The organism is Streptomyces sp. 8N616, assembly GCF_052246385.1.
Classification (GTDB): domain Bacteria; phylum Actinomycetota; class Actinomycetes; order Streptomycetales; family Streptomycetaceae; genus Streptomyces.
On the sequence record NZ_JBQQBY010000003.1, the window covers coordinates 173015 to 228368 of the forward strand.

Consider the following 55354-nt stretch of genomic DNA (forward strand, 5'->3'; position numbering starts at 1 on the left):
GCGGCGGAGGCGGAGTCTGCGGCGGCTGGCCCGGAGGCGGAGGGGTTTGCGGTGGGGTCTGCGGAGAGCCGTACGAGGGCTGGCCCGGCGGCTGCTGCGGATACCCGTACGACGGGTCCTGCGGCGCGCCGAAGCCGCCCTGCGGAGGCTGATTCGGCGGCTGGGGCGGCTGTGACATCAGCTTTCCTCTTCACGCGGGTCCATGTCCCGACCGGCCTCCCCCGCGCTCCCGGCGGCATCGAATCCCGCCGGGATGGAGCGAATCGGGCATGCGATCCCGCCAGTCAACAACAGTCGAGCGGGAGTTCTTTGTATCACTCGACACTGTCGAACGAGGGGCCGGTCTCAGACCTCTCGGGCAGCTGAGACCGGCCCGTGACGCCTCCGTTGCACAGCCATATGCGTGGCCGCGCGCGACCGGCGGTGGCCGGGCGAGGAGGCCAAGCAGGTCCGCGCCCGGACCGCAGGGTCAGACCTCCTCAGCCGTCAGGCCTTCTCAACCGTCAGACGTCCTCGGCCAGTTCCAGCCAGCGCATCTCCAGCTCGTCCCGCTCCGCCGCCAGCTCCCGCAGCTCCGCGTCCAGCTTCGCCACCCGCTCGAAGTCCGTGGCGTCCTCCGCGATCTGCCCGTGCAGCGTCGACTCCTGGTCGCCGATGCGGTCCAGACGGCGCTCGATGCGCTGGAGCTCCTTCTGCGCGGCGCGCGAATCGGCCGCGGGCTTCCGCGCCTTCTCGGGGGCGGCCGCCGCGAGCACCTTGGCCGCGGCCGCCTCCTCCATGCGGTGACGGCGCTCCAGGTACTCGTCCACGCCGCGCGGCAGCATCCGCAAGGTCGCATCGCCGAGCAGCGCGAACACCCGGTCCGTCGTCCGCTCGATGAAGTAACGGTCGTGGCTGATGACGACCAGCGAGCCCGGCCAGCCGTCGAGGAGGTCCTCCAGCTGCGTGAGGGTCTCGATGTCGAGGTCGTTCGTCGGCTCGTCGAGGAAGAGGACGTTCGGCTCGTCCATCAGCAGGCGCAGGATCTGCAGCCGCCGACGCTCTCCACCGGAGAGGTCGCCCACCGGCGTCCACTGCTTCTCCTTCGTGAAGCCGAACTTCTCGCACAGCTGCGAGGCCGTCATCTCCCGTCCCTTGCCGAGATCGACCCGCTGCCGCACCTGCTCCACGGCCTCCAGCACACGCTGGCCCGCGTCCAGTTCGGCGACTTCCTGCGAGAGATACGCGAGCTTGACGGTCCTGCCGACGACGACCCGGCCGCCCACCGGCTGCGCCTCGCCGTCCGTACGGGCCGCCTCCGTCATCACTCTCAGGAGAGAGGTCTTGCCCGCGCCGTTCACGCCGACCAGGCCGATGCGGTCGCCGGGCCCCAGCTGCCAGGTCAGGTGCTTCAGCAGCACCTTGGGCCCGGCCTGGACCGTCACGTCCTCCAGGTCGAAGACCGTCTTGCCGAGCCGGGAGTTCGCGAACCGCATCAGCTCCGCGCTGTCGCGGGGCGGCGGCACGTCCGCGATGAGCTCGTTGGCCGCCTCGATACGGAACCGCGGCTTGCTCGTACGGGCCGGGGCGCCGCGCCGCAGCCAGGCGAGCTCCTTGCGCACCAGGTTCTGCCGCTTGGCCTCCTCGGACGCGGCGATGCGCTCCCGCTCGGCGCGCGCGAACACGTAGTCGGAGTAGCCGCCCTCGTACTCGTGGACCGCGCCGCGCTGCACGTCCCACATGCGCGTACACACCTGGTCGAGGAACCAGCGGTCGTGGGTGACGACCACCAGCGCCGACCGCCGCGCCCGCAGGTGCCCGGCCAGCCAGGCGATGCCCTCCACGTCGAGGTGGTTCGTGGGCTCGTCGAGGACGATCAGGTCCTGCTCGGCGATCAGCAGCTTGGCCAGCGCGATACGGCGGCGCTCGCCGCCGGACAGCGGGCCGATGACCGTGTCGAGGCCCTCGCCGAAACCGGGCAGGTCCAGGCCGCCGAAGAGGCCGGTGAGAATGTCGCGGATCCGGGCGTCGCCCGCCCACTCATGGTCGGCGAGGTCACCGACGACCTCGTGGCGGACAGTGGCGGTCGGGTCGAGCGAGTCGTGCTGGGTCAGCACGCCGAGCCGCAGACCGCCGGAGTGGGTGACCCGGCCTGCGTCGGTGGGCTCCAGCTTGGCCAGGATGCGGATGAGGGTCGTCTTGCCGTCGCCGTTCCGGCCGACGACGCCGATCCGGTCGCCCTCGCTGACGCCGAGGGAGACGCCGTCGAGCAGCGTACGCAGCGCGTACGCCTTGCTGACGGCTTCCAGATTGACCAGGTTGGACGCCATTCCACTCCTTGCTGCGAGCCCGCAGGACCCGCATCGCCACACGTTCGGGGACCACTCCAGGATCCCATGTCGCGCCAGAGCCCCCGATCACTACCGGGGGCTCATAACACAGCACGGACTGCGACTGGGAGGTCAGACGATCGACGGCCTGCACACTTCCGCTGTTCCTTCCTTCACGTCGGATACAAAATCCGACCAAGCCGCAGGGCTGAAGGCAAGCACGGGACCGTGCGGGTCTTTGGAGTCACGGACAGCGATCATGTCGGCGACACTGCAGGCCACCTCCACGCACTCACCTTGCGAGCCGCTGTAGCTGCTCTTGCGGAACTCGAAAGCTATGCGGTTACTCACCGGTTCTCCTTGATCAAGCCCTGAATCAGGGCGCGGGAGTCCTCCGCGGACAGCGCTGACCTCCGCACGTTATCGAACAACCCGCGATGACGATTGGCGTCCTCCTCACGCTCCAGCCACAGCCTGGATCCGGGAGTCTCGAGGTAGATCACATCAACCGCCGCGGGCTCCTCGAAACCCACGATGACGAACGGCCCGCTCATCGAAGCGTGCGCCCCTGCCGAGAACGGCAAGACCTGAAGCTTGACGTTGGGCATCCCAGAGACGTCCAGAAGCCGTTCGAGTTGGCCCTTCATGGCTTCCGCTCCACCGACCTGTTGTCGCAGCACCGCCTCGGACAGCACAGCCCACAACTCCAGTGGGTCGTCGTCGGTCAAGCGCGCCTGCCGAGCAATCCTCACGTGCACGAACTGATCGACCTCGTCCGGGTCCTGCCATACGTCATCGGCTACCGCCACAGCTCGCGCGTACTGCGGCGTCTGCAGCAGCCCGGGAACCAACTGATTCTGATACGTACGGATCGTCGAGGCGCCATCTTCGAGCTGGATGTACTCGACCAGATCGCCAAGCTCCGTGTACTCCTGCCACCACCCGGATGCTCGACGGCGATCCCTGTCCGCTTTCGCCAGGGCGAGCAGACGGGCGCGAACTGGGCTCTCCCGCTCCACTGCGTAGAGGTCACACAGGGCGTGGAGATCAGGATCCCGAACCGGGGAGACCCCTCGCTCGATCTTGACGATTTTGGTCTGTGTGGCCGTCAACGCGTCAGCGGCCTGGGGCTGAGTCAGCCCGCTGGCATCGCGCAGCTTGAGCAACTCGCCGCCCAACTTCCTGCCGAGCACTGTGGACGTGCGGCCTGCTGCAGCCTGACGACTCGCCACCCCTGACCTCCTCCAACGATGGCCACAGTCTGTAGCGGTGCCCATCAGGGTGCAACAGAGGTCCGAGGCACGAAACCCTTGGGAATTAATTCTCCAGAACTAGTTGCGCCACGAGACCCGCCACTGCAACGCTGAGTGCATGTCCGAACACGCCGTGCTGGTTCGGGTGAGTTCAACTGCGCCCTCAAGGAGGCGGCCCATGCCACCGTCCCCCGCCGAACCAACGGACATCAGCCCTCAACTCGAAATGACATGGCGCTTCCCCAGGCACCGCCGAAGCGTCGGCCGCTCCCGCGCTGAGCTTCGCGGTCAACTCTGCAGCTGGGGCATCATCGATGACGTGGTCGAAACAGCAGAGCTGCTCGTCTCCGAGTTACTCACCAACGCTGTTCAGCATGCCCGCGTTCCGAAAGGTCGCGAAGTCGCCATACATCTCACGTTTGATGGATCCGTGCTCCGCATCGAGGTGTCCGACACCAGCGACGAACTGCCCAAGCCACGCAGGGCAGAAGAAAACGACGAGAGCGGCACAGGGCTGGCACTGGTCGCCACATTCGCCGATGACTGGGGCGTCTGCCCGCGCGATGTCATCGGGAAGACCATGTGGGCCGCACTCAAGTTGCCGGGGGAGGCGGAAGCATGAACGGCAGAGCGCCCCGCGTACGTAAATCGCTCCCTCAAGGCTCCGTGATGCGCACCCAGATCGTGCCTGTGCGGTTGAACCGTGCCGATCACGCACGGGCGCACGCCGCATGCCATGCCGCCGCTCTGCTGTGGAATTCGACCGTGGGCTGGCTCCATGACCAGTGGCGCCAAGGGCGTGCGCCCCGTCGGGAGGACGTACGCCGTTATGTCACTTCACTGCCTGCCGAGCAACGCCCACTCCACGCACACACCGCCCAGGCCGTGGCATACGACGTGGACGATGCCGTGCGCACGGCCCGTAGCAACCGCAAGCACGATGCGCGAATGCGCATGCCGTGGCGCGAGAAGAACTACCGCCCACTGTCGTTCTCTGCCGACTACGGCTGGCGAGTCACTCCCGGTGGGCAGGTTGCGCTCTCACTTGGCCGCACGAGAGGCCGACTCCTCGTCCCTCTTCCCCGGTTCACCGACGCACACGGCGCCGTCGTTGAGCCTGGACGCTGGGGTGAAATCCGGCTGTGCTGGATCGGCAGGCGCTGGGAACTGCACATCTCCTACCAGGTCGGCCACCATCCAGTGCCGGATCCTGATGGTGCAGACAGCGTCGTCACGGTGGCCATGGACGAGGGAATCATCAATCCTCTGACGCTCTCGGCGCCCATGCCTGACGGCACTTACGAAGTGCTGGTGATCAACGGGCGCAATGGGCGGAGTATCAAGCGGGATCGAAACAAGCGCAACGGGCGGTTACAGACCAAGATTGCCCGGTGCAAGAACGGGTCGCGGCGCCATCGCAAGCTCCTCGCCGCAAAGCAGAAGATGCAAGCCAAGACCGACCGCAAACTACGCGACTTCGACCATCAAGTCACAGCGAAGGCAGCGGGTTTCATCAACAGAGTCCACAACGCACACCAGGAGGCGAAGCCCGGCCGTAGGGTCGGCCTGCGGCTGGTCGTAGGAGACGTGCGTGGCATTGAGCAGCACACCGAAAAGCGGCGCCGAGCCTCACGCTCCACTCGCCAGCAGCTCTCCCAATGGGGCAGAGGACGCCAGGAGCGCTACCTCGCCTACAAGACCGGCCTGACCATTGAGCACGTGGATGAGGCATACTCGACTCAGACGTGCCCCAAGTGCCTTATCCGAAGCAAATGCAGCGGGCGTACCTTCGTCTGCAAGAACCCCGATTGCGCGTTCCGGTGCCACAGGGACGCGGTGGGCAGCGTGAATATCAACACGCTTGCCGTCAACGACGGGACTTTTGTTCCGGCTGACTCCACCTTCATGGTGCGAGTCACGTATCGCCGAGCCCAGCCCGGATGGGCGCCCGCCCAACGGGAACGCCACTCGTGGCACCTCGTGCACAGCACTGGAGCCAACGGTCGCGGGAAGCACGGCGTAGCGCCCAGGAACCGGGCCCTCCCCGCACCGTAGTGCCGTAGGGGCGTTGCTGCGGCTCGCGCGATCTCGTATCTCGCGCGGGCAGGCCGAACCGGAAGACTTCACCACCACCACCAGGTGCTGGCAGGGACATACCCACGACCTCGACCGGAACGACCACCGCAGAAACCTCGGCTCAGAGCCGAGGAGGTTCATGGCCATTTCACTCCTGCCAAAGGCCCAGGCCCCGAGACTTCAAGTCGGGTGTCGCAACCGGACCTTGGAGGCCGTCGCCCCGTCCGCACGTCCGCACTCCGGTCCATCACTCGAACCAGCTCCTCCACTTGCTGACTGAACGGAGTCCCACCGTCATGCCGGACACCAATTCGGCCGACCTCAGTCCTCGCGACGTACTGGCTCGCTACCACCGCGCAATGCTCGACAAGTCCGCGGACAATCTGGCCGATCTGTACGCGGCCAACGCCGTGCACGAATTCCCGTTTCTCTTCCCTGGCATGCCCGATCGCTACCAGGGGCGCGAAGAAGTCCGTGCAGGCTATCGGGCGGCTTGAGGCGCGAGCCCGGCGCAGCCTCAACAGATCCACGATGTCATCGTCCACGAGAGCACCGATCCCGAAGTGGTCACCGTCGAGCAGACCGTCGCCGGGACCCTGACCACGACCGGCCAGTCGTTCAGCTTCCCCGGACTCCTGGTGCTCCGAGTCCGGAATGGCCTGATCGTGCATGTCCGCGACTACATGGACGGCCTCCGTGTTGCCCACACGATGGGCCGACTGACCGCAGTCGTCGCCGGCCTCAGTGCGTGACAGATGGGATCGCCGAAGCCTTGATCCCGCTCCGAGGCACTGAACACCACGCCGTCTCTTCAGACCTACGCGTCCGGAGCTTCAGAGGCGGCGGCCGGCCGTTTCGACGAGCAGCCAGCCGAGCACGGCCATGGCGACCGCGGCCGGAGCCGTGACGTCTACGGCGATCAGCAGCGCCGTACGCCCCTCCAGCAGGCCGCCGAAGCCGACCATCGACAGCCCGAGCACCCCGAACAGGCAGAGCGTGACGCCGACCGCCGCGGCCGGGCCTGAGGCGCGACGGGAGGTGCCCCCGGTCCCGGCGGCGGCGGGGCGCTCGAAGCGGCGGAACGCGGCGACCAGCAGCGCGGTGAGGACGGCCGCGGCGGCGATACGGACCGGGGCCTGCGCCCACCAGGCGGGTGTCGCGGCCGCCGGAAGAGTCACGTCGAGCGCTAGCAGCGTCCCGTACACGCCGAGCATCGCAGTGAGGTGCCAGAGGAACGCGGTCATCGCCACGCCGTTCGCGGCGACCACCCCGTGCCACACGCGTGGCCGCGCGAGAAGACGTGCGGCGGGGGCGCGCAGCAGCTCCACCGCGCCGGTCAGCCACAGGCCGTGGCAGAGCAGGGCGAGGGTGGGCGGCGCCATGTTGCTGACCTTCTCGCTTGGCATGCCGACCATGCTGAGCGGATACGGGCCGACGGCCACGAGCGCGGCCGCGCCCGCGAGACCGGTGAGCGCGAGGACGGCCGGGGCCCGCAGCGCGGCCGCGGACAGGCGCCCGTCGGCGCGGAGGAAGCCGAGCTGGTGGACGGCGAGCCAGACGAACGCGAAGTTGAGGAACTCGACGTACGGCACGCCGAGCCAGAACCGCAGCGCGTCCACTGCCGCGGCAGCCGCGACGAGCGCGCAGAACGCGCCCCAGCCGTACCGCTCGTGCAGGCGCAGCAGGGGCGGCGTGAACGCCACCATGGCGAGGTAGATCCCGATGAACCACAGCGGCTGCGCGACGAGCCGTGCGGCGACGTCGGTCAGCGGGCCGTCCCCGCCCGCGAGTTGTACGACGAGGGCGCCTGCCGCCCAGACGGCGATGAAGACCATGGTGGGGCGCAGGAGCCGCTGGAGGCGGGCGCGGAGGAAAGCGGAGTAGACGCCTCCGGTGGGGTGCCTGCGGTGCAGGGAGCGGTAGGACAGGGCGTGCGAGAAGCCGCCTACGAAGAAGAAGACCGGCATGACCTGGAGCAGCCAGGTGAGCGGCTGGAGCCGCGGTTCGACCGCGAGCAGATTGCCGACAGCGGCGCGGCCGTCGGCGTCGGTGGTGACGGCGGCCATGAGCCAGTGGCCGAGCACGACGGTGCCGAGGGAGGCGACGCGCAGGAGGTCGATGTAGCGGTCGCGGGTGGCGGGGGCCGCCGCGGCGAGTTCGCTGACGCTGGTCTTCATACGGCCCAAGCTGCCGCGGGTGGGGGGCGCCGGGTCACGGCGCCCGTACTCAATTCCCTGCGGGATGCCTTGAGTACGCGTACCTAGCCGCAGACGCACCGGTCCGGCGACCCGACCAGGCCAGGCCAAGGCCCACCGGCCCCGCACCCGTCGCCTGCCGACCGGACACCCACCGGCCCTGCCCCACACCCCGGCGCCGCGGCCGGAGCCCGCAACCACGATCTCGCCCGCCCGGGCGCGTGGTGTCCGTGTCTGGCGCGGTTAGAGAAGTGTCGCGCCTGGGGCCGGGCTTGGGGCGGCGACCGCTTTGCGGCAGGTGCCCGAGGCGAGCAGGGCCTCGGCCAGGGCCGCAGCCCCCCGCGCGTCCTGCGCGAGGAAGGCACAGGTCGGCCCCGAGCCCGAGACGATCGAGGCGAGAGCCCCCGCCTTCGCGCCCGCCGCCAGCGTGTCCGCGAGTGACGGCCGCAGTGAAACCGCCGCCGCCTGAAGGTCGTTGCTGGAGCCCCCAGCCATCAGCGCCGACGCCAGTCCGACGACGTCCCCCTCGCCGAGCGCGTCCAGTAGCGCAGGCGACGGCTCCGGGTCCGGGACACGGTCGGCCGTCGCGCCCGTACCCGACTCGGCGCGCAGCCGGTCGCACTCCCGGTACACCGCCGGTGTCGAGAGACCGCCGTCCGCGACCGCGAAGACCCAGTGGAAGGTCCCGCCGACGTCGAGAGGGGTCAGGCGCTCGCCCCGCCCCCGCCCCAGCGCCGCCCCGCCGACCAGGCTGAAGGGGACATCGCTGCCCAACTCGGCGCAGATCTCCAGGAGTTCCGCCCTCCCGGCACCCGTTCCCCACAGCGCGTCGCACGCCACCAGCGCCCCCGCCGCGTCCGCGCTGCCACCCGCCATGCCCCCGGCGACGGGGACGTCCTTGGCGATGTGGATGTGCACGTCCGGCGACCCGATCCCGTACCGCGCGGCCAGCAGCTCCGCGGCGCGCGCCGCGAGGTTCGTACGGTCGGCCGGCACCTGGTCCGCGTCCGAGCCCGACACCGTAATGCGCAGCTTGTCGGCCGGGCTCACCCGCACCTCGTCGTAGAGTCCGACGGCAAGGAAGACATTCGCCAGGTCATGGAAGCCGTCCGGGCGCAGGCCGCCCACCGCAAGCTGGACGTTGACCTTGGCCGCGACTCGTACCGATACCGAGCTCACAGCGACGTCCCCTTCTTCTCCGCGATACGGGCGAACTCCTCCACGGTCAGCGACTCCCCGCGGGCCTGCGGCGAGACGCCCGCCGCCACCAGTGCCGCCTCGGCCTCCGCCGCCGAGCCCGCCCATCCGGCGAGCGCCGCCCGCAGTGTCTTGCGCCGCTGCGCGAACGCCGCGTCGACGACCGCGAAGACCTCGTCCTTGGTGGCGCCGGTCTTCAGCGGCTCGGCGCGCCGTACGAGCGAGACGAGGCCGGAGTCGACGTTGGGCGCGGGCCAGAAGACGTTGCGCCCGATGGCCCCGGCCCGCTTCACGTGCGCGTACCACGCCGCTTTGACGGAGGGCACGCCGTAAACCTTCGAACCGGGTGGCGCCGCGAGCCGGTCGGCGACCTCCGACTGCACCATCACCAGCGTCCGCTCGATCGTCGGGAAGACGGCGAGCATGTGCAGCAGCACGGGCACGGCGACGTTGTACGGCAGGTTGGCGACGAGCGCGGTCGGCGCCGGCCCCGGCAGTTCGGTGATGTGCAGTGCGTCGGAGTGCACCAGCGCGAAGCGGTCCGCGCGCTCGGGCAGCCGTGCCGCGACGGTGGCCGGGAGCGCGGTGGCCAGCACGTCGTCGATCTCGACGGCCGTCACCCGGTCCGCGGCCTCCAGCAGCGCGAGGGTCAGCGAGCCGAGCCCCGGGCCGACCTCGACGACCACGTCGTCGGAGCGCACATCCGCGGTCCGCACGATCCGCCGGACCGTGTTGGCGTCGATGACGAAGTTCTGGCCGCGCTGTTTGGTCGGGCGTACGCCGAGGGCCGCGGCGAGTTCGCGGATGTCACTGGGGCCCAGGAGGGGACCGTGCTCGGGGCCTTGCTCGGTGCCCTGCTCAGGGCCTCGCTCGGGACCGTGCTCGTCGTAGGTGGGGCTGGTGTTCACTGGTGAAGCTTACGGCCGCAGTGCGGCCACGGACTCGCCCCCCGCTGCACATAGAGCTTCTTGGCCCGGTAGGTCTGCTCGGCGGGCGGGGCGTCCTGCGGCCGGCCGCGCCCGCCGAGCTGCTGCCAGGTGCGGCTGTCGAACTGGTAGAGGCCCCCGTACGTCCCCGACGCGTCCACCGCGTTCGCCCGCCCGCCCGACTCGCAGCGCGCCATCGCCGTCCAGTTCAGCCCGTCCGCGCCCGCGACCGACCGCGGCGGCGGCTTGGTGCCGACGTGGACGACCTGGTCACGCGGCCGCCGCGCCACCTCGGACCGCAGCTTCCGCGGCTTCTGCCGGACCCCGTTGACCGTCTTCAGCGCGTACGTGACGCGCTCGGCACCCTGCTGCCCCTGCTGGACGACGACCTCGGTGCCCTGGAAGAGCGTGGGGTCGAGATGCCTGACCGTACGGAAGGGGATCGGCTCCTCGCGCACCTCCTTCGTACCCGTGATCCGCATGACCGAGATCGTCTGGCCGTCGCGCGGGAAGCTGTCCTGCGGCACGGAGGTGGTGTCCTGGCCGCGCAGCACGATGCCCGCCTGTGCGACGGCCTCCCGGACGGTGGAGGCGTTCGTACGGATCCTGCGCTCGCGCCCGTCGGCCATGAAGGTCACGGTCCGCTCGGTCCACACATCCAGGGCCAGGCCTTGGCGCGAGATCCCGGAGCCGCGCGAGGCGGAGAGGTCCGCGCCCTCTGCGCGCACCCCGAGCTGCCGGAGCGCGCCGTCGACCGTGCCCGCGGTGGTCCAGACGCGGCGGGGGGTGCCGTTGAGGGTGAGGGTGACGGGGCGGGCGTGGCGGACGACGATCTCGTCCGCCGTGGCGAGGGCCTCCTCGGGCGCGGGGGCCACCAGGTCGTGCGGTCCGACCTCCACGCCCTCGTCCTCCAGCAGCTCCTGGACGTCGTCGGCGAAGGTGTGGAGCGTGCGCGACGTGCCGTCGACGCTGAGTCTGACGGACTTGTCGTGGGCGACGAACGCCGAGGTGCCGCCCGCGAGGAAGGCCACGACGAGCGCCTGCGGGACGAGGCGGCGCAGCGCCTCGGGCCGCTCGGCGGCCTTGCGGCGCCGGGCGGCGCGGCGCGCGGCGGCCCGGCCGCCGGCGGCGGGGAGGGTGGGCGGTGGCGGGGGTGGTGGGGGCGGCACGAGTGGCGCGCCGACGGCGGGCGGGTACTGGCGGGGCACCCGGCCGGGCCACTCCCCCGCGCCGTATGGGACGGGGGCTCCGTACGGTCCGCGCCCCCCGTACTCGTAGGCCTCGTACGGGGTGTACGGCTCGTACGGGGGGTACGGCTCGTACGGGGGGTACGCCTCGTACGGTCGGGCGTGGCCCTTCGGGTTCTGGGCGCGGCTTCGGCGGGTGCTGCGCGCAGCGCGGTGGCTGCCCTGAGATCTGCTCACGACGCTCCCACTGGTCCGGCGGTCGGCCCGGCCCGGGACTGTATCGAAGGGGGCCGTCACTCTCCAAAGCGGACTCGCTACGCTGTGTTGTCGCGATCGAGGACATTCGTTCCGCAGGGCGGAACGCATGGCCACACCCGGCGGGGTCAGTACGCGAATGCGCGAGCCGTGTTCGCGGCCACGGCCGCCGCGAGGGCGTCCTCATCGAGGCCCTTGACCTCGGCCATGGCGCGCAGCGTGACCGGAACGAGATACGGGGCGTTGGGCCGTCCGCGGTACGGCGCGGGCGTGAGGAAGGGCGCGTCGGTCTCCACGAGCAGCAGGTCGAGCGGGGCGACGGCGAGGGCGTCGCGCAGCGGCTGCGCGTTCTTGAAGGTGACGTTGCCCGCGAAGGACATCAGGTACCCGCGCTCGGCGCAGACCTTGGCCATCTCGGCGTCGCCCGAGTAGCAGTGGAAGACGACGGTCTCGGGCGCACCTTCCTCCTCCAGGACGCGGAGCACGTCGGCGTGGGCCTCGCGGTCGTGGATGACGAGGGCCTTGCCGTGCCGCTTGGCGATGTCGATGTGGCGGCGGAAGGACCGCTCCTGCGCGGCGATGCCGTCGGGTCCGGTGCGGAAGTAGTCCAGGCCGGTCTCGCCGACGCCCTTCACATGCGGCAGCGCGGCGAGGGCGTCGATCTCGTCGAGGGCGGCGTCGAGGGCGGCGTCCCCGCCGGGCTCGCGCGCGCCCTGGCGCGACCAGCCATCGGGGTCGCCGAGAACGATGCGGGGTGCCTCGTTGGGGTGCAGGGCGGCGGTCGCCCAGATGCCGTCGTGGCGGGCCGCCGTCTCGGCCGCCCAGTGCGATCCGGCCACGTCGCAACCGACCTGGATCAGGGTCGTGACCCCGACGGAGGCGGCCTTTGCGAGAGCGTCCTCGACCGTGCCGGACTGCATGTCGAGGTGGGTGTGCGAGTCGGCGACGGGGACCCGCAGGGGCTGCGGCGGCGGGGGCGCGGCCTTGCCGTCCGCGCCGCCGTTCTTGTCCCTGCCGCTGCTGTTGCTGTTGCCGGGTGCCGTTGCCGCCATGGCGGCGATCCTAATCCGTAGTCAAGGGCGTCCCGATGGAGCGGAAGCTTCTGGGGATGTTCGAGTAGAGGGCTGCGATGCCTGCGGCGATCCGGGTCTGCTGAGACCTCCGCATAGAGCGGCGCGCGGTCCTCGTATTCATGGTGGTGGCAGCTGCGCGGGCGCCGGACGCATGCCTTTGAGCACGCTGGCCTGACGTAGGCCTAGTCATAGAGAGGCAGCGTCCGGCGCCTCCGCGGCCGTCACCAATGCTTCAGCGGTGACAAGCGTGTGGGCGTCGGGCGGCCGCCTATTGGTTCCCGGCCTCGACGCCCAAGGGTAGATCGGCGGCGCCGGCGCCCATGCACCTGTCGCCGTCCAGCCGGTGCTGGCGCCCGTTGGTACTGGACGGACGTTCGACGTCCCGCCCGGCACGCGATGCCTCCCGAAAGATCGGCGCCGACCAGTGCCGCCGGGCGTCAACACCCACCGAAAGATCACTCGTTGGTGTTGGTGGTGCGAGCCCGCTCCACGGTGACCTCTTGTGAAGCCCGAGCCATCCGAGCTCCCGCAGAGACCGAGGCCCGTGGGACGAGCTGGTGCCACGAACAGCTACTGAGGTGGCGGACCGGCCACAGGGCTGAGTCCTGGGATTAGGTCGCTGCGTGGCCCGCATGAGCTCGTGACCAGCAGGAACAGCACGATGGAGGGGAAAGACTTGATCTACTGCGGCATCGACTGGGCCGAACGCACGCACGACGTCGCGCTGGTCGACGACAGCGGCCGGTTACTGGCCAAGCGCCACATCACCGACGACGCGGCCGGCTACCGGATCCTGCTGGACCTGCTCGCCGAGTACGGCGACACCGAGGAGTCCCCGACCCCGGTCGCGATCGAGACATCCCGCGGCCTGCTGGTCGCAGTGCTGCGGCAGGGCAAGCGGCAGGTCTTCGCGATCAACCCGATGGCCGCCGCCCGCTACCGCGACCGGCACAGCGTCTCGCGCAAGAAATCCGACCCCGGCGATGCCCTCGTGCTGGCCAACATCCTCCGCACCGACATGCACGCCCACCGGGCCCTGCCGAACGACAGCGACCTGGCCCGCACCGTCGCCGTCCTCGCCCGGGCCCAGCAGGACGCGACGTGGAACCGGCAACAGATCTCCAACCAGCTCCGATCCCTCCTGCGGGAGTATTACCCGGCCGCCCTGGCGGCCTTCGATCCCTGGAAGAACGGCCTGTGCCGTCCCGAGGCACGCGAGATCCTCAAGGCTGCCCCGACACCTACCCGTGCTGCGCGGTTGACCCGCACCCAGTACCAGGCCGCGCTCAAGCGGGCCGGCCGCAAACGTGGCATCGAAGCCGAGGCCGAACGGCTCCGCGAGGTCTTCCGATCCGACTGGGCCCACCAGCCCCCGCTCGTTGAGGACGCGCTCGGCAAGCAGATGCTCGCCCTGCTGGTCCAGCTGGAGGCAGCCTGCACCGCCGCCGACGACCTTGCCAAGGCGGTGGAAGAGGCTTTCCCTCAGCACCCGGACGCTGAAATCCTTCTCAGCTTCCCTGGCCTCGGCGTCCAGCTCGGCGCCCGGGTGCTCGCCGAGATCGGAGACGACCGGCAACGGTTCGCCGACGCCCGCGGCCTGAAGGCGTACGCCGGCTCCTCGCCCATCACCAGGGCCTCCGGCAAGAAGTCGTCCATCACCCGCCGGTGGGTGAAGAACGACCGGCTCAACCACGTCGGCTACCTGTGGGCCTTCTCCGCGATCACCGCCTCACCCGGCGCCAAGACCCACTACCGGCGGCGCCGCGACGACCACGGAGACTGGCACGCCGCCGCCCAGAGGCACCTCTTCAATCGGATGCTGGGCCAGCTCTATCACTGTCTCCAGCAGCGGAGCCTGTTCGACGAGGACACTGCCTTCCCCACCGCACTCGCGGTCGCCGCTTGACGGCTTAAGGCCCTGAGGTGTCTATGCGGGCGGTGCGGGCGGTCCGCAGCCGCTCGCACCGCTCACCTGGCCGGGGTGGCTCACTTGCGGTGGAAGACGTTGAACAGGTCGGAGAGGTGCCGGCGGTGGGTGGTCCCCTCGCCCGAGGGCTCCTCGGCGCGGGTCGTGACGGGCGGCTCCATCGGTGCTCCCGCGGCGCCCGCGGAACCCGCCGTGGGCCGGCCGGGGCTCTCCTCGGAGGCGAGCAGCGGCCCGGCGATGCCCTGCTGCGCCAGCCCCGCCGCCGCCGAGGGAATCTGGCCCGACCGCATGATGCGCACCACGTGACCGTCGCAGTTCCGGCAGGTGGGGCGGGTCAGCGGCGACGGTACGCGCCGGCCGTTCGCGTGGTAGGTGACGAAGGCGCGGCCCTGCGGGTCCACGTGGTGCCGAATCTCGTACTCCTGCTCCCAGCCGTGTCCGCACCGCATGCAGGCGAAGGAGTACGCCTCGTGTGCGGGTGGCTCTGCGGCTGCGCCCCGCGGCATCTGGGGAACACCGCGCGAGGTGTCTGCGATCTCACTCATGCCAGCTCCTCTTGTCCATCGGACAAGCCCTCCGGGACCGGACGTCCCACCCCTCCAGTGGACGCCCTTATCGGCGGGAACGCAGCAGCCCCGGCCACCTGTTGGTGCAGATTTTGGGAGTTGGTTGGGGAAGAACCCTTCTGCACGGCCAGGGCTTTGCTTTTCAGATTATCCCTTTACCTTCCGGTGGTCCCCTGTCGTGCGGCCGGGGCACCGGGCGCGGTTTCCCGGGGCCCGTCCCCCCGGGGACAGGCGTTCCTCCGCGACGCGTTCTTCGCGGCCACGACCGCGTCGAAGACCTGCCGCTTGGGCAGCCCGGCATCGGCGGCCACGGCCGCGATGGCCTCCTTGCGGCGCTCCCCGGCCTCCTCCCGTACGGCGACGCGCCGCGCGAGCTCGGCGGGGTCCAGCTCCTGCGGCCCCGGCGGCGCGGCGCCCTCGACGACGACCGTGATCTCGCCGCGTACGCCCTCCGCCGCCCACGCGGCCAGGTCCTTCAGCGGGCCGCGCCTGACTTCCTCGTACGTCTTGGTGAGCTCCCGGCACACGGCGGCGCGGCGCTCGGGGCCGAACACCTCGGCCATGGCGGCGAGGGTGTCGTCGAGGCGGTGCGGCGCCTCGAAGTAGACGAGGGTGCGGCGCTCGCCCTCGACCTCGCGGAGGCGGCCGAGCCGCTCGCCCGCCTTGCGCGGCAGGAAGCCCTCGAAGCAGAACCGGTCGACGGGCAGCCCGGACAGCGCGAGCGCGGTGAGTACGGCGGACGGGCCGGGGACCGCCGTCACCTTGATGCCGTGCTCGACGGCGGCGGCGACGAGCCGGTATCCGGGGTCGGACACCGACGGCATCCCCGCGTCGGTGACCAGCATCACCCGCGCCCCGCCGACCAGCGCCTCGACCAGCTCGGGCGTGCGGGCCGACTCGTTTCCCTCGAAGTACGACACGACGCGCCCCGCGGGCTGCACGCCGAGCGCCTGCGCGAGGCGGCGCAGCCGCCGGGTGTCCTCGGCGGCCACCACATCGGCTGCTGCCAGCTCGGCGGCGAGCCGCGGTGGGGCATCGGCGACGTCCCCGATGGGAGTCCCTGCGAGTACGAGCGTTCCAGTCACGCCCCCATCCTCCCAGCCACGGCGTGCAGGGCCGTGCCGCGCCCACCCTGGGGGACCCACATCGCCCCGCGGAGCCCATGCCCACGAACCCGCGGCGGCCACTGACGGCGGGGAGGAGGGCGTGCCGCGCGCCGTGGCGTGGGCTTCGTCGGCGACTGCGGCCCGGTGGCCGGTTTGTGCCCACCCGTTCCACCCCGCGGAACGCCTGCCCACAAACCGGCGCCCCCGACCCACCAAGCCGCATGGCGCACAGCCGTCCCCCCGGGCCGGGCGCGGGACTCACACAGCAGGGTTCCCTACGATGGCGCGGTGACCAGTGACACCGCGACAGGAGCCCGGCCGGTGGTCGGCGACCACCACGGCAGCGCGGCCGCGGCGGCCCGCGAGGCGCCGACCGCCTGGCAGCTGCGGCTGCGCCGCTTCGGGCACGTGGACCGGCCGCGGACGCCCGTACGGGACCGGCTCGTCCCCCCGTTCCCCGCCCCTGCCCCCCGTCCGTGGACCATGCTCGGCCTGAGCCCGCGGGCCGCCGACCGGCTGGCCCGCTGGTCCGGCTGGGGCGGCCCGGTCCTCGTCGCCCTGGTCGCGGGCCTGCTCCGGTTCTGGCACCTGGACCGCCCGAAGGCGGTGATATTCGACGAGACGTACTACGCGAAGGACGCCTGGTCCCTGCTCCGGTACGGCTACGAGGGCACCTGGCCGAAGAACGCCAACGACCTGATCCTGGCCGACCCGCAGCGCATCCCGCTCAGCCCCGAGCACAGCTATGTCGTCCACCCGCCTGTCGGCAAATGGACGATCGCGCTCGGCGAGCAGCTCTTCGGCCTGAACCCCTTCGGCTGGCGCTTCATGGTGGCGCTCCTCGGCACGCTGTCCGTGCTGATGCTGTGCCGGATCGGCCGCCGCCTGTTCCGCTCCACCGCGCTCGGCTGCATCGCGGGCGCCCTGCTCGCGGTGGACGGCCTGCACTTCGTGATGAGCCGCACCGCGCTGCTCGACCTGGTGCTGATGTTCTGGGTGCTGGCCGCCTTCGGCTGCCTGCTCATCGACCGGGACCGTACGCGGGCCCGGCTGGCGGCGGCGCTGCCCGAGGACGACAGCGGCACGGTACGGCCTGACGCCCGCGTCGGGGACCGGCTGCGGCTCGGCTGGCGGCCGTGGCGGCTCGCCGCGGGCCTGTGCCTGGGCCTGGGTTTCGCCACGAAATGGAACGGCCTGTACATCCTGGCGGCCTTCGGCATCCTCACGATCCTCTGGGACGCGGGCGCGCGCCGTACGGCCGGGGCCACGCGCGCGTACCGCTCGACGGCGTGGAGGGACGCGCTGCCCGCCTTTCTCTCCCTCGTACCGGTCGCGGTGCTCACGTACATCGCGTCCTGGACCGGCTGGTTCGTCACCAAGGGCGGCTACTTCCGCGACTGGGCGTCGACCGAGCCGCACCAGGGCGGCGCCTGGAGCTGGCTGCCTGCCGGCCTGCGCAGCCTGTGGCACTACCAGTCCGAGGTCTACAACTTCCACGTCGGCCTGACCTCGCCGCACACCTACCAGTCCAACCCCTGGAGCTGGATCGTCCTCGGCCGCCCGGTCTCGTACTTCTACGAGTCGCCGCGCGCCGGCCAGGACGGCTGCCCGGTGGACACGGCCGGGAAGTGCGCGCGCGAGGTGCTGGCGATCGGTACGCCGCTGCTGTGGTGGGCGGCCTGCTTCGCCGTGCTGTACGCGCTCTACCGGTGGGCGTTCCGGCGGGACTGGCGGGCGGGCGGGATCCTGTGCGGGATTGCGGCGGGCTGGCTGCCCTGGTTCATGTACCAGGAGCGGACGATCTTCCTCTTCTACGCGGTCGTGTTCGTGCCGTTCCTCTGCCTGGCGCTGGCGATGATGCTCGGGGCGATGCTCGGTCGGCGCGGGTCGAGCGAGCGGCGCAGGGCGCTGGGCGCGGTCGGCGTGGGCGTTCTCGTCCTGCTGATTGTGTGGAACTTCATCTACTTCTTTCCGATTTACACCGGCCATCCGCTGCCCATGGAGGCGTGGCGCAATCGCATGTGGCTCGACACCTGGGTGTGATGTCGTCCTGATGACGTAGAGTTCGCCGCGGCCGAAGCCTTAATCGAGTGGTTAAGAGGTCGAGGTCGTCCGTGGGTCACCGGAACTGTGGGGGTTCTGTAATGCGGAGTGGCGGGAAGATCGCCGTCATCCGCGGCGTGTTCGCCGCGCGGAGCGGCGGGAACATCGCCGTCATCGGCGGCGTGTTCGCCGCGATGGTGGCGGCCGCGGGATTTGGGGCGTACAGCCTTCTGAGCAGTGACGACTCGTCGGGTGATCCGCTGAGCGCAGCCGCGGATGCCAAGCCGTCACCGATCAAAACGGGCCCGCCCAGCGCGACCGAGGTCCAAACGACCGCGCGGAAGTTCCTCGCCGCGTGGGCGAAGGGCGATGCCGCACGGGCGGCCGCCTTCACCGACAGCCGCGAGGACGCGGCGGCCGCGCTCGCCGGCTACCGCAAGGACGCGCGCATCTCCGGCGTATCACTCAAACCGGGCCAACGCACCGGCCAGACGGTGCCGTTCGACGTCAGCGCCGTGATCTCGTACGGCGGCAAGAAGGTCACCTGGACGTACGACTCCGAGCTCACGGTGACCCGCGGGCAGCTGGGGCAGGCCCTGGTCGACTGGAAGCCCTCGGTCGTCCACCCGGGCCTGCGCCGCGGCGACACCCTCAAGACGGGCGAGGCCGAGGCCCCGCCCATCAAGGCCATGGACCGCAACGGCAAAGAGCTGACCGAGAAAGAGCACCCGACGCTGCACGGGGTGCTCGATGGCCTGCGCGAGCGGTACGGCGACAAGTCCGGCGGCGTGGCGGGCGTGGAGCTGTGGATCGCGCGCGCGAAGGGGAACGCCGCGGGGGCCGGTGACGCGAAGGAGCGCCCGAACGAGACCCTGAAGGTGCTGTCCAAGGGCAGGCCCGGCACGCTCCGCACGACACTCGACGCGGGCCTGCAGTCGGCGACCGAGCGGGCGGTGAGCAAGCACGGCAAGGCATCGGCGGTGGCCCTCAAGCCGAGCACCGGCGAGATCCTGGCCGTCGCCAACTCTCCGGCCGACGGCTTCAACACCGCATTCCAGGGCTCCTACGCCCCCGGTTCGACGATGAAGGTCATCACCTCGTCGCTGCTGCTGGAGAAGGGCCTGGCGAGCTACGACAGGCGGCACCCGTGTCCGAAGTACGCGACGTACGGCGGCTGGAAGTTCCAGAACGACGACAAGTTCGAGATCAAGAACGGCACGTTCGCGCAGGCCTTCGCCCGCTCCTGCAACACGGCCTTCATCACCCAGGCCGAGAAGCTCGACGACAGCTCGCTGAGCCAGCAGGCGCGGGACGTCTTCGGCATCGGCCTCAACTGGCAGACCGGCGTCCCGACGTTCGACGGGTCGGTGCCGGTGCAGAGCAACGCACAGATGGCCGCCTCTCTGATCGGGCAGGGCGCAGTCCGGATGAACCCGCTGAACATGGCGTCGGTCGCGGCCACGGTTCGTTCGGGCACCTTCAAGCAGCCCTACGTCGTCGCCCCTTCGGTCGACGACCGGCAGCTGGCGAAGGCCTCCCGCTCGCTCCCGCCGGACGTGTTGAAGCAGCTCCAGTCCCTGATGCGGCTGACCGCGTCGGCGGGGACGGCGGCGGAGGCCATGGCCGGGCTGGGCGGGGACGTCGGTGCGAAGACGGGCTCCGCAGAGGTCGACGGACAGAAGAAGCCGAACGGCTGGTTCACGGCGTACCGGGGCGACCTGGCCGCGGCGGCGGTGGTCCCGGAGGGCGGGCACGGCGGCGATTCGGCGGGGCCGGTGGTCGCGCAGGTGCTGCGGGCGGGCGGCTGACGCATCGCGCGGGCGGCACGGCCGCTGACGGATCGCGCGGGCGGCACGGCCGCTGACGGATCGCGCGAGCGGCACGGCCGCTGACGGATCGCGCGAGCGGCACGGGCGGCTGAGGGGTCGCACAGGGGCGGGCGGCTGAGGAGCGAGACGGAGGCCCGGACGTCCGGGGCGTCCGGAAGGCCCGGACGCCCACTCGCGTGGCCATTGCACGTACCGCTAGCGTCGCCCCATGCCCACAACTCCAGCGTCCACCATGGACACGGCCCACCTCCCATGCGCGGCAGCGCTGCGCGAGCCCGGCCTCGAGGTCGAGGTGCGCCTGATCGCCGTACGAGAGCGCGGGGCATGACGCTGCTGGTCACGGCGGCGGTGCTCGTCGCCGCGGTCACGCACGCCAGCTGGAACGCGATCGCCCACAACATCAAGGACCAACTGGTCGCCTTCTCGCTGATCGGCGCGGCGGACGTGGTCTGCGGCCTGGCGATGGCGGCGTTCGTACCGCTCCCGCAGGCCGCCGCCTGGCCGTGGCTGACCGCGTCCGTCGTGCTGCACCTCGTCTACCAGGCGCTCCTCATGCGGTCGTTCCGGCTGGGTGATTTCGGCCAGATGTACCCGATCGCGCGGGGCACGGCGCCGCTGGTCGTCACCGTCCTGGCTGCGGCCTTCATCGGCGAGGTGCCGGACGGGTGGGCGTCGGCGGGCGTCGTGGTCGCCTCGGCGGGCCTGGTCGGCGTCGCGCTGTGGGGCATCCGCGAGAGCGGGACGCGGCCGCACTGGCCGGCCCTGACGGCGGCCGTCGCGACCGGGCTCGCGATCGCCTCGTACACGGTGGTCGACGGCGTCGGCGTGCGCTCGTCGGGCACGGCCCTCGGCTACACCGCCTGGCTCGTCTCGCTCCAGGGCCTGGCAATCCCGGCGTACGCGCTCGCCACCCGCGGCCGCGAACTGCTCACCCGACTCCGCCCGGTGGCCACTCGCGGCCTGCTCGGCGGAGCCCTCTCGATATCCGCCTACGCCCTGATTCTCTGGGCCCAGACCCGCGCCCCGCTCGCCCCGATCGCCGCGTTGCGCGAGTCATCGATCATTGTGGGCGCGGCGATCGGCGCGATCTTCTTCAAGGAACGCTTCGGCGGCCCACGAATCGCGGCAGCGGGCCTGATGGTCCTGGGCATCGGCCTGATGCTGCATGCGAGTTGACGCCGGTTGACGCCGGCTGACGCGCGAAGTGCGAAGTAGGGTCGACGCCCCGCGCGGGCGGCCGCCGCGGGGCGGCGGCCCCGGATGGTTCGAGTCTCAGTCGAGCCATCGATCGAGGGTGGCGTGGAACTTGACGATCCGGCGTTTCACATCAGGGGATGCGTTGCGCTTCATCGAGCCGGCCGTCTTGGCAAGGCCCCGCAAGGGGAGAGAGGACGTCAGAGGGCCGATCCTGTGCAGGGATGATTCCAGTTCGTCGACGGCTTCTTCAGTCCGCCCCACATCCCTCAGCACACTTGCACGCTGGTTGGTGCTCCTCAGCGCGGATTCGGACAGGCCCACCCGGTCGGAGATCGTTATCGCCTCCGCCAGTTCATCCAGGACATCTGGCAGGACGGCGCGCGCCGATGCGCTGTCGGCCGCCTTGCCGTCGACACCTGCGGCGAGCAGCCACGCCGCCCTTGCGTACTGGGTCAGCGTATAAATGCGATAGGCCTCGTCGCGCATGAGGCGCGCCCGCGCGCGATTCACGTCCGCCAGTTCTTGCGCCCGGCGGAGGTGATTCCGCGCCGCTGTGAGCTTACCTCCCCCATTCATCTTGTTCGCCTGAGAGAAATGCGCGCTGACGAGTGAGTTTCGAGCCATGATCTCGTTCTCGCGCAGCCCGAGTTGCTCACTCACCTGAATACTCTTGTTCAGTTTCTCGATTCGCGACGCAGCGTCACCCGCGCACATCGCATGCAAATGCAGAGCGATCGCCTGGTAAAGATCGGTGATGTCATCCTGGATGACCGCGGAGAAGTGCAGAGCGGCCTCATCCCTTCGCCCCGCCACGTACGCGCGAAAGCCTTGAAAGAATTCGATAACTCGAGCATGCTCTTCAAGCAGTGGCGCTTGCCGCAAGGCAAGAGTTGACAGCCACATCCGTGCGGCACTCAGATCGCGGTAGGGAGCCGATTCAAAGGCTTCGCCGAATTTCTGCGCAGACTCCCCGGCATGCACTCCGGCCAGATAGAAGGCCAGCCGGCTCTGTACGAACCACCGCTCCATCTGGGCGAATGTGTCGTCGTCCTGCTGATCCAGGGGCTCAAGCTCGCTGATCGCTCTCGTCTCGCGCTCGGCAAGGATTCTGTGCGCCCGGCGAAAGACATCCTCGTCGTCCCGCATGAAGCGAGCCGCAAGGCGGGGAGCGAGAGACTCATTGATACGCCACCCGGAAGCCGTCTCTTCCACGAAGGGCGCCTTCAGGAGACTGTCCACCGCAGCTTCGAGCTCTTCCGGCTCTTCCAGCCCCGAGTTCTCCCCGCTCCAGAGTTCACCGGCAAGTTCAAGTAAGTCTTCCCTGTCGGCGGACAGGCAAATTCCGAGCAGCATGGCGACTTTGCCGTAGACAGCGCCTCCCATACCCAGCACCACGTCCGCGAGAGCTTCCCACTCATCCGGACACTCATCCGGGACGGTCGCGTTGAAGTCCGCCGTCACAGCAGCTCACCATGGTTCTCGAGAGGAACGTAGGTCAGCAGCTCGAGGTGCGTGTAGGCATACACGGGAGAAATCTTTCCCTGGGCCGGATCAAAATTCTTCGCCACATACTCTGCCACCCCGGCCGGGTTACCGCCCCGTTGCTGGATGATGCTGCGAAGGGCGCCTGCCACCTCCTGTTTTGTAAAGCTTCGCAGCTTTACCGTCCTGCTCGCGGGGAACGCACGCCACGACTTGCCGTCCTGCCCGATCACGACCCAGCAGCCCCCGACGGTTTCGCCCAGCCTGGCGAGGTAGGAGAGGTCCTGGGTATCGGGAGCGGCATCCTGGCCGAGTGCCGTGACGATGACGGCAAGGCCTGGCGATTCCGCTATCGGCCGCAGTGCTTTGGTGACGCGGTCAAAGAAACTCTCGAACGAAGTGTTCGCGTTGCTCGCCTGGAGACTCAGTCCCGAGTACTGAAGTCCACTCTGCTCTATTGTCCAGCGAGCGAGATCTTCGAGGACGTAACGGACTGTATTCAGTCGGCTGTACCCCGCATCTCGCACATGGCGCGTACGCAAACCCGCGTTCTCAAAAACTGATTTCGCTATGTGCGCAGCGTGGGTCGGCCCCTTGGAGTTGTCGCCGAGAACAGCAAGCAGGCCGCCTTGAGATGCCATGGCGGCACACTCCGAACGCAACTCCTCGCGATCAATTCCGAGCCAGGTCCCCTCTATGGGATTCATGCCGCACTCCCCCCGGGCGTACCACCGGCCACCGCTGCCTGAATCCGGAGCACCCGCCGCGCCTCTGGCAAGGCGGACTTCACTGTGTCGAGCGGCGCCATCAGCAGCCGTAGTGTTTCTTCGCGATAGACATCTCTGGTTCCCTCATCCGGAGCCAGTTGGCTGATCTGGAGGGCAGTCGGCACCAGATCGAGATGGTGATTCGCATGGCCCACCTCGCGATACAGGTGGCTGACCGCCTTCCGGCGCTTCTCGTTCATGTATCGACGATTCGGCGATTCGACCAGCGCTTCCCACGCTGTGGTGGGCAATGACGGATACAAGGGAACGGCAAGGTGAGGGTGGTTCAAGCGTTCCTCTACGGCCTTCGCAATGTCGGCTACCTCCTCCCGCAACAAGCCGAGCAGGAAGCGGTAGCCCCGGTAGTTACGGATGGCTCCGGTGACGAGCTGGGCGAGTACCGCAAGTACGGCCCCGCTCACCGCACCGACGAAGACCGCGATCGGGATCTCGGCTCCCCCGAGATGGACGACTCCCGCTGGAGCGCTCGGGGCCGGGCTGGACGTAGCCGTGAGAGCGAAGGATTCACACACGCCACCATGGACCGCGGACAGGCATGCTGACGCCTTGAGCACTAAAGACAAGCCGCTGCAATCCTCTCCGGCCTCTCTGTGAGGCTCCTCACGTTCGTCGATGCTACTGGCCGTCCGAGCCCTGTGTCAGTGGAACGTCACTCGTCGTCAGCTGCCGCGGAATGGCCCGCGGCGCAGCGGTACGTACGGTCAGTGACCAGCGCAGATGTGCTGTGTGACGGGCGCAGCTCGCAGAGGCGGAAGCGGGCCCGCGAACCTACCGTGGTCTGTGAGAGCCATTGAGCGGAGCAGCCGGCCCGAGGAGGCCGTGATGGAGGAGCACTTCGTCTGGATGACAACGCGCCGCATCAAGCCGGGGAGGCTGGAGGACTTCGAGAAGGCGTGGCAGCCTGCGCCTTACCCCGAGGGGCTGCGGCACGCCTACGCGTACTGGTCCGAGGACGGACTGGAGATCATCGGGGTCTCGTTCTGGGATTCCAGGGAGTCGTGCGATGCCTGGCGGACCTCCGAGGCGGAGGCGCAGCGGCGTGCGGCGATGGCCCCGTTCGTCGTCGAGGAGCGGGAGGCGTTCTACCGCGGCCGCGAGCTCGCCGTCCCCGCGCGGCGGTAGCCGGCGGGCCGCAGGCGCGGGCAGGCGCTGCCGCCGGCCCAGCCTGGAGCCGGCCAGTACGCGGTGCCGAGCACCAGCAGGCCCGCGGCACCGGCGACGTACCCGGCCCTACGCCGATACGGAGACCAGCGCGAGCAGCGCGACCGCCCGCCAGGACTCGGGCTGCGAGCGGCGGAGCCCGACGATCAGGTAGTAGCCGGCGACGGCGGTCAGCAGTCCGCGCAGCAGAGCGCTGGGGTGCCCGCCGGCGTACGTGGTCCCGAAGGCCGCAAGCAGGAGCAGCCCGATCGGGAGATCCAGCCGGGTGCGGAACGTGCCCGGCCGTGGGGCGCGTATCAGCACCGCGGCCAGCGCGGCCAGTATGGCCAGGCGCGGTGGCGTGACGACGCCGGTCAGCTGGTCGTCAGGGAAGAAGTCGGTCGCGGAGTCCAGCAGGACGACGGCCATCGCCGCGACGGGCACGGCCTGGGCAACAGCTACAACAACCGCCGGTCCGGAGCCCACCGACGTGGTCCGCATCGATGCCATGGCGCCCAAAGCGTGGCCCGGCAGCGGGTACGCCGAATGTCATGCACGCGAATGGGCAGAGAGCGGATACGCGACGACCGGTTCAGGTCAGGGCCGGCTTCGGCCGCCTGATGCCGGGGGCGGGGGCGGCGGTGGGGTCCAAGGGTCCGCCGCGACCGTGGCGACGGGCCACCGCGGGTCGGGAGTCGCTCGCGGATCACGCTTCCGCAGCCGTTCGGCCCACTCCGCCGACCACCTGACCTGCTCGGTGTGCAGGGCGGGCCGCGAGAGCTTCCCGATGTGCGGATAGCAGGCCGCGATGACCTGGGCGAGGACGAGGACGGTTTCGGCGTCGGACGCCGGGTGGCCGGGGCGGTCGTACGGAATGCCGTACCAGTCGGCGACCGCGTCACGTGCCCGGCCCCCGCTGCGGAATTGGTCCGCATGCCGGTCCAGGACGAGGGGATCGGCGATGGGGGCGAGGCCCTCCGGGCAGCGGGCGGCCAGCGAGGGCAGGCCGTGCCGGAGCAGTTCGCTCTCCAGCAGGCTCAGCACCCAGGGGGCGTGCCACACCACAAGCGGGTTCTTCGTCGCGAGGTGCGCGGCGAGGGTGTCGGCGAGCCGGTCGAGCGCCTCCGCGGCCGGGTCGCCGCCGGTGCGGGCCATTTCAGCGGTGATGCCGTGGCGCTCCCCGACGGGGTCGAGCTGGACCTCGGGACCGGGGTCGATGAGCAGGTCGAGGCCGGTGCTGCCGTCGGTGGACCGTACGGCGGCCGCGACGACGCGGTCGACCGTAGGGCGGTTGCCGGTGGCCGCGATGTCGAACGCCATCAGGGTGCGGCTGTGCCATCCCTTGTGGCGGCGGCGAGGCGGCGGGGCTTCCTCAGGGAGGCAGGAGCGGTGGTACGTGGACCAGTGGCCGTCGTGGCCGGAGCTGCGGTCCCGTTGCCTGAGTCCTTGTCCTGCGGGGACAGTGCGCAGGCAGACGGGGCAGGTGTCCTCGTACCGGTTGACGAATTCCGGCCGGTCGGCTTCAGGTCGGCCGGCTTCCGGTCGGCCGACTTCCGGTCGGCCGCCTCCCGGCCGGTCGGCTGCGCTGTACTGCCGCATGTTTCCAGGATGCGGCTTCCGCTCGTCCTCAGGGCCGGGCACGCGCGCCCCGGCTTCCGCCACTCGTCGCGCGGTGGCTGCCAAGGCGAGGAGCGCCCCGAAGAACAGCAGGCCGCCCGACGCCAGCACGCGGCGTCGCCCGAGGACGTCGCCCGGCCGGCCGCTGACGACGGCCAGCGCGCAGAGCGGGAGCAGGCTGGCGACGAAGGGTGACGGCCGTTGGCGGACGGCCGTTGTCAGTGGCCTCGCCTAGCCTGCGGATACGGGTGGTAGTGCTCGTTTTCCGCTCTGTTCCGGCGGAGCCGACGGGAGGAATCATGGCGACGGCATTCCAGGTGACGATCGACTGCGCGGATCCGGCGCGGCTCGTGCGGTTCTGGGCCGAGGCGCTGGGGTACGAGCCCGAGCCTCCGCCTGAAGGGTTCGCGAGCTGGCGGGCGTACTGGCTCGACATGGGCGTGCCGGAGGAGGAGTTGGGGGATGAGGGGGAGTTGGGGGATGAGGGGGACGGCGAGGGGGTGGATTCGATCGTCGATCCGGAGGGGGTCGGGCCCCGCCTGTGGTTCCAGCCGGTGCCGGAGGGCAAGGTGGTCAAGAACCGGGTGCATCTCGACCTGAAGGTGAGCGGCGGTCGCGAGGTTCCGCTGGCGACCCGAAGACAGCGGGTCGACGCCGAGGTGGAGCGGCTGGTGGCCGCGGGTGCGACCCGGCAGCGGGTTCTGGGGTATGCGGGGGTGGACTATTACGCGGTGGTGATGCAGGACCCGGAGGGGAACGAGTTCTGCGTCGCCTGAGCCGCTGTCAGTCGGCGGGGGCCACAGGGCGCGCAACCCGCGTGCTGCGCCGCCGCGTTCACCCCGTTCGCGAAGACCTGCCCGGCGTCGGGCTCCGCTTTGGACGCCCCCTCGGTAATCATCAGGTCCGCGTGATCATACGTCCGACCTCATGGACCGGGGACCGGGAATCGGCGCGACCGCGGCCGACGCCGACCACCACTGGAGGGCGTTCCTCGGTGCGTTGGCCGGAACTCTGCGGCGCCCTGGCCAACCCCGTTTCGGGCCGATGCGCCCTCTTGGCGAGGAAGGCTGCGGCCCCCTCGCCCACGCTGGGCGATCCCTCAACTGCCTTGCGCCGCACGGCAGTCACGGAGCGCCCGCACCAGGGCCTGGGCCCGCGGGTCCGCAGTGACGTTTTGCTGCATGCCGTTCGTGACGTACGCGAAGGCGATGCCCGTCTCCGGATCGGCGAAGGCCAGGGAGCCGCCGCGGCCCGGGTGGCCGAAGGAGGCCGGGGAAAGCAGCGGGGATGCGGGGCCGTGCAGCATGTAGCCGAGGCCGAAACGGGTGTTGACGACGAGGACGTGGTCCGGGCCCGCGGACTCCTCCGTACGCGCGAGGGTGAGCGTCGCGGGCGCGAAGAGCCGGCGCCCGCTGTTCGCATCGGGGCCGATCAGCGCCGCGTAGAAGCGGGCGAGGGAGCGGGCCGTCGCAACGCCGTTGGAGGCGGGCAGTTCGGCGGCCCGGTAGGCGGGGTCGTTCTCGTCGGGGAGGGGGTCGATGGCGCCGAAGGCGCGGCGGGTGAGGGAGGCCGGGTCGCGGTACGCGTCGGAGACCGAGCGCTTGGCGCGGACACGCAGGCCCTGGGCGGCGGGCGGGGTCGGCGTCTCAATGGCGGCCAGCCGACCGACTCGTGCCCGCTCGGCCTCCGGGAGGCCGATCCAGAGGTCGAGTCCGAGCGGTCCCGCCATCTCCTCGGCGACCCAGCGGCCGATGCTGCGTCCGGTGACCCGGCGGACGAGCTCGCCGAGCAGCCAGCTGTAGGTCTGTGCGTGGTAGCCGTGCGCGGTGCCGGGCCCCCATACGGGCGCCTGGGCGGCTACGGCCTCGGGCCCGGAGACCCCGTCGCCCGCCTCGGCCGGGGTCAGCGGAGTGTCGAGGACGGGCACTCCGGCACGGTGGGAGAGCAGGTGTCGTACGAGCACCCGGTCCTTGCCGTTCGCCTTGAACTGGGGCCAGTACGTGCCGACGGGCGCGTCCAGGTCGAGCTGGCCGCGCTGGTGGAGCAGGAGGGGGACGGCGGCCGCGACGCCCTTGGTGGCGGACCGTACGACCTGGGCGGTGTCCTGGGTCCAGGGCGCCGGACGGTCGGCGCCGGGGCCTGCGTCGGCGTCCGCCGTGCCCGCCCACAGGTCGACGGCTTTCCTGCGGCCCACGTACACGGCGACGGCCGCCCCGCGGTCCCCGCGCTGCTCGAAGTTGCGGACGAAGGCCTTCCGGACCGGCTCGAAGCCGTCGGCCACCATGCCCTGGACGTCCACCACTGCTCTCGTACTCCCGCCACGAATGTCTTTGCACCGACCTCCCATGGTGCATGGCGGACGGCCACGCCCCGCACGCGGGTCCATCCGCGCCTCCGGCGCGGTCCCTCCCCACCCACCCATCCATCCATCCATTGAGGGGCTCCGCCCCTCAACCCCACCCCCGCGACGCCGGGCGGGCGCATCCGCCCCACCCGAGCGCCCCCAACCCGGCGCTTCGCGCCGGGATTTCCCACCCACCCGTCCTTTGAATGGGGCGGATGGGGGAATGCCGCGTCGCAGGCGCAGGCCCACCGCGTCTGTCGTGTGCGCGCCCGGTCGGCCCGCGGACGCGGGCGCCGCGGCCACGCGGAAAGCCATGCCCGCCTGGGGTCGCCGGTACCGGCCCGCCGCAGCCACGCGGCTCGCGCCGCCACTCCGCACTCCCGCAACCGGAATTTCTCACACACCACATTTTTAGGGGCGGGTGGGTGGGAATTACCGCGCCGCAGGCGGGCCCCGGGCGATGTCAGGAGAGCATGATCGAGACGTCGATGTTGCCGCGGGTGGCGTTGGAGTAGGGGCAGACGCGGTGGGCGGCGCCCACGAAGCGGGCCGCCAAGTCCTGGTCGACGAGGGGAAGGGAGACGTTGAGGGCCACGGCGAGGCCGTAGCCCTCGGCGGCGTTGGGGCCGATTCCCACCTTCGCGCTGACCGTCGAGCGGGTGAGGTCGTACCCCGCGCGGCGGCCGACCAGCACCAGCGCGTTGTGGAAACAGGCGCTGTAACCGGCGGCGAAGAGCTGCTCCGGGTTGGTGCCCGCACCGGTGCCGCCCATCTCGCGGGGCACGGCGACCTGGACCTCCAGCATCCCGTCCTGGGTGGTGACCCAGCCGTCGCGGCCCCCGTGCGCGGTCGCCTCCGCGACGTAGGAGATCTTCGTGGGCCGGGTCGAGGCGTCAGTGGTCATGGTGCGCCCTTACGGATGGAAGCTGCAGGCAACTACTTTGACGCTCAACGTACCGACCCGTGCGCCCCTTTTGTCGCTGGGGGGTAGCTACCGCGGGTATGTCCTGGCGAGGCCTCACGCCACCGGCCCCGTCACCGACCGCGGGTCGAAGCCGAACGGCAGCTCCAGCCGGTGAGCACGCATCAACTCCGCATCGCACAGCAGGTCCTGGGTACGGCCGTCCGCCGCGATCACCCCGCCGCTCAGCACCACCGACCGCGGGCACAGCTCCAGCGCGTACGGCAGGTCGTGCGTGACCATCAGCACCGTGACGTCCAACGACCGCAGGACGTCCGCGAGTTCGCGCCGCGACGCCGGATCGAGGTTGGACGACGGCTCGTCGAGGACGAGGATCTCCGGCTCCATGGCGAGCACGGTGGCGACCGCCACCCGCCGCCGCTGCCCGAAGGAGAGGTGGTGCGGTGGGCGGTCCGCAAAGCCCGCCATGCCGACGCGCTCCAGGGCCCGTACGACACGGGCCTCGAGCTCCGGGCCGCGCAGCCCCGCCGCGGCCGGTCCGAAGGCGACGTCCTCACGGACCGTGGGCATGAACAGCTGGTCGTCGGGGTCCTGGAAGACGATGCCGACCCGGCGCCGGATCTCCGCGAGATTCCGCTTCGCGACCGGGAGACCCGCGACCGTCACCATGCCCGCTCCGCCCGACAGAATGCCGTTGAGGTGCAGGACGAGCGTGGTCTTGCCCGCGCCGTTCGGGCCGAGCAGCGCGACCCGCTCACCCCGCGCGACGGTCAGGTCGACGCCGAAGAGCGCCTGGTGGCCGTCGGGGTAGGCGTACGCGAGGCCGGAGACCTCCAGAGAAGCGGCTGTCGAGCGATCCGGATCCGGCACAGGGTCCATCCCATCGGGCAGCGTCACAGAGTCCATCCCCTCAGGCAGCGTCACAGGGTCCACCCCATCAGGCAGACGGCGAGCGCCGCGGCGGGCAGGGCGGCGGCGTACGACCACTGGGCGCGGGTCGCCGTCACATCGTCGATCACCGGCATGCTGCCCGCATAACCGCGGCTGACCATCGCCAGATGCACCCGCTCCCCGCGCTCGTAACTGCGAATGAACAGCGCACCGGCCGACTTGGCCAGGACGCCCCAGTGCCGGACGCCCCGCGCCTCGAAGCCGCGCGAGGCCCGCGCGATCCTCATCCGGCGCATCTCGTCGCCGATCACATCGCCGTAGCGGATCATGAAGGACGCGATCTGGACGAGCAGCGGGGGCATCCGCAGCCGCTGGAGGCCGAGCAGCAGCTCGCGCAGCTCGGTGGTGGCGGCCAGCAGGACGGACGCGGCGACGCCCAGCGTGCCCTTGGCGAGGATGTTCCAGGCGCCCCACAGGCCGGACTCGCTGAGCGAGAGGCCGAGCACCTCGACGTACGGGCCGCTCGCCACGAAGGGGATCAGCACGGCGAAGGCCACGAACGGCACTTCGATGAGCAGCCGCCGCAGCAGGAAGCCCGCCGGGACGCGGGCGGTGGCGACGACGGCGGCCAGCAGCAGCGCGTAGGCCCCGAACGCCCAGATCGCTTCGCGAGGGGTGGCCACGACCGCCAGGACGAAGCAGAGGACCGCGGCGATCTTGCAGTGCGGAGGGAGCCGGTGCACGGGCGAGTGGCCGTGCCGGTAAAGCTTGTGCGGATGCATCTCAGACATCGCATTCCGAACCCATGGCTCAGCTGTCCCCTGCGCCTGCGGGCGCGGCGGACCGGGAACCCGTGGGCACACCCGGCTCCGCATGCGTACGGCGGCGGATCACCCAGAACACGCCCGTGCCGAAGGCCAGCGTCGCGCCGACGCCGATGACGCCCGCGAGGCCGCCGGAGAGGCGGGCGTTGTCGACGTCCTTGGCCTGGTAGTCGGCGAGCGGGGAGCCCTTGGCGGCGTGCTCCTCGGCCTTCTTGTCGATGCCGTGGTCGGCGGCGACCTTCTCCAGGCCGTCGGGGCTGGCGGACGCGTAGTAGCTGACGACGCCCGCGAGGAGGAGCGCGGCGAGCACGCCCACGATCCACACGAGCCGGACGCCGCGCGTGGTGGCCCGGCGGCCGGGCTCGACGACGGAGGCGTCGGTGGTGCCGGCGGTGTCGGCGGTGTCGGCGGTGTCGGTGCTGCTGTTGGTCGTCTGCGTACCCATCAGGACTTCCGCTCCTCGGTCGGCTGGGCATCCAGGCGCCCGGCGCCCGGCTTCTGGTCTGCGGCGACGGCAGCAGCGAGAGGCGCGGCCGGGGCCGCCGCGGGAGTCGTACGCAGCGTGAGCGGCTGCCGGAGATCGCGGGCTCCGTACACGAGGTCCGGGCGTACGGCGACGACCGCGCCCACCGTCAGGGCGGTGATGGCCGCCTCGCCGAGGCCGATGAGGACGTGCACGCCGACCATGGCGCCGAAGACCTTGCCGATCGCCACGTCGGCCGTGCCACCGAGGGCGTAGAGGCCGGTGAAGGCGACCGCGGCGGCCGGTACGGAGACCAGCGCGGCGGCGAAGGATGCGGCGGTGACCGAGCCGCGGTTCCGCGGCAGGACCTTCACCAGGCCGCGGAAGAGGGCGTACGCAACGGGGACGGTCACCACGGCCATGTCGGTGATGTTGACGCCGAGTGCGGTGAGACCGCCGTCCGCGAACAGCACGCCCTGCATGAGGAGAACCACGGAGATACAGAGGACACCCGTATACGGGCCGACGAGTATCGCGGCGAGCGCGCCGCCCAGCAGGTGCCCGCTGGTCCCGGCGGCGACGGGGAAGTTCAGCATCTGCACGGCGAAGATGAAGGCGGCGACGAGGCCGGCGAGCGGCGCGGTGCGCTCCTCGAGTTCGCGGCGGGCGCCGCGGAGGCTGATGGCGACCGCGGCGACGGCGACGGCCCCGGTGGCCACGGACACCGGGGCGTTGATGAATCCGTCAGGGACGTGCATGGCGGGTCTCCGCTCTCCTGTCTTCGCAGCTGCGTTCCGCTGCGGGCCGTATCCCGTGCGGGCCGTATCCCGCACCTGCGGCGAGCACGACCCAACCGTTCGATGATACGGGCTACCTGCGAACTGTTTGCAAGAGCGGGTTCCCCGCGAAAAGGGCGCGAAAGGGGCGTGAAGAGGTCCGCGGCCGCGCAGGGGTGGCGATCCCGCCCTTCCGGCCAAATCCTGAAGTCATGACCACGGCTGCCGCCGAGCCAACTCCCTCCGAGCCATCGCCCGCCGCCCCGCCCGCGCTGAGCCGCCGCCGCACCAACGCCGTGTTCGTGACGATCGTGCTCGGGCTGATGCTCGCCGCCCTCGACCAGTTGATCATCTCCACCGCACTGCCGACGATCGTGGCGGAGCTGGGCGGCGCCGGGCACATGGCGTGGGTGGTGACCGCGTACCTGCTCACCGAGACCGTCTCGACGATTCTCGTCGGCAGGTTCGGCGACCTGTTCGGCCGGAAGGTCGTTTTCCAGATCAGCGCGGTCGTCTTCGTCCTGGGCTCGGTCGTGGCGGGCGCGGCGAACAGCATGGCCGTACTGATCACCGGCCGGGCGATCCAGGGAGCGGGCGCGGGCGGCCTCATGGTCACGGCCATGGCGCTCATCGCCGACGTCATCCCGCTGCGGCAGCGCGGCAAGTACCAGGGCGCGCTGGGTGCGATCTTCGGCATCACCACCGTCGCGGGCCCGACCCTCGGCGGGTTCCTCACCGACCAGGCCACCTGGCGCTGGTGCTTCTACGTCAACATCCCGATCGCCGCCGTCATGGTCGTGATGGCGGCCCGTACGATCCCGGCCGTACGGTCGGCCGTGCAACCGGTGATCGATTACGCGGGCATCGTGTTCGTAGCGATCGGCGCGTCTGCTCTCGTCCTCGCCATTGAGTGGGGAGGCAGGGTCTACCCCTGGAACTCGGCGATCGTCATCGCGCTGCTCGCCGGCTCGACCGCGCTGCTGACCGCCTTCGTCTTCGCGGAGCTGCGGGCCCGGGAGCCGGTGATCCCGATGGACCTCTTCCGGGACCCGGTGTTCACGGTCTGCTCCGTCCTGAGCTTCATCGTCGGCTTCTCCCTGCTCGGCGCCCTCACCTATCTGCCGACGTATCTGCAGTACGTCGACGGGATCACCGCGACCGCGTCCGGGGTGCGGACGCTGCCCCTGGTCGTGGGGCTGCTGGCGACGGCCCTGCTGTCGGGGGAGGTGGTCAGCCGCACCGGCAGATACCGGATCTTCCCCATCCTCGGCACCGGAACGACCGCGCTCGGCCTGCTGCTGATGGCCACCATGGACGCGACCACCGGAGCCTGGCGGGAGACCCTGTACATGTTCGTGCTGGGCCTCGGGATCGGGCTCACCATGCAGGTGCTGACGATCGCCGTGCAGAACACGGTGCCGTATCACGAGCTGGGGGCCGCTACCTCCGGGGTGACCTTCTTCCGCACGCTCGGCGCGGCCTTCGGCACGGCCGTCTTCGGGAGCCTTTACAGCAGCAGGCTGGAACCGAATCTCGCGCGGGCGCACGCCGAGGCGCCCGGGGTCCCGGACGCCGTCGTGCAGAGCCCGGAGGGCCTGCACCGGCTGCCGGCCGATCAGGCGGCTCCGTTCATCAACGCCTATGCCGAGACGGTGAACGACGTCTTCCTGTGGGTCGTCCCGGTCGCCCTCACCGGCTTCCTGGTGTCGTGGTTCCTGAAGGAGGTGCCGCTGCGCGACAGCGCGAGGGCCGGGGCGCTGGACATCGGCGAGGGGTTCGCGGCACCGGACACGCGGGACGACGAACTGCAGCTGGCGCGGGCCGTGGCGGGCGTGATGCGCAAGGTCGAGGGGCCGCTGACGGTGCAACTGCTCACCGAGTGCGGCAGCCCGCTGTCGGCGGGGGAAGCGTGGGCGCTCGGGCAGATCCACTGGCGGGCCAGGGTGAAGGGCGAGGCGGACCTGGACGCGGTCGCGTCGGCGCACCGGATTCCGGCGGAGGTGCTGGAGCCGGCGTTCCGGCGGGTGGCCGAGGCGGGGTACGCGGAGCTGGACGGGGGCCACCGGCTCCGCCTCACGGCGGCGGGGGAGGCCGAGATCGAGCGGCTGACGACCGCGTGGCGGCACTGGCTCGACGAGCGGCTCGAGGACTGGGATGTCCGCGACCCGGCCGATCGGGCGCGGCTGGACCGGGCGCTGGACCACCTGGCGGCGGAGCTCCTGGAGGAAGCGGAGGCCCAGTACGTACGCACGCCGATGTGACGGCCGCCCCCGGCACCCGGCTGCGCCCCGCCCCGTCGCGACCACGCCCGGGCCGGCCACCCCCGGCCTCGGCCACGCCCTGACCGGCCTCGCCAGGTCCTGACCGCGGATCTTCGTTGGGTTGCGGCCGGTTCGGCACCGCCGGTCCGCGCCGCGGGGCTTCTCGCCGTCGCGGCGGGAAGAAAATGCCCGTCGCGGCAGGCAATCGCGCCGCCGGCCCACAGTGCAGGACTCTTCGCCGTCGCCGCGGGAAGGAAACACCCCTCGCGGCAGGCAATCGCGCCGCCGACCCACAGCGCAGGACTCTTCGCCGTCGCCGCGGGAAGGAAACACCCCTCGCGGCAGGCAATCGCGCCGCCGGTCCACGGCGCGGGACTGACGACGTCGCGGGGCAGCAGTTCCCGGAACTCCTCCGGCCCGCGCATGCGGCGCGGCCCTTCGTTCTCGTCCCACCCTGAACGGGCAGAGCCCCTTTGTCAGGGCGGGTGGGTGGAAGGAAGCCGCCCCGCGCCGCAGGTGCGGGCGGGGCGGGCTCCGGCGCGGGTGCCGACCGGCGGTCAGATCCGGCTGAGCTCCGGGTCGGGCTCCGCGTCCGGGTCACCGGCGGCGCCGCCTCCGCCCGCGGCGGGCGTGCCCGCCGCGGGCTCCGCGTCGGCCCCCAGCCGCTTCCGGAGTTGCTCGCCCTCGACGTCCACGTTCGGCAGGAGCCCGTCCAGCCAGCGCGGCAGCCACCACGCGGACCTGCCGAGCAGGGCGAGCACCGCCGGGACGATCGCCATGCGCACCACGAACGCGTCGAAGGCGACGGCGATCGCCAGGCCGAAGCCGATCATCTTCACCATCGACTCGGACGAGCCGATGAAGCCCGCGAAGACGCTGATCATGATGACCGCGGCCGCCGTGACCACCCTGGCTCCGTGCCGGAAACCCGTGACGATCGCCTGGCCAGGCCGCTCCCCGTGGACGTACGCCTCGCGCATCCGGGTCACCAGGAAGACCTCGTAGTCCATCGCGAGGCCGAAGACGACCCCGATCATGAAGATCGGCATCATGCTCATGATCGGCCCGGTCTGCTCGACGCCGAAGAGGTCGCCGAGCCGGCCCCACTGGAAGACCGCAACGACCGCGCCCAGCGCGGCGACCACCGAGAGCAGGAAGCCGAGCGCCGCCTTCAGCGGGACCAGGACCGACCGGAAGACCACCGTCAGCAGCAGGAACGCCAGGCCCACCACCAGCGCCAGATACGGCAGCAGCGCGTCGTTGAGCTTCTGCGAGACGTCGATGTTCATCGCGGTGGTGCCGGTCACCAGGACCTCGGCGCCGGTGTCCGCCTCGATGTCCCCGGCCGCGTCCCGGATGTTCGAGACCAGGTCCTCGGTCTCCGTGCTGCTCGGCTTGGAGTCCGGGACCACGCTCAGCATGGCCGTGTCGCCTGCCTTGTTGAAGGTGGCCGGAGTGATGGCGGCGACGTCGTCGAGGCCGGTGACGGTCCTGGCCACCTGCCGGGCGGCCGCCTTCGGGTCGTCGCTGCCTTCGGCGTCCACGGCCAGCATCAGCGGCCCGTTGACGCCGGGGCCGAAGGAGTCGGCCAGCAGGTCGTACGCCTTGCGCTGGGTGGTGCTGGTCGGCTGTGCGCCGTCGTCCGGGAGGCCGAGCTCCAGCGAGGTCGCGGGGACGGCGATCGCACCGAGTCCGATGACGCCCGCCAGCAGCACCGGGACCGGGCGGCGCAGTACGAAACGCGCCCAGCGGGTGCCCATGTTGGGCTTCTCCCCCAGCCTCGCCCCCGGCTTCTCCCCCGGCCTCTCCTCCGCCTGCCCGGCACCGCCCTTGCGCGCCCTGCGGCCCAGCACCCGTCCGCCCGCGAAGCCCAGCAGCGCCGGGATCATGGTGAGCGCGATGAGCACGGCGATGACGACCGTTCCGGCCGCGGCCAGGCCCATCTTCGTCAGCATCGGGATGTTGACGACCGAGAGGCCGACCAGGGCGATGACGACGGTGAGTCCGGCGAAGACGACCGCCGAGCCCGCCGTGCCGACGGCCCGTCCCGCCGCCTCCTCGCGCTCGCGGCCCTCGGCCAGCTCGGCGCGGTGGCGGGAGACGATGAAGAGCGCGTAGTCGATGCCGACGGCGAGGCCGATCATCGTCGCCAGGGTGGCCGTCGTGCTGGACAGGTCGAGTGCGCTGCTGAGCGCCGTGATCGAGGAGACCCCGATGCCGACCCCGATCAGCGCGGTGAGCAGCGGCATTCCGGCGGCGACCAGCGAGCCGAAGGTGATGACGAGGACGACGGCGGAGACGGCGATGCCGATGACCTCGGACGCCCCGGTCTCGGGCACGGTCTGCAGCGCGTCACCGCCGATCTCGACCGTGAGGCCCGCGTCGCGCCCGCCCTCGCCCGCGTCCTCGAGCGCCTCGCGCGTGGACCCCTCCAGCTCGAAGCCGGAGACCTCGTACGAGACCTGGGTGAAGGCGGTCGTGCCGTCCTTGCTGACGGTCCTGGCCTGGTACGGGTCGGTGACCTGGCCGACCTGGTCGCCGGACCGCAGCTCGCGGACGACCTTCAGGGCCGCCGACTTGTTGGCCGGGTCGGTCATCTTCTCGCCGTCGGGGGCCTTGAAGACCACGCGCGCGGTGGCGCCGTCGGCGTTGCCGCCCGGGAAGCGCTCGTCCAGCAGGTCGAACGCCTTCTGGGCCTCGGTGCCCGGGATGGAGAAGGAGTTGGAGGTCGCGGCGGGGGCGCTGGCGGCGCCGATCCCGACGACCGCCAGCAGCGCCACCCATATGAGGGCGACGAGCCGGCGCCTGCGGAAGGCGAACCGGCCCAGCTTGTAGAGGAAGGTGGCCATGAAAGGTCTGCTCCCGTGTGTGATGAGGCCGAACGTGGGTGTGCGGTGCCGTCCCGACGACGAGAGCGGCGCGTCGGGCAGGACTTTGTGCGGTGGTGAACCGGGGAGGTGTGCGGGTTGCGGTCGCGGGAGATCCGTTGAGTTCCCGGAAGATCCGGAAGATACGGACCGGAGGTATGGAGAGGTCAGACGCCCAGGGCGGGGAAAACCACGGCGTCGATGAATCGGCTGAGGTACGCGGTGTCGACCGGCCGGTCCTCGATCAGCGGCCGCGCGATGAAGGCGCCGATCAGCATGTGCGGGACGTACTCCAACGCCGGTGTGCCCGGGGGGACTTCGCCCCGGCGCACCGCGCGCTGCAGCATCGCGTGGAGACCGGCGATCTCGGGCTCGATCAGCAGCTCGCGCAGCGCCTGGTGGAGATCGGGGTCCCGGTAGACCGCCTGGGCGAGACCACGCAGCAGGGCTGTGTCCTTCTGCATCCGGTCGTCGTCGGAGAGGCGGAGCATCTCCGCGACGTCCCCCCGCAGGCTGCCGGTGTCGACGTCCTCGAGCGATACGGGCTTGTTGTGCCGCAGGGCCGTGGCGACCAGCTCGGGCTTCCCCTTCCACTGGCGGTAGAGGGTCGCCTTGCTCGAGCGCGTGCGGGCCGCGACGGCGTCCATCGTCAGTGCTTCGTAGCCGAGCTCCCGCAGCAGGTCGAGTACCGCCTCGTACAGCTCGCTCTCCCGCTCCGGGGTGAGCCGGGTGCGGCGCGGCGGTGTGCGCGGTGCCTCGGCGGGCATCTCATGACCTCCCCTCCGAACGAAACGGTTTCGTACACGTGCGAGGGTATCCCCGCCTCCGATCGAAACGCAAACGTTTCGCTGTGTGCTCCGCGCCGCGAACATGACGATGCGCGCGCTCCCGGCCCACAAGTTGCCACGGCCCGGACACGCCCGGGACATTGGAGTAGTGAGCGATGGCGCGTATCTCCGGTTCCCGCACATCCACGAGGATCTGCTCTGTTTCGCGGCCGAGGACGACCTCTGGGTCGCTCCCGTCGCCGCGGCGGGCGCCCCGGCTGAGCGGGCCTGGCGGGTCACCGTCGACCGCACCCGGATCGGCCACCCCCGCTTCTCCCCCGACGGCACCCAGATCGCCTTCACCACCTGGCGCAGCCTGGACCCCGAGATCCACCTCGCCCCCGTCGACGGCGGGCCCGCACGCCGCCTCACCTACTGGGGCTCCACCGACACCCGGGTCTGCGGCTGGAGCCCGGACGACCACATCCTGGCGGTGGCCTCGCACGGCCAGCCCTTCTCGTACTTCTCCTGGGGCTACAAGGTGCCCACCGACGGCAGCCCCGGCGGCCGTCTGCCCTGGGGCCCGATCGCCGACATCGCGATCGCCGACGTCGGCGGCGAGCACCTGACCCTCCTCCTCACCGGCAAGCCGCCGCACGAGCCCGCTTCCTGGAAGCGCTACCGGGGCGGGGCCACGGGCCGGCTGTATCTGCAGTGCGAGCGGCTGCTCCCCGAGCTGAACGGCCATCTGGACTGCCCGATGTTCGTCGGCGACCGGATCGCCTTCCTCTCCGACCACGAGGGCATCGGCAATCTCTACTCCTGCGCGCACGACGGCTCCGATCTGCGGCGCCACACCGACCACGAGGAGTTCTACGCCCGACACGCGTCCACGGACGGCTCGCGCGTCGTCTACCAGTGCGCGGGCGACCTGTGGCTGGCCGAGGACCTGACGGGCGGCGCGGATTCCGGGGCCCCGCGGAAGCTGGAGGTCCGGCTGGGCGGCGCGCGCACGGGACGCCGTACGTACCAGATCCCGGCCGCATCGCACGTCGCCTCGCTGTCCGTGGACACCACCGGGCGCGCGAGCGCGGTGTGCGTGCGCGGCAGCCTGTACTGGCTGACCCACCGCGACGGCCCGGCCCGTACGATCACCGACACCCCGGGCGTACGGGTCAGGCGGCCGGAGATGCTGGGCTCGTCGGGCCGGATCGCGTACGTCACGGACGCGGAGGGCGAGGACGCCATCGAGATCGCGGACCTGCCGCGGGCCGGGGCGGCGCGCGAGCCGCGGCGGATCGCGGCGGGCGCGGTCGGCCGGGTGCACGCGCTGGCGGCATCACCGGATGGCGAGCGGCTTGCAGTGGCGGCGCACGACGGGCGGCTGTTGATCCTCGACACGGCCGAGAACGGCGAGGGCGAAGTCGAGGACGAAGTCGAGGGCGGGGGCGAAGGTCCGGAGGGCGGAGTCACCGAGGTCATCCGGTCCATCAACGGGCCGGTCCGCGACCTCGCCTTCTCCCCCGACTCCGAGTGGATCACCTGGTCCCACCCGGGCATCGGGCGCACGCTCCGCCAGATCAAGCTGGCGCGGCTCGCGGACCGCACGATCATCGACGTCACCAACGGCCGCTTCGAGGACGAGCAGCCGGTGTTCACCCGCGACGGCCGCTACCTCGCCTTCCTCTCCTGGCGCGGCTTCGACCCGGTCTACGACGTGCACACCGGCGACCTGTCCTTCCCGCTGGGCTGCCGCCCCTATCTCGTACCGCTGTCGTCGGCGACCCCCTCGCCCTTCGCGCTCTCCGCCGAGGGCCGGCCCGCGGCCGGGGGCCTCGACCCCGGCGACCGCGACGAGGCGGGCGAGGGCGACGGGCATGTGATGGTCGAGGTCGAGGGCCTGGCGAGCCGGGTCACGCCGTTCCCCGTCACGGCCTCCAAGTACTCCTCGCTCCGTCCGGTCGCGGGCGGCGGCCTGGTGTGGCTGCGCTGGCCGATCTCCGGCGCGCTCGGCGAGACCTTCGCCAACCCGGCCGACATCACGGGCAAGCCGACGCTCGAGCACTTCGACCTCGCGCGGGCCAGGCGCACCGAACTGGTCACGCACCTCGACTGGTTCGCGCTCAGCGTCGACGGCACCCGGCTGGTGGTGGCCGACGACGACGAGTTGCGGGCGATCCCGGCGATCGAGCCGGGCGACAGCGACTCGACCGTCTACCTCGACCTGCGGCGGATCCAGCACCAGGTGGACCCGGAGGCGGAGTGGCGGCAGGCGTACGAGGAGGCGGGCCGGATCGTCCGGGCGTACTTCTGGGAGCCGCGGATGTGCGGTGTGGACTGGGACGGGGTGCTGGACCAGTACCGGCCCCTGGTCGAACGGGTCGCGTCCCCCGACGAGTTCGCCGATCTGCTCCGCGAGGTGATGGGCGAGCTGGGCACCTCCCACGCGTACGTCACCCCCGCCCGCCGCAACGAGGGTCCGCCGCACTACCAGCGGCCGATCGGCCTGCTCGGCGCCAACTTCGCGCGCACCAAGGACGGGCGGTGGGCCGTGACCCGCATCCTGCCCGGCGAGTCCTCCGACTCCAGGGCGCGCTCGCCGCTCGCGGGCTCCGGCATCCGCGAGGGCGCGATCCTCACGCACGTCGACGGGCGTCCCGTGGACCCGGTGGCCGGGCCGTACCCCCTCCTCACGGCGGCGGGCGGGACGACCGTGGAGCTGACCTTCCTGCCCGCGGAGGGCGAGGGCCCGACCCGGCGGGTCGCGGTCCAGCCGCTGATCGACGAACGGACGCTGCGCTACCAGGACTGGGTGGCCAAGCGCCGCGAGGTGGTACGGGAGTCCAGCGGCGGCAGGTGCGGCTATCTGCACATCCCGGATATGGGCGGCTCGGGCTGGGCGCAGTTCAACCGTGATCTGCGGATGGAGATGGCGCGGGACGCCGTGATCGTGGATGTGCGGGGCAACGCGGGCGGCAACATCAGCGAGCTGGTCATAGAGAAGCTCACCAGGACGGTTCTCGGGTGGGATCTGACGCGCGACGCGCAGCCCGTGTCGTACACCTCCAACGCGCCGCGCGGGCCGGTCGTCGCGCTCGCGGACGAAATGACCTCCTCCGACGGCGACATGATCACCGCGGCCTTCAAACTGCTCGGTCTCGGGCCGGTGGTGGGGCTGCGGACGTGGGGCGGGGTGGTCGGCATGACGGGGCGGCACCCGCTCGGCGACGGCACGGTCATCACGGTGCCGATGAACGCGGCCTGGTTCGAGGGCTACGGGTGGGGCGTCGAGAACCACGGCGTGGAACCGGACATCGAGGTGGACCGTACGCCGCTGGACTGGGCGGAGGGGCGGCACAAGCAGCTCGACGACGCGGTCGAGCTCGCGCTGAAACTGCTGGAGGAGCACCCGGCCAAGAACCCGCCGGACTACTCGGACGTGCCGGACCTGCGCCGCCCCAAACTGCCGCCGCGCAACCGGGACTGAGGCTGCTGAGCCTTACGGAGGCCGGAGGCCGCGAGCCGGAGGAAGGGGCGGACCCTCGTGGGGTGCGCCCCTTCCGCATGCGCCGTGCGATGCGCAGGTGTGCGCGGCGACGTCAGTGGTCGATGTCGTCGCTCATCTCGTCGAGGGAGCCCTGCCGCCCCTGCTCGCGATTCGGCTGGGAGCGCTCGCGCGGCTTGTCCTGGGGCCGCTGCTGGCCGCCGCGCTGCGGCTGCTGCCCACCGCGCTGCGGGTTCTGACGGCGCTCGCGCTCGGACTGCTCGTCCTGGCTGCTGCTGCCCTTCATGTTCTGCTTCGCGCGCTCCTGCATCTGCTGCGCCTTGTCCTGGAACTGGTCCTTGATGCCCATCAGTGTCACTCCTTGCTGGGTGAAGGGGCTTGAGCCCCGACCAAGCGTTACATGAGCGGACACTCTTCGCATTCCAGAACCCAACGCCCGGTGCGGAGAGTGACAAGGCGCAGCTCAGCAGGCGTGCACGCAGCGCTACCCGGGCCGCTCCGCGCGGGACTTCTCGTCCGCCGCACCGCCCGCGCCGACCAGTCCGCCGCGCGTCCCGCGGGTCGCGGCGAGACGCGGCTCGAAGCGCCGCATCTGGCGCTGCCCCACGATCCCGATGGCGCCGGGCAGATAGCCGCGCACCGCCTGCATGCCGCGCAGCCACCACTGCCCGTAGACATGCGCGGAGCGGCGCTCGATGCCCGCGACGATCCGGTCGACGGCGGGGCCCAGCGGGTACGTGCGGTTGGCGGGCCAGGGCAGCCGCTGCCGCAGCTCGCGCATCACCTCGTCCTCGTCCGCGCCGCGCACCATGTCGGTATCGGTCCAACTCAGGTACGCCACGCCGACCTTGACGCCCTTGTGGCCCACCTCCCCGCGCAGGCAGTGGGCGTACGCCTCGACGCCCGCCTTGGACGCGCAGTACGCCGTCATCATCGGCGCCGGGGTGATCGCGGCGAGCGAGGCGATCTGCAGCAGATAGCCGCGGCTCTCCAGCAGCGCGGGCAGGAAGGCGCGGGCGGTCGTGGCGCTGCCGAGCAGGTTGACCTCGATGACCCGGTTCCAAGACCGCGCCTCGGAGTCCAGGAACGGACCTCCTTGCGCCACACCGGCGTTGGCCACGACGATGTCGGCCCGGCCGAAGCGCTCCAGGACCTCCCGTGCGACCTGCTCCATGGCCTCGGTGTCGGTGACGTCGGCGTGCCAGTACGCGGACTCGGTGGGCAGCCGGTCCGAGACCTGGTTCAGCTCCTCCGGTTCCAGACCGATCAGCGCGATCTGCGCGCCGCGCGCGGCGAGTTGGCGGGCCAGCAGCTCGCCGACACCGCGCGCCGCGCCGGTCACCACCGCGACCCGCCCCTCCAGGCTCCTGCGTGCGCTCACGACGTCTCCTCCTTGACCTTGGCCGGTTCTTCCGCGGGCACTGCGGGAGCGGCCGTGGGGCGATCGCGTACGCCGTCGTGGCCGCATACGGAATGGTGGTCGCGTACGGAGAGGTGGTCGCGTACGAGGTCGCGGATCGCACCGGTGACGACGTCCGGCGCCTCCACCGGGGTCATATGGCCGAGCCCGGCCAGCTCGGTGAGCCCGACGCAGTTGGGCAGGGCCGCGACGATGCGCCGGGCGTGCACCGCAGGGGTCAGCCGGTCGGCCGTGCCCGCGATCACCGCGGTCGGCACGGTCAGCCGCTCGAGCTGCGCGTCGAGGTCGAGTTCGCCGAGGACGTGCGCCCACGCCGCGCGTACGGTGCGCGGGCAGGCGTGCACGATACGGGCGCACGCCTCCACCATCTCCGGGGTCGAAGCCCTGCCCATCGTCGCGTACTTGAGGACCCGCTTCGCCAGGGGCGTGACCGGGCCGTACGGCGCGCGCGTGCCGAGCAGCGCGCGATGCACCCGCGCGCGGATCCGCTCCCGGCGCAGCGGCACCACCATCGTCCCGGACACCAACCCCGAACTGCCGGTGCTGCACAGCAGGACGGCGGCCGCGTGATCGCGGAGCGCGGGCCGGTCCGCGGCGGCCATAAGGGTCATGCCGCCCATGGAGTGCCCGGCGAGCACCGCACGCTCGCCCGGCGCGAGCACCGCACCGAGCACCGCCTCGAGGTCGTCGGCGAGCGCGCTGGTGCTGTAGCCGCCGGGGCCCGGTACCGGGCTGCGGCCGTGCCCGCGCTGGTCGTACACGACGACCCGGTGGTCGGCCGCCAGCGCGCGGAGGACCGGCGCCCAGAAGGCGGTGGAGCAGGTCCAGCCGTGCGCGAGGACGACGGCGGGCGCGTCCTCGGAGCCGTGCACTTCGACGTGCAGCCGGGACCCGTCGGCGGAGACGGCGGTCAGCTCCCGCGCTGCCGGGGGCGGGGCGTACGGCCCGGAGACGACGTGCATCAGCCTGCTCATGCGTGGGCCTCCTCGGCAGTCGCGGAATCGGCATGCGCGGACTCGGCGTGCGTCGATTCGGCGTGTGCGGATTCGGCCGTCTCGGCGGCCTGGTCCGCGGGGGCGCGCAGCACCGCGTATTCGGCGAGGTCGACTCGCTTGGTGACGCGGCGGAACTCGCCCGTCGTGCCCGGCCAGATGGTGGTGTTGCGGCCGCTCGCGTCCAGGTACCAGCTGTCGCAGCCGCCGGTGCTCCAGACCGTGCGCTTCATGCGCTCCTGGATGTGCCGGTCCCAGGCCTGGACGGCCGAGGCCCTGGCGTCCAGTGCGACCTTGCCGCCCAGGGTGTCGAGCTGCTCGATGAAGTCGGTCATGTAGTTCAGCTGGGCCTCGATGATGAGGATCATCGAGCTGTTCCCGAGCCCGGTATTGGGCCCGATGATGGTCAGGAAGTTGGGGAAGCCGGCCATGCTCGTGCCGCGCAGCGCCTCCATCCCGTCCTTCCACTCCTCCGCGAGCGTCGTGCCGTTCGCGCCGGTCACGCGCTGCGCGATCGGCATGTCGGTGACGTTGAAACCGGTGCCGAAGACGATCGCGTCGGCCTCGGTCCCGGTGCCGTCGGCGGCGATCAGCGTCGAGCCGCGGACCTCCTTGAGGCCGGAGGAGACCAGCCCGACATTCGGCTGGGCGAGGGCCGGATAGTAGTCGCTGGACAGCAGGATGCGCTTGCAGCCGATGCGGTAGCCGGGGGTGAGCCTGGCCCGCATGGCGGGGTCCTTGACGGCCTTGCGCATATGGGACTTGGCGATGGCCTCGACGAGCCTCAGCTCGTTCGTCCGCTTGGTGAAGGCGCTGACCTGGAGCTCGCGGATGCCCCACAGCAGTCCGCGGCGCAACGCGCGCGTGGCGGGCAGCCTGGTGTGCAGCCAGCGTTCCACGGCTGCGATCTTGCGGTCCATGCGCGGCAGCACCCAGGGTGGGGTGCGCTGGAACAGCGTCAGCCGCTCCACGTCCGGTTGGATCGCGGGCACGATCTGGATCGCCGACGCGCCCGTGCCGATCACCGCGACGCGCTTGCCGCGCAGGTCGTAGTCGTGGTCCCAGCGCGAGGAGTGGAAGACCTTGCCGGGGAACGAGTCCAGGCCCGGGATGTCGGGGATCTTCGGGTCGGAGAGCGGCCCGGTCGCGGAGACGACGACGTCGGCGGTGAGCGCGCCGGTCGCGGTCTCGACCTCCCAGTGCAGCTCGTCGGTGTTCCAGCGCAGGCTGTGCACCTCGGAGTTGAAGCGGATGTGCGGGCGCAGCCCGAAGGTGTCGGTGACCCGCTCCAGGTACGCGCGGATGTGCGGCTGGCCCGAGAAGGCGCGCGGCCACGCGGGGTTGGGCGCGAAGGAGAACGAGTAGAGGTGCGAGGGCACGTCGCAGGCGCAGCCGGGGTAGCTGTTGTCCCGCCAGGTGCCTCCGACCGCGTCGGCCCGCTCCAGGACCGTGAAGTCGGTGATGCCGGCGCGGCGCAGCCGGACGGCGGCGCCGAGGCCGCCGAATCCGGATCCGATCACCGCGACCCGTACGTGCTCGCGCCCGCGCCGTTGCCCTTGTCCGTCCCGGCGCCCGCCGGCGCTCCCCTGCCCGCCGCTCCCGTGATCATGCTCGCGCTCGGCCATGCCGCCGCCTCCCAGCTCCGAACAACCATGCCAGCAATCACTGGCATCGTCCGGAGGGTAGAGCAGGACGGTACCCCTGGGTAGGGGTCGCGCGGCGGGAAGTTACCGCGGGTCGCACCCGGCCCCGCCCGCCGTCCGCCGTCCGCCGTCCCCGTCCGCCGACATAGGCTGCTGCCGTGGCGAAAGACCAGGAAGCAGACGAGAAAGCACAGGACGAAGCCCGCGAGTACCGCGCGGAGGAGCTGGCCCGGGAGGCCGGCATCACCGTCCGGACCCTGCGCTTCTACCGCGAGCGCAAACTGCTCCCCGCGCCCCGTCGCGAGGGCCGTATCGCCTGGTACAACGACCACCACCTGGCCCGGCTCCGTACGATCACCGCCCTGCTCGACCGCGGCCACACCCTCGGCGGCATCGCCGAGCTGATCGCGGCCTTCGAGAGCGGCCGCGACGTCGGCGAACTCCTCGGCCTGGAGGGCCTGGAGAGCACGGTGACCGTCCCGTGGTCCGAGGAGACCCCGGTCCGCCTCACCCCGGAGGAGCTGGCCGACTACTTCACCGGCCAGGTCACCCCGGAGAACCTCGCGACCGCCCTCGACCTCGGCTACGTGGCCGTGGACGGGGACGAGATCGTGCACGTCAGCCGACGGCTGCTGGACGCCTCGAGCGCGCTGGTCGGCCAGGGCGTGCCGCTTGCCGCCGTCCTCGCCGCGGCCGACGAGGTCCGCGCCCACGCCGACGCGCTCGCCGAGCTCTTCACCCGGCTCATCGGCAGCCATGTCCTGCCCGGCACCGAGGACGCCGCCGCAGCGATCGGACGCCTCCGCCCGGTCTCGATGGCCGTCGTCGAAGCGGAGCTGTCGATGGCGATGGACCGCCGGATACGGTCCGAGCTCGGCGCCTGGCTGAAGGAGCAGACGGCGGAGGACGCCGGGCGGGACGCGGCAGAGGGCTGAGGGCGCACGCTGGCTGCACACCATGTCTCACCCACCGGAGGAGACCTTCGAGGGCGAGGTCGCCGAGTGCCCCAGAACCTCCGGCCGTCCGCCACGGGCGGACTGGACAGCCGGGGCTCGGTCTGTGCTCGATCAACGACCCGGGACGATGAACCCTCGAACCGCCCTAGGCTCTACGGGAGCGGCCGAGCCCGATTGGGCGTCGGTGTACAGGGCTCGCCGAGACTCGTCGGTGATGTCCCTGCGCGTGTCCGCGTCGACCCGGTCGTAGATCCGCCAGTCCTCGGATGGATCAGCTGGGTCCGCCGCCGCGACGCCGGGCAGGCCGCACAGCCGAAGCATCTTCTCGACGTGGCGGGCTTCGTCTTCGGTCATGCGGCCACCCTAGGCGTGCTGTGCCAAGTCCGTCAGGCCACTCGCCACTGGCCACTGAGGCTTCGGCATGGGCCGGATCTGGCACTCCGGGGCGTGCTGGCACTTCGCCGCTACGGAGACGAGGGTTTTGTCGTCCGGCGACCCCCACAGCTCCTCGTCGGCGGCATAGCCCAGCTCGCTGATCACTGCGCGAGTTCGTTCCAGGATGGGCGGGTCGTAGTGCGTTGGGTCCCAGCCCGGGTAGTGGTGCACGAACTCGCCGAACCGCGCGCACAGGTCGGCATACAGCTTCGAGTGAAGAAGCAGCGCGTGCCAGCCCTCGTCGACGATGCGCGACGGGGCCAGGGCGACGTCCGGGAACCTCGAGCAGGCCACGACGAACTTGATGCCTTCCTCGACGATGCGCCCCGCCACCTCCTCGGACATGTCCGGGTTGCCGTCCATGACGGTGCCTCGGACGCTCGCGAACTGCTCCTCTGTGAGTAACGACCGTGCGGGGTGAGGGCCAGGGATCGGAGACGGGTCCGGTCCGGGGATACTCATGAGTGATCTCCATTCTCTGAGTGGAGGTTGACCCGCTCCGGCCGCGCGACCTGTGCAGGGCTCGGACGCGACCGGAGCGGGGGCTATTCGGAGGTCACGGACGGGCACCATTGCCGTTGCTCGGAGTCTCGATCCACTCGGTGCCGGGGGCACTCGCATAGCGGGAATGCCACGGGACTCTCAAGGGCCGTCACGGCGTCATCGGCACGAACAACCCAAGTGGGTCCGTATGTCTGGCCGCTATCCCTGCTGACTCGAAGAGTCATCAGGGAGCGGGCTCCAGTGTCGCCGCTAACGCTGTTTGTGATCTCTCGCTCGCTGTCGGTGACCATGCCTGAAAGGTCTCGCGGACCAGCGGGCGATTACAGGGACGCAACATCCCAGTTTTAACGGTTAGTTGGCGACGCCCAGGAACTCGGCGAGCTTTCGCAGGCCGGGCGGCCGAGCCGGGCCGTTCCACAGGTCGGTCACGATGGCCACGGCCAGCGTGTGATGGCGCATCCAAGCCGGAGCGACCCGCCGCAGCCTTTCCAGGGCCTTCACAGCTCCCCCGGCGTCCCCCACGTCGGTGTACGCCCGAGCCACGTCCAGCAGGAGCCAGGTACGCCACGACGGCGGCGTTTCCCTGGAAAGCCGCATCCCTCGGGCGAGATTCAGCGCCTCCGCGGGCCGGGCGTGCTGGACGGCGAGCCGTACCCGCTCGATGCGCACAGAGGACCGGTTGAAGATGCTCAGCATCTTCCCGTCGACAGGCGGTGGCATCTTGGCCAGCCGCTCGGTGGCCTCCTCTGCCGCGAGCATCATGCCGCTGGCTTGGTCGTAGTCGCCGCTACGGGCGTAGCTGGTCGCCGCCGACATGAGCAGGCCGCCCCAGACGCGCATACCCTCGGCCGATCCGACGTGTTCGCGCTCCACTCCGTCGGCTGCGTAGACGGCGAGGTTCTGGGCGTCGTCAAGGCGGTTCTGCCGCTGGTACGCCCAGGCGACGGAGTTGGAAATCATGGGGGCCAGCAGCGGGTCGGACGACTCACCGGCGGCGGTCATGGCGCGCTCAAGGCTGGAGAGCGCCAAGTCGGTCTTGCCTAAACGGATCGCGAGGTGGCCACCGAGTTGGAGTGCCTTGCCCAAGGCGGCCTGGCCTGCCGCGCGCTGGTCAGCGTTGCCGACCGCAGCCGCGAACCTGGCGTCGGCGATGATTCCCGGGAGCGTCTCCATGAGACGGCCGAACTCGGCATCGTGGTAAAGCGTCCAGCCCTCGGCAATCTCTCTTCGCAGCAAGGACATTGACAGCTTCTCAGGCCCGGTCGGCTCGGCTGGCGGAGCGAACAGCGGAGGCATGATGGCGCGGCGTACGGCGACGAGTTGGGGGGGTTCGGCATCACCGTTCGACGGCACACCGGGCGGGTCGCCGAGCAGGCTCGTCAGCTCGACGCCCAGACCGTTCGCTAGTGCATGCAGAGTGGGCAGCCGCGCGGAGTGCTTGCGCCGCTGCTCCAGCTTGCGCACTACATCCGCTGAGATGCCGGACCGCTCGGCCAGCCCTTCTTGGGTCAGGTCAGCCAGTCGCCGGAGACGCGCAATTCGGTCGCCCAGGTGCTCAGCCATGCTGTCGAAGGTACCGGGTTGCTGCATACCCGTCTCTGGCGGAAGCAGGGCGTACCGCTGGCGGCGGTTCTCGCCGCAGCACGCGAGGTCCCCGCCCACACCGACGCGCTGGCCGAGCTCTTCACTGGGATGATCCGCCACCACGTCCTGCCCGGGACGGTGGACGCGACGGAGGGCTGAGGGCGCACACTGGGGGCATGTGCCGCAGTATCAAGACTCTCCGCCCGCCCGTGACAGAACAGGTCGGCGACGACGACATCCGGGCCGCAGCCCTGCAGTACGTGCGCAAGGTCTCGGGCTTTCACCGCCCCGCCGCGCACAACCAGGCAGCATTCGACGAGGCCGTGAACGCGGTGGCCGCCGCAACCCACCAGCTCCTGGCGGACCTGGTTGTCCGCGGCAGTGGAGCACGCCGAAGCGCGTAAGCCGACACCTTCTTCCCGCCTCAATGGCGAGACGCCCCGCGGCGCGGACCGCGGACTCCTTCCTCGATCGCGCCGCGGTCCCACCGCGTACGGTCCTGCTCGGCGAGCAGCAGCCGCCCGTCGTCCGCTGAGCGCGCGAGGCGCCGAGTCGGTGAGAAGGATCAGCGCCAGCAGTCCTGCGACCCCGGCGTCCTCCGGAAGGAGCGTCCGCAGCATCCGCGCGAGGTCGAGCACGCGCTCGACCAGGCGCGGCGGACGAGGTCGTCGCCCGCGGGCGCGGTGTGCCCGGTGGTGAAGAGCAGGTACACGACCGTGAGAACCGCGTCGATACGGGCGGGCAGCTCGTCCGCGGGCGGCACCCGGTACGGGATCCGAGCGGCCGCGATCTTCTTCTTCGCGCTGGTGATACGGGCGGCCATGGCCGGCTCGGTTACCAGGAAGGCGCGCGCCTCCACCGCCGTCGTCAGGCCGCACAGCAGCCGCAGGGTCAGCGCGACCTTCGGCCTGGCGGCAGCCGGCATCGTCTCGGCGCTGCCGGCACCACGGGGCGGGTCCTCTCACCCGGCCGGGAAGGCCGGTCCGGTCGCCCGCTCCGCGACGTCTCAGATGGCGCGGACCAACGTGTAGAAACTGCTCTGCATGTCCGCGCAGAGCGCCCGGCAGGCGGCGACCCGCTCTGCGAACTCGGGCTTCTGGCTCCACGCGTTCAGCGAGTCGCCGTCCCGCCACGCCGCGAACGACACGAAGTGGTTCGGGTCGTTCGCGTCCCGGATGAGCCGCGCCCGCACGAAGCCGGGGTTCGCTTCCCGGGTCCAGGTGAGGAACTCCGTCCAGCGGTCGACGAACTCATCGGCCTTCCCTTCGGCGACCCGCCAGTTCCCCGAGGCCCAGTGCTGGCTCTCCTCCGGCATCATGCCCACCTCGTCCCCATTCGTCGCGATTCGCGTTCGAACCCTACGAGACGGGCAGCCTCGGGCCCTGCCGACCGTGCGGAACAGTGCAGGGAGACCGCCGTATGACCGCCGCATGACCGCCGTATGGCGGACTCAGTCGCGCGTCCCCCGCAGCCGCGGCGGGCTGAGCGTGGCGGCGCCGGCGGATGCTCCGCTCGCGATCTCCTCCGCCGCCTGCCGCGCCCAGCCGGCGAGACCGCCGGCGTCGATGCCGTACGGCCGCTCCCTGCTGTACGGCGCGATCGCGTCCGCCGCCCTGCGGAGCAGCGACTCGGCGCCGCGCGCGTTGCCGCGGGCGGCGTGCGTCACGCCCACGGCGAGCTGCGCCAGTCCCTTCCACAGCGCCCGCTCGCCGGGTTCCGCGGCGGACTTCCAGGCGTCCTCGAAGACCTCGTGCGCGTGGAAGGGCATGCCGTCGTCGAGCAGCTGCTGCGCCTCGGCGAGCGTCTCGCCTGGGGTGCGCAGCACGCCTTCCGGCTGCCGTGCGACGCCTTCGGCGCCATGGGGCAGCGGCCGGCCCAGCCCATCGCGCGGCCGGGCACTGCGGGCGCGCCCGTCCGGGTCCCGGTCCCGGCCCGCCCCGGTGGAGTTCGTCTCGCTCTCGCTCACGGCTCCATGGTGCACGCGCGCGTCCACCGGCCGCGCCTCAGCGGCCCGTCTCGTACGTCACCGTCACCGGCGCGTGGTCCGACCAGCGCTGGTCGTGACTCGCCGCCCGCTCCACGACCGCCTTCACCGCGCGGGCCGCGAGACCCCGGGTCGCGACGTGGTAGTCGATCCGCCAGCCGCTGTCGTTGTCGAAGGCCCTCCCACGGTAGGACCACCAGGTGTACGGGCCTTCCGCGTCCGCGTGGAGCTGCCGTACCACGTCCTCGTACTGCGCCTCCTCGAAGACGCGGGTCAGCCACGCCCGCTCCTCGGGCAGGAAACCGGCCTTCCTCGTGTTCGCCTTCCAGTTCTTCAGGTCGGCCTCGCAGTGCGCGATGTTCCAGTCGCCGACGACGAGCACCTCGCGCCCTCCCGCCGCGGCCCGCTCGCGCAGCTCCTTCAGGTACGGCAGGAACTCGCCCATGAAGCGCTCCTTCTCGTCCTGCCGCTCCGTACCGACCTCGCCCGAGGGGAGGTAGAGGCTGGCGACCGTCACGCCCGGCAGGTCGATCTCGGCGTACCGTCCGCTGCCGTCGAACTCCGAGGAGCCGAAGCCGACTTGCAGGCGCTCCGGCTCGCGCCGTGCGTAGACGGAGACGCCGGCCCTGCCCTTGGCCGCGGCCGGGGCGTGCAGCGCGTGCCAGCCGGCCGGCTCCCGCACCTCCTCCGGCAGCTGGCCGGGCTCGGCCCTGACCTCCTGGAGGCAGACCACATCGGCGGAGGTGTCCGCCAGCCACTCCACGAAGCCCTTCCTGGCGGCGGCGCGGAGCCCGTTCACGTTCACGCTTGTCACACAGAGCACTCCGGCACCATACGGGAGCCGGAGTCCGCCCCGGCCGACAGTCGTATGGCCTCCGGACCTCCTTACGATGGCGGACATGCAGATCCGTCCCGTGCGCTTCGACCACCCCGACGCGATGAAGCTGAACGACCTGGTGCAGCTCGAGTACGCCGAGCGCTACGGCGACGGCGACGTCACGCCCATGGACCCGGCCCAGTTCGACCCGCCGCAGGGGCTCTACCTCGTCGCGTACGACGGCACGGAGCCGGTGGCCTCCGGCGGCTGGCGCGCCCAGGAGGCGAACGGCGAGGGCTACGCCGACGGCGACGCCGAGATCAAGCGGATGTACGTCGTGCGCGAGGCTCGTGGCCGGGGGCTGGCCCGCCGGATCCTCGCCGCCCTGGAGGACAGTGCGCGGGAGGCCGGCCGGACCCGCATGGTGCTGGAGACCGGCATCAAGCAGCCCGAGGCCATCGCCCTCTACACCTCGTCCGGCTACGCCCCGGCCGAGAAGTTCGGCCTCTACCGCTGCTACGAGGACAGCCGCTGCTTCGCCAAGTTCCTGTAAGGCAGGACGGCCGGCCCCGGGCGGACGGTCGGCTCCGGCAGGAGTGTCGGCTCCGGCAGGACGGTCGGCCCCAGCAGGACGGTCAGCTGCGGTAGGCCTCCAGCAGCCACAGCCAGACCTCGCTCATGGTCGGGTAGGCCGGCACGGCGTGGTGCAGCCGTTCGACCGGCACCTCACCGGCCACCGCCACCGTCGCCGACTGCAGCAGCTCGCTCACCCCGGGGCCGACGAAGGTGACACCGACCAGATGGCCCCGGTCGAGGTCGACGACCATACGGGCCTTGCCGCGGTAGCCGTCCGCGAACAGCGAGGCGCCCGCCACCTGCCCCATCTCGTAGTCGACCACGCGCGTCCTGCGGCCCTGCCGCTCCGCCTCGGCCGCCGTGAGCCCGACCGCGGCGACCTCCGGCAGGCTGAACACCACCTGGGGCACCGCCGCCGAGTCGGCCGTGGTGACATGCGCGCCCCATGGCCCGGTCTTCAGCTCCACCGCTCCACGCGCGCGTGCGGCGATCACCCCGCCGGCGATCCGGGCCTGGTACTTCCCCTGGTGGGTGAGGAGCGCCCGGCGGTTCGCGTCGCCCACCGCGTACAGCCAGCCGTCGTCCAGCGCCTTCACCCGGCAGGTGTCGTCCACCTCCAGCCAGGACCCCGGCTCCAGGCCGATCGTCTCCAGGCCGAGGTCGTCGGTGCGCGGGGCGCGCCCGGTGGCGAAGAGCACCTCGTCGGCGACGACCTGCCCGCCGTCGTCGAGCATGACGGTGACGGGGCCGCCCGCGGCGGCCTCGCGCCGTACGCCGGTGACCGACGTGCCCATACGGACGTCCGCCCCGGCCTCCCGCAGCGCCTCGGCGACGAGCTCGCCCGCGAACGGCTCCATACGGGGCAGCAGCCCGTCCCCGCGGACGAGCATCGTGACGGTGGAGCCGAGCGCCTGGTACGCGGTGGCCATCTCCACGCCGACGACACCGCCGCCCACGATGGCGAGCCGCGGGGGGACCGCCCGGGCGCTGGTGGCGTCCCGGCTGATCCAGGGACGGGCGTCCGCGACGCCCGGCAGGTCGGGCACGATCGGCCTGCTGCCGGTGCACACGGCCACCGCGTGCCGCGCGGTCAGCAGCCGCGTGCCGCCCTCCGGCGTCTCCACGGCGACCCGGCGCGGTCCGTCGAAGCGCCCGCGGCCACGTACGAGCTGGGCGCCGACCGAGTCCAGCCAGTGGACCTGGCCGTCGTCCTTCCAGTGCGAGGCGAAGCCGTCACGGCGGGCGAACACGGCGGACGCGTCGAGGCCGCCGTCCACGGCCTGCCGTGCGCCGTCGACGGCCCGGACCTCGGCGAGCGCGGCGACCGGGCGCAACAGCGCCTTGCTCGGCATGCACGCCCAGTACGAGCACTCGCCGCCGACCAGCTCGTCCTCGACGACCGCGACACCGAGACCGGCCTCGCCGAGCCGCCCGGCGAGCACCTCGCCGACCGGGCCTGCGCCGAGCACGATCACGTCGTACGCGTCCTCCTGCGTGGGCTGCATGGGCTCCGCCTCTCGGCTCGGGGTGGCTGCGGGGTGGTTCCGGGGATGGTTCGGGGGTAGTTCGTGAGCGGTCCTGGCATGGTTCGGGGTGATTCGTGATGCTTCGGTGGGTGCCCTGGGGGCTCGTCCCATCCTTTCGCCGCTCCGCGAAGTCGGCCACATGAATCGCTGGAATACGGACAGGCTCCCTCCTGTTCCCCGAGCGGACAGCCGCCGACGACATCCGGAAGCAGGTAGAGCACATGAGCACGGTCGAGCTGACCAAGGAAAACTTCGACGAGGTCGTCTCCGAGAACGACTTCCTCCTCATCGATTTCTGGGCCTCCTGGTGCGGCCCGTGCCGTCAGTTCGCACCGGTTTACGAGCAGGCCTCCGAGCGCCACTCGGATCTGGTCTTCGGCAAGGTGGACACGGAGGCGCAGCCGGAGCTCGCGGCGGCCTTCGACATCCGGTCGATCCCGACGCTGATGATCGTGCGGGAGAACGTGGCGATCTTCGCCCAGCCCGGCGCGCTGCCGGAGACGGCTCTCGAGGACGTCATCGGGCAGGCGCGCGCCCTGGACATGGAGCAGGTCCACAAGTCCGTCGCCGAACAGCAGGCCGCTCAGCAGCAGAACAGCACGCCCGGCTCCTCCGCCTGACGCGGCTGCCGCGCCTGATCGTCCTGATTCGCTCGGTTCTCCTGTGGAGGAGGCTGGGCGGCGGGCGGAGTACTGCGCCACGGGGGAAGACACTGCGCTCCGCCCGCCGACGGAGGGCACGCCAGGCCGTGGGCGCGACCCCCGGAGACGACTGTGCCGGTGACGACTCGAGAGACGCTGGTCAGCCGCTGGAACGCTGACGATCCGTCGGTTTTTCTCCTCAACTCTCCTTCGAGGAGGGCTCCCTAGCCTCGTGGCGACTCTCCGGAATCCCGGAGGACGGCGAGGACGGCGGAGTGGAGGCCGGGCGTGAGGCGTTCACGGGTGTGGCTGCGGCGGGTGTTGCGGGATCTGGGAACGGGGCTGACGGCGGTGGGGCAGTGCCTCGGCGCCTATACGTCCGCCGAGTGCTACGGCTTCGTGCCGGGGGCCGGTTCCCTGGCCGGTCCGGCGGCCGGTTCAGCGGCCGGTTCAGCGGCCGGTCCACCGGTCGGCCCATCGGCCGGTGACC

General features: G+C 71.1%; 54 protein-coding genes and 1 pseudogene (2 of these 55 cut by a window edge). 19 read left to right on the plus strand and 36 right to left on the minus strand.

The window, feature by feature from the left end; genetic code table 11:
* The 4 genes from ACTWQC_RS03910 to ACTWQC_RS03925 form a co-directional block, all read right to left on the minus strand.
* On the minus strand, nt 1-178 hold the beginning of the coding sequence (locus ACTWQC_RS03910; protein WP_443314081.1) for an outer membrane protein assembly factor BamB family protein. 1619 nt of this gene lie to the left of the window's left edge; 178 of the gene's 1797 nt are visible here — the first part of the coding sequence; its start codon is at nt 176-178; its stop codon lies beyond the left edge, outside the window.
* Nucleotides 179-503: 325 nt separating this feature from the next.
* Nucleotides 504-2309, minus strand: coding sequence for an ABC-F family ATP-binding cassette domain-containing protein (locus ACTWQC_RS03915; RefSeq protein ID WP_443314082.1), 1806 nt, complete (start codon nt 2307-2309; stop codon nt 504-506).
* Nucleotides 2310-2441: 132 nt separating this feature from the next.
* The gene (locus ACTWQC_RS03920; RefSeq protein WP_443314083.1) at nt 2442-2660 is read right to left on the minus strand and encodes a DUF397 domain-containing protein; all 219 of its coding nucleotides are present in this window, start codon (nt 2658-2660) and stop codon (nt 2442-2444) included.
* Nucleotides 2657-3541: a helix-turn-helix domain-containing protein gene (locus ACTWQC_RS03925; protein ID WP_443314084.1), complete on the minus strand. Its 885-nt coding sequence runs from the start codon at nt 3539-3541 to the stop codon at nt 2657-2659. Before ACTWQC_RS03925 ends, ACTWQC_RS03920 begins: the two co-directional genes overlap by 4 nt.
* Nucleotides 3542-3788: 247 nt before the next feature.
* Here ACTWQC_RS03925 and ACTWQC_RS03930 point away from each other — a divergent pair, with 247 nt between their 5' ends.
* The 4 genes from ACTWQC_RS03930 (at nt 3789) to ACTWQC_RS03945 (ending at nt 6390) form a co-directional block, all read left to right on the plus strand.
* On the plus strand, nt 3789-4184 hold the full coding sequence (locus ACTWQC_RS03930) for an ATP-binding protein (RefSeq protein ID WP_443314200.1): 396 nt from the start codon (nt 3789-3791) through the stop codon (nt 4182-4184).
* Between the two features lie 47 nt (nt 4185-4231).
* Nucleotides 4232-5617, plus strand: coding sequence for an RNA-guided endonuclease InsQ/TnpB family protein (locus tag ACTWQC_RS03935; protein ID WP_443314085.1), 1386 nt, complete (start codon nt 4232-4234; stop codon nt 5615-5617).
* 317 nt (nt 5618-5934) lie between these two features.
* A complete protein-coding gene (locus ACTWQC_RS03940; protein WP_443314086.1) occupies nt 5935-6135 on the plus strand; it encodes a hypothetical protein in 201 nt (66 codons plus the stop codon).
* 66 nt (nt 6136-6201) lie between these two features.
* Nucleotides 6202-6390: a nuclear transport factor 2 family protein gene (locus ACTWQC_RS03945; RefSeq protein ID WP_443314087.1), complete on the plus strand. Its 189-nt coding sequence runs from the start codon at nt 6202-6204 to the stop codon at nt 6388-6390.
* Between the two features lie 81 nt (nt 6391-6471).
* Here the strand turns inward: ACTWQC_RS03945 and ACTWQC_RS03950 are convergent, their stop codons facing one another.
* From ACTWQC_RS03950 to ACTWQC_RS03970, 5 genes are all read right to left on the minus strand, one after another.
* Nucleotides 6472-7815: an acyltransferase family protein gene (locus tag ACTWQC_RS03950; protein ID WP_443314088.1), complete on the minus strand. Its 1344-nt coding sequence runs from the start codon at nt 7813-7815 to the stop codon at nt 6472-6474.
* 261 nt (nt 7816-8076) lie between these two features.
* Nucleotides 8077-9012, minus strand: a complete 936-nt coding sequence (locus ACTWQC_RS03955; RefSeq protein ID WP_443314089.1) for a 4-(cytidine 5'-diphospho)-2-C-methyl-D-erythritol kinase — start codon at nt 9010-9012, stop codon at nt 8077-8079.
* A complete protein-coding gene (rsmA, locus tag ACTWQC_RS03960) occupies nt 9009-9851 on the minus strand; it encodes a 16S rRNA (adenine(1518)-N(6)/adenine(1519)-N(6))-dimethyltransferase RsmA (RefSeq protein WP_443314201.1) in 843 nt (280 codons plus the stop codon). Before rsmA ends, ACTWQC_RS03955 begins: the two co-directional genes overlap by 4 nt.
* A gap of 83 nt (nt 9852-9934) precedes the next feature.
* Nucleotides 9935-11380 carry a ubiquitin-like domain-containing protein gene (locus tag ACTWQC_RS03965; RefSeq protein WP_443314090.1) on the minus strand — a complete coding sequence of 482 codons (1446 nt, stop codon included), beginning with the start codon at nt 11378-11380 and terminating at the stop codon, nt 9935-9937.
* Nucleotides 11381-11526: 146 nt separating this feature from the next.
* Nucleotides 11527-12450: a TatD family hydrolase gene (locus ACTWQC_RS03970; RefSeq protein WP_443314091.1), complete on the minus strand. Its 924-nt coding sequence runs from the start codon at nt 12448-12450 to the stop codon at nt 11527-11529.
* A gap of 682 nt (nt 12451-13132) precedes the next feature.
* On the opposite strand from ACTWQC_RS03970, the gene ACTWQC_RS03975 reads away from it, so the two are divergent.
* On the plus strand, nt 13133-14377 hold the full coding sequence (locus tag ACTWQC_RS03975; protein ID WP_443314092.1) for an IS110 family transposase: 1245 nt from the start codon (nt 13133-13135) through the stop codon (nt 14375-14377).
* Between the two features lie 80 nt (nt 14378-14457).
* On the opposite strand, the gene ACTWQC_RS03980 is transcribed toward ACTWQC_RS03975, so the two are convergent.
* The gene (locus ACTWQC_RS03980) at nt 14458-14943 is read right to left on the minus strand and encodes a hypothetical protein (RefSeq protein ID WP_443314093.1); all 486 of its coding nucleotides are present in this window, start codon (nt 14941-14943) and stop codon (nt 14458-14460) included.
* A 176-nt stretch (nt 14944-15119) separates the two neighbouring features.
* Nucleotides 15120-16049, minus strand: a complete 930-nt coding sequence (rsmI, locus tag ACTWQC_RS03985) for a 16S rRNA (cytidine(1402)-2'-O)-methyltransferase (protein ID WP_443314094.1) — start codon at nt 16047-16049, stop codon at nt 15120-15122.
* Between the two features lie 309 nt (nt 16050-16358).
* On the opposite strand from rsmI, the gene ACTWQC_RS03990 reads away from it, so the two are divergent.
* The 3 genes from ACTWQC_RS03990 to ACTWQC_RS04000 all read left to right on the plus strand — a co-directional run bounded on the left by ACTWQC_RS03990 (nt 16359) and on the right by ACTWQC_RS04000 (nt 21118).
* On the plus strand, nt 16359-18113 hold the full coding sequence (locus ACTWQC_RS03990) for a dolichyl-phosphate-mannose--protein mannosyltransferase (RefSeq protein ID WP_443314095.1): 1755 nt from the start codon (nt 16359-16361) through the stop codon (nt 18111-18113).
* A 101-nt stretch (nt 18114-18214) separates the two neighbouring features.
* Nucleotides 18215-19921 carry a penicillin-binding transpeptidase domain-containing protein gene (locus ACTWQC_RS03995; protein ID WP_443314096.1) on the plus strand — a complete coding sequence of 569 codons (1707 nt, stop codon included), beginning with the start codon at nt 18215-18217 and terminating at the stop codon, nt 19919-19921.
* A 345-nt stretch (nt 19922-20266) separates the two neighbouring features.
* On the plus strand, nt 20267-21118 hold the full coding sequence (locus ACTWQC_RS04000) for an EamA family transporter (RefSeq protein WP_443314097.1): 852 nt from the start codon (nt 20267-20269) through the stop codon (nt 21116-21118).
* Nucleotides 21119-21214: 96 nt separating this feature from the next.
* Here ACTWQC_RS04000 and ACTWQC_RS04005 read toward each other — a convergent pair whose 3' ends face one another.
* Genes ACTWQC_RS04005 through ACTWQC_RS04015 form a run of 3 tightly spaced genes read right to left on the minus strand, consistent with a single transcriptional unit; the run spans nt 21215 to nt 23810 of the window.
* Nucleotides 21215-22600: a hypothetical protein gene (locus ACTWQC_RS04005; protein ID WP_443314098.1), complete on the minus strand. Its 1386-nt coding sequence runs from the start codon at nt 22598-22600 to the stop codon at nt 21215-21217.
* Complete coding sequence (locus ACTWQC_RS04010) at nt 22597-23328, minus strand: hypothetical protein (protein ID WP_443314099.1); 732 nt, start codon at nt 23326-23328, stop codon at nt 22597-22599. The genes ACTWQC_RS04005 and ACTWQC_RS04010 overlap by 4 nt, the downstream gene beginning before the upstream one ends.
* Nucleotides 23325-23810 carry a hypothetical protein gene (locus ACTWQC_RS04015; protein ID WP_443314100.1) on the minus strand — a complete coding sequence of 162 codons (486 nt, stop codon included), beginning with the start codon at nt 23808-23810 and terminating at the stop codon, nt 23325-23327. Before ACTWQC_RS04015 ends, ACTWQC_RS04010 begins: the two co-directional genes overlap by 4 nt.
* A 421-nt stretch (nt 23811-24231) precedes the next feature.
* Here ACTWQC_RS04015 and ACTWQC_RS04020 point away from each other — a divergent pair, with 421 nt between their 5' ends.
* Nucleotides 24232-24531, plus strand: coding sequence for an antibiotic biosynthesis monooxygenase (locus ACTWQC_RS04020; RefSeq protein ID WP_443314101.1), 300 nt, complete (start codon nt 24232-24234; stop codon nt 24529-24531).
* Nucleotides 24532-24639: 108 nt separating this feature from the next.
* On the opposite strand, the gene ACTWQC_RS04025 is transcribed toward ACTWQC_RS04020, so the two are convergent.
* Together ACTWQC_RS04025 and ACTWQC_RS04030 are read right to left on the minus strand one after the other, a co-directional pair.
* Nucleotides 24640-25050 (minus strand): hypothetical protein, encoded by a 411-nt coding sequence (locus tag ACTWQC_RS04025; protein ID WP_443314102.1) that lies wholly within the window; start codon nt 25048-25050, stop codon nt 24640-24642.
* Between the two features lie 96 nt (nt 25051-25146).
* Nucleotides 25147-26148 carry a hypothetical protein gene (locus ACTWQC_RS04030; RefSeq protein WP_443314103.1) on the minus strand — a complete coding sequence of 334 codons (1002 nt, stop codon included), beginning with the start codon at nt 26146-26148 and terminating at the stop codon, nt 25147-25149.
* A 9-nt stretch (nt 26149-26157) separates the two neighbouring features.
* Between ACTWQC_RS04030 and ACTWQC_RS04035 the strand changes: the two genes are divergently transcribed.
* Together ACTWQC_RS04035 and ACTWQC_RS04040 are read left to right on the plus strand one after the other, a co-directional pair.
* A complete protein-coding gene (locus ACTWQC_RS04035; RefSeq protein WP_443314104.1) occupies nt 26158-26361 on the plus strand; it encodes a hypothetical protein in 204 nt (67 codons plus the stop codon).
* Nucleotides 26362-26465: 104 nt separating this feature from the next.
* Entirely contained in the window at nt 26466-26942 is a 477-nt protein-coding gene (locus ACTWQC_RS04040) for a VOC family protein (protein ID WP_443314105.1), read from the plus strand.
* A gap of 323 nt (nt 26943-27265) precedes the next feature.
* On the opposite strand, the gene ACTWQC_RS04045 is transcribed toward ACTWQC_RS04040, so the two are convergent.
* The 5 genes and pseudogenes from ACTWQC_RS04045 to ACTWQC_RS04065 all read right to left on the minus strand — a co-directional run bounded on the left by ACTWQC_RS04045 (nt 27266) and on the right by ACTWQC_RS04065 (nt 32368).
* On the minus strand, nt 27266-28465 hold the full coding sequence (locus ACTWQC_RS04045; RefSeq protein WP_443314202.1) for a serine hydrolase domain-containing protein: 1200 nt from the start codon (nt 28463-28465) through the stop codon (nt 27266-27268).
* Nucleotides 28466-28973: 508 nt separating this feature from the next.
* The gene (locus tag ACTWQC_RS04050) at nt 28974-29414 is read right to left on the minus strand and encodes an organic hydroperoxide resistance protein (protein ID WP_443314106.1); all 441 of its coding nucleotides are present in this window, start codon (nt 29412-29414) and stop codon (nt 28974-28976) included.
* A gap of 114 nt (nt 29415-29528) precedes the next feature.
* Nucleotides 29529-30338 carry an energy-coupling factor ABC transporter ATP-binding protein gene (locus ACTWQC_RS04055; protein ID WP_443314107.1) on the minus strand — a complete coding sequence of 270 codons (810 nt, stop codon included), beginning with the start codon at nt 30336-30338 and terminating at the stop codon, nt 29529-29531.
* Between the two features lie 14 nt (nt 30339-30352).
* The gene (cbiQ, locus tag ACTWQC_RS04060) at nt 30353-31114 is read right to left on the minus strand and encodes a cobalt ECF transporter T component CbiQ (RefSeq protein ID WP_443314108.1); all 762 of its coding nucleotides are present in this window, start codon (nt 31112-31114) and stop codon (nt 30353-30355) included.
* Nucleotides 31115-31133: 19 nt separating this feature from the next.
* A pseudogene (locus tag ACTWQC_RS04065) lies at nt 31134-32368 on the minus strand (energy-coupling factor ABC transporter permease).
* Between the two features lie 230 nt (nt 32369-32598).
* Between ACTWQC_RS04065 and ACTWQC_RS04070 the strand changes: the two are divergent.
* Entirely contained in the window at nt 32599-34647 is a 2049-nt protein-coding gene (locus tag ACTWQC_RS04070) for an MDR family MFS transporter (RefSeq protein ID WP_443314109.1), read from the plus strand.
* Between the two features lie 557 nt (nt 34648-35204).
* Here the strand turns inward: ACTWQC_RS04070 and ACTWQC_RS04075 are convergent.
* Both ACTWQC_RS04075 and ACTWQC_RS04080 read right to left on the minus strand, forming a co-directional pair.
* Nucleotides 35205-37496 (minus strand): MMPL family transporter, encoded by a 2292-nt coding sequence (locus ACTWQC_RS04075; RefSeq protein ID WP_443314110.1) that lies wholly within the window; start codon nt 37494-37496, stop codon nt 35205-35207.
* Nucleotides 37497-37681: 185 nt separating this feature from the next.
* Nucleotides 37682-38281, minus strand: coding sequence for a TetR/AcrR family transcriptional regulator (locus tag ACTWQC_RS04080; RefSeq protein ID WP_443314111.1), 600 nt, complete (start codon nt 38279-38281; stop codon nt 37682-37684).
* A gap of 109 nt (nt 38282-38390) precedes the next feature.
* Between ACTWQC_RS04080 and ACTWQC_RS04085 the strand changes: the two genes are divergently transcribed.
* A complete protein-coding gene (locus tag ACTWQC_RS04085; RefSeq protein WP_443314203.1) occupies nt 38391-41768 on the plus strand; it encodes a S41 family peptidase in 3378 nt (1125 codons plus the stop codon).
* A 112-nt stretch (nt 41769-41880) separates the two neighbouring features.
* On the opposite strand, the gene ACTWQC_RS04090 is transcribed toward ACTWQC_RS04085, so the two are convergent.
* From ACTWQC_RS04090 to ACTWQC_RS04105, 4 genes are all read right to left on the minus strand, one after another.
* Entirely contained in the window at nt 41881-42135 is a 255-nt protein-coding gene (locus ACTWQC_RS04090) for a hypothetical protein (protein ID WP_443314112.1), read from the minus strand.
* Between the two features lie 135 nt (nt 42136-42270).
* Nucleotides 42271-43167 (minus strand): SDR family oxidoreductase, encoded by an 897-nt coding sequence (locus ACTWQC_RS04095; protein WP_443314113.1) that lies wholly within the window; start codon nt 43165-43167, stop codon nt 42271-42273.
* The gene (locus ACTWQC_RS04100; protein WP_443314114.1) at nt 43164-44180 is read right to left on the minus strand and encodes an alpha/beta fold hydrolase; all 1017 of its coding nucleotides are present in this window, start codon (nt 44178-44180) and stop codon (nt 43164-43166) included. The genes ACTWQC_RS04095 and ACTWQC_RS04100 overlap by 4 nt, the downstream gene beginning before the upstream one ends.
* A complete protein-coding gene (locus ACTWQC_RS04105) occupies nt 44177-45823 on the minus strand; it encodes a flavin-containing monooxygenase (RefSeq protein ID WP_443314115.1) in 1647 nt (548 codons plus the stop codon). The genes ACTWQC_RS04100 and ACTWQC_RS04105 overlap by 4 nt, the downstream gene beginning before the upstream one ends.
* A 176-nt stretch (nt 45824-45999) precedes the next feature.
* On the opposite strand from ACTWQC_RS04105, the gene ACTWQC_RS04110 reads away from it, so the two are divergent.
* Nucleotides 46000-46776, plus strand: coding sequence for a MerR family transcriptional regulator (locus ACTWQC_RS04110; protein ID WP_443314116.1), 777 nt, complete (start codon nt 46000-46002; stop codon nt 46774-46776).
* Between the two features lie 132 nt (nt 46777-46908).
* Here ACTWQC_RS04110 and ACTWQC_RS04115 read toward each other — a convergent pair whose 3' ends face one another.
* From ACTWQC_RS04115 to ACTWQC_RS04125, 3 genes are all read right to left on the minus strand, one after another.
* Nucleotides 46909-47151 (minus strand): hypothetical protein, encoded by a 243-nt coding sequence (locus ACTWQC_RS04115; RefSeq protein ID WP_443314117.1) that lies wholly within the window; start codon nt 47149-47151, stop codon nt 46909-46911.
* A 9-nt stretch (nt 47152-47160) separates the two neighbouring features.
* Nucleotides 47161-47595 (minus strand): glycine-rich domain-containing protein, encoded by a 435-nt coding sequence (locus tag ACTWQC_RS04120; protein ID WP_443314118.1) that lies wholly within the window; start codon nt 47593-47595, stop codon nt 47161-47163.
* 492 nt (nt 47596-48087) lie between these two features.
* On the minus strand, nt 48088-49299 hold the full coding sequence (locus ACTWQC_RS04125; protein WP_443314119.1) for a helix-turn-helix domain-containing protein: 1212 nt from the start codon (nt 49297-49299) through the stop codon (nt 48088-48090).
* Nucleotides 49300-49317: 18 nt separating this feature from the next.
* Between ACTWQC_RS04125 and ACTWQC_RS04130 the strand changes: the two genes are divergently transcribed.
* Nucleotides 49318-49479: a hypothetical protein gene (locus ACTWQC_RS04130; RefSeq protein WP_443314120.1), complete on the plus strand. Its 162-nt coding sequence runs from the start codon at nt 49318-49320 to the stop codon at nt 49477-49479.
* Nucleotides 49480-49496: 17 nt separating this feature from the next.
* A complete protein-coding gene (locus ACTWQC_RS04135) occupies nt 49497-49724 on the plus strand; it encodes a DUF2277 domain-containing protein (RefSeq protein ID WP_443314121.1) in 228 nt (75 codons plus the stop codon).
* Nucleotides 49725-49744: 20 nt separating this feature from the next.
* Here ACTWQC_RS04135 and ACTWQC_RS04140 read toward each other — a convergent pair whose 3' ends face one another.
* From ACTWQC_RS04140 to ACTWQC_RS04160, 5 genes are all read right to left on the minus strand, one after another.
* Nucleotides 49745-49837 (minus strand): hypothetical protein, encoded by a 93-nt coding sequence (locus tag ACTWQC_RS04140; protein WP_443314204.1) that lies wholly within the window; start codon nt 49835-49837, stop codon nt 49745-49747.
* A 48-nt stretch (nt 49838-49885) separates the two neighbouring features.
* Nucleotides 49886-50245: a hypothetical protein gene (locus ACTWQC_RS04145; protein WP_443314122.1), complete on the minus strand. Its 360-nt coding sequence runs from the start codon at nt 50243-50245 to the stop codon at nt 49886-49888.
* A gap of 81 nt (nt 50246-50326) precedes the next feature.
* A complete protein-coding gene (locus tag ACTWQC_RS04150; RefSeq protein ID WP_443314205.1) occupies nt 50327-50638 on the minus strand; it encodes an antibiotic biosynthesis monooxygenase family protein in 312 nt (103 codons plus the stop codon).
* Nucleotides 50639-50770: 132 nt separating this feature from the next.
* The gene (locus ACTWQC_RS04155) at nt 50771-51286 is read right to left on the minus strand and encodes a DUF309 domain-containing protein (protein WP_443314123.1); all 516 of its coding nucleotides are present in this window, start codon (nt 51284-51286) and stop codon (nt 50771-50773) included.
* A 37-nt stretch (nt 51287-51323) separates the two neighbouring features.
* Complete coding sequence (locus tag ACTWQC_RS04160; RefSeq protein ID WP_443314124.1) at nt 51324-52127, minus strand: exodeoxyribonuclease III; 804 nt, start codon at nt 52125-52127, stop codon at nt 51324-51326.
* A gap of 76 nt (nt 52128-52203) precedes the next feature.
* Here ACTWQC_RS04160 and ACTWQC_RS04165 point away from each other — a divergent pair, with 76 nt between their 5' ends.
* On the plus strand, nt 52204-52674 hold the full coding sequence (locus ACTWQC_RS04165) for a GNAT family N-acetyltransferase (RefSeq protein ID WP_443314125.1): 471 nt from the start codon (nt 52204-52206) through the stop codon (nt 52672-52674).
* Nucleotides 52675-52756: 82 nt separating this feature from the next.
* On the opposite strand, the gene ACTWQC_RS04170 is transcribed toward ACTWQC_RS04165, so the two are convergent.
* Complete coding sequence (locus ACTWQC_RS04170; RefSeq protein ID WP_443314126.1) at nt 52757-54202, minus strand: dihydrolipoyl dehydrogenase family protein; 1446 nt, start codon at nt 54200-54202, stop codon at nt 52757-52759.
* A 242-nt stretch (nt 54203-54444) separates the two neighbouring features.
* On the opposite strand from ACTWQC_RS04170, the gene trxA reads away from it, so the two are divergent.
* Together trxA and ACTWQC_RS04180 are read left to right on the plus strand one after the other, a co-directional pair.
* A complete protein-coding gene (gene trxA / locus ACTWQC_RS04175; protein ID WP_443314127.1) occupies nt 54445-54843 on the plus strand; it encodes a thioredoxin in 399 nt (132 codons plus the stop codon).
* A gap of 372 nt (nt 54844-55215) precedes the next feature.
* A protein-coding gene (locus tag ACTWQC_RS04180; protein ID WP_443314206.1) for a DUF6059 family protein crosses the window boundary here: on the plus strand, nt 55216-55354 show its beginning. The gene runs 170 nt beyond the window's last position; 139 of the gene's 309 nt are visible here — the first part of the coding sequence; its start codon is at nt 55216-55218; its stop codon lies beyond the right edge, outside the window.

Excerpts from the sequence above, each read along its gene's own strand:
- ACTWQC_RS03915 (WP_443314082.1), bottom strand. The coding sequence starts at position 2,309 with ATGGCGTCCAACCTGGTCAATCTGGAAGCCGTCAGCAAGGCGTACGCG.
- ACTWQC_RS03930 (WP_443314200.1), top strand. The coding sequence starts at position 3,789 with ATGACATGGCGCTTCCCCAGGCACCGCCGAAGCGTCGGCCGCTCCCGC.
- ACTWQC_RS03935 (WP_443314085.1), top strand. The coding sequence starts at position 4,232 with ATGCGCACCCAGATCGTGCCTGTGCGGTTGAACCGTGCCGATCACGCA.
- ACTWQC_RS03940 (WP_443314086.1), top strand. The coding sequence starts at position 5,935 with ATGCCGGACACCAATTCGGCCGACCTCAGTCCTCGCGACGTACTGGCT.
- ACTWQC_RS03950 (WP_443314088.1), bottom strand. The coding sequence starts at position 7,815 with ATGAAGACCAGCGTCAGCGAACTCGCCGCGGCGGCCCCCGCCACCCGC.
- ACTWQC_RS03970 (WP_443314091.1), bottom strand. The coding sequence starts at position 12,450 with ATGGCGGCAACGGCACCCGGCAACAGCAACAGCAGCGGCAGGGACAAG.
- ACTWQC_RS03975 (WP_443314092.1), top strand. The coding sequence starts at position 13,133 with ATGGAGGGGAAAGACTTGATCTACTGCGGCATCGACTGGGCCGAACGC.
- ACTWQC_RS03980 (WP_443314093.1), bottom strand. The coding sequence starts at position 14,943 with ATGAGTGAGATCGCAGACACCTCGCGCGGTGTTCCCCAGATGCCGCGG.
- ACTWQC_RS03995 (WP_443314096.1), top strand. The coding sequence starts at position 18,215 with ATGCGGAGTGGCGGGAAGATCGCCGTCATCCGCGGCGTGTTCGCCGCG.
- ACTWQC_RS04000 (WP_443314097.1), top strand. The coding sequence starts at position 20,267 with ATGACGCTGCTGGTCACGGCGGCGGTGCTCGTCGCCGCGGTCACGCAC.
- ACTWQC_RS04010 (WP_443314099.1), bottom strand. The coding sequence starts at position 23,328 with ATGAATCCCATAGAGGGGACCTGGCTCGGAATTGATCGCGAGGAGTTG.
- ACTWQC_RS04020 (WP_443314101.1), top strand. The coding sequence starts at position 24,232 with ATGGAGGAGCACTTCGTCTGGATGACAACGCGCCGCATCAAGCCGGGG.
- ACTWQC_RS04025 (WP_443314102.1), bottom strand. The coding sequence starts at position 25,050 with ATGCGGACCACGTCGGTGGGCTCCGGACCGGCGGTTGTTGTAGCTGTT.
- ACTWQC_RS04030 (WP_443314103.1), bottom strand. The coding sequence starts at position 26,148 with ATGCGGCAGTACAGCGCAGCCGACCGGCCGGGAGGCGGCCGACCGGAA.
- ACTWQC_RS04035 (WP_443314104.1), top strand. The coding sequence starts at position 26,158 with ATGCGGCTTCCGCTCGTCCTCAGGGCCGGGCACGCGCGCCCCGGCTTC.
- ACTWQC_RS04040 (WP_443314105.1), top strand. The coding sequence starts at position 26,466 with ATGGCGACGGCATTCCAGGTGACGATCGACTGCGCGGATCCGGCGCGG.
- ACTWQC_RS04050 (WP_443314106.1), bottom strand. The coding sequence starts at position 29,414 with ATGACCACTGACGCCTCGACCCGGCCCACGAAGATCTCCTACGTCGCG.
- ACTWQC_RS04055 (WP_443314107.1), bottom strand. The coding sequence starts at position 30,338 with ATGGACTCTGTGACGCTGCCCGATGGGATGGACCCTGTGCCGGATCCG.
- cbiQ (WP_443314108.1), bottom strand. The coding sequence starts at position 31,114 with ATGTCTGAGATGCATCCGCACAAGCTTTACCGGCACGGCCACTCGCCC.
- ACTWQC_RS04070 (WP_443314109.1), top strand. The coding sequence starts at position 32,599 with ATGACCACGGCTGCCGCCGAGCCAACTCCCTCCGAGCCATCGCCCGCC.
- ACTWQC_RS04075 (WP_443314110.1), bottom strand. The coding sequence starts at position 37,496 with ATGGCCACCTTCCTCTACAAGCTGGGCCGGTTCGCCTTCCGCAGGCGC.
- ACTWQC_RS04080 (WP_443314111.1), bottom strand. The coding sequence starts at position 38,281 with ATGCCCGCCGAGGCACCGCGCACACCGCCGCGCCGCACCCGGCTCACC.
- ACTWQC_RS04085 (WP_443314203.1), top strand. The coding sequence starts at position 38,391 with ATGCGCGCGCTCCCGGCCCACAAGTTGCCACGGCCCGGACACGCCCGG.
- ACTWQC_RS04090 (WP_443314112.1), bottom strand. The coding sequence starts at position 42,135 with ATGGGCATCAAGGACCAGTTCCAGGACAAGGCGCAGCAGATGCAGGAG.
- ACTWQC_RS04100 (WP_443314114.1), bottom strand. The coding sequence starts at position 44,180 with ATGAGCAGGCTGATGCACGTCGTCTCCGGGCCGTACGCCCCGCCCCCG.
- ACTWQC_RS04105 (WP_443314115.1), bottom strand. The coding sequence starts at position 45,823 with ATGGCCGAGCGCGAGCATGATCACGGGAGCGGCGGGCAGGGGAGCGCC.
- ACTWQC_RS04115 (WP_443314117.1), bottom strand. The coding sequence starts at position 47,151 with ATGACCGAAGACGAAGCCCGCCACGTCGAGAAGATGCTTCGGCTGTGC.
- ACTWQC_RS04120 (WP_443314118.1), bottom strand. The coding sequence starts at position 47,595 with ATGGACGGCAACCCGGACATGTCCGAGGAGGTGGCGGGGCGCATCGTC.
- ACTWQC_RS04125 (WP_443314119.1), bottom strand. The coding sequence starts at position 49,299 with ATGGCTGAGCACCTGGGCGACCGAATTGCGCGTCTCCGGCGACTGGCT.
- ACTWQC_RS04135 (WP_443314121.1), top strand. The coding sequence starts at position 49,497 with ATGTGCCGCAGTATCAAGACTCTCCGCCCGCCCGTGACAGAACAGGTC.
- ACTWQC_RS04145 (WP_443314122.1), bottom strand. The coding sequence starts at position 50,245 with ATGCCGGCTGCCGCCAGGCCGAAGGTCGCGCTGACCCTGCGGCTGCTG.
- ACTWQC_RS04150 (WP_443314205.1), bottom strand. The coding sequence starts at position 50,638 with ATGATGCCGGAGGAGAGCCAGCACTGGGCCTCGGGGAACTGGCGGGTC.
- ACTWQC_RS04165 (WP_443314125.1), top strand. The coding sequence starts at position 52,204 with ATGCAGATCCGTCCCGTGCGCTTCGACCACCCCGACGCGATGAAGCTG.
- ACTWQC_RS04170 (WP_443314126.1), bottom strand. The coding sequence starts at position 54,202 with ATGCAGCCCACGCAGGAGGACGCGTACGACGTGATCGTGCTCGGCGCA.
- trxA (WP_443314127.1), top strand. The coding sequence starts at position 54,445 with ATGAGCACGGTCGAGCTGACCAAGGAAAACTTCGACGAGGTCGTCTCC.